The organism is Tritonibacter multivorans (assembly GCF_001458415.1).
Classification (GTDB): Bacteria; Pseudomonadota; Alphaproteobacteria; order Rhodobacterales; family Rhodobacteraceae; genus Epibacterium; species Epibacterium multivorans.
Genome location: NZ_CYSD01000028.1, coordinates 1 through 43,388 on the forward strand (window position 1 = coordinate 1; position 43,388 = coordinate 43,388).

General features: G+C 58.3%; 42 protein-coding genes and 1 pseudogene. 31 read left to right on the forward strand and 12 right to left on the reverse strand.

Annotation, left to right across the window (positions count from 1 at the left end):
• Positions 1-155 (forward strand): annotated as a pseudogene (locus TRM7557_RS08760) (integrase core domain-containing protein); the annotation flags it as partial.
• A 693-nt stretch (positions 156-848) separates the two neighbouring features.
• Here TRM7557_RS08760 and TRM7557_RS08765 read toward each other — a convergent pair.
• From TRM7557_RS08765 to TRM7557_RS08780, 5 genes are all read right to left on the reverse strand, one after another.
• On the reverse strand, positions 849-1,139 hold the full coding sequence (locus TRM7557_RS08765) for a PAAR domain-containing protein (protein WP_058289849.1): 291 nt from the start codon (positions 1,137-1,139) through the stop codon (positions 849-851).
• A gap of 249 nt (positions 1,140-1,388) precedes the next feature.
• Complete coding sequence (locus TRM7557_RS08770) at positions 1,389-1,961, reverse strand: hypothetical protein (protein WP_058289850.1); 573 nt, start codon at positions 1,959-1,961, stop codon at positions 1,389-1,391.
• Positions 1,958-2,788 carry a hypothetical protein gene (locus TRM7557_RS08775; protein ID WP_165592440.1) on the reverse strand — a complete coding sequence of 277 codons (831 nt, stop codon included), beginning with the start codon at positions 2,786-2,788 and terminating at the stop codon, positions 1,958-1,960. The genes TRM7557_RS08770 and TRM7557_RS08775 overlap by 4 nt, the downstream gene beginning before the upstream one ends.
• Positions 2,781-3,281: a hypothetical protein gene (locus TRM7557_RS19855; RefSeq protein ID WP_074942226.1), complete on the reverse strand. Its 501-nt coding sequence runs from the start codon at positions 3,279-3,281 to the stop codon at positions 2,781-2,783. The genes TRM7557_RS08775 and TRM7557_RS19855 overlap by 8 nt, the downstream gene beginning before the upstream one ends.
• Positions 3,281-5,446: a type VI secretion system Vgr family protein gene (locus TRM7557_RS08780; protein ID WP_165592441.1), complete on the reverse strand. Its 2,166-nt coding sequence runs from the start codon at positions 5,444-5,446 to the stop codon at positions 3,281-3,283. The genes TRM7557_RS19855 and TRM7557_RS08780 overlap by 1 nt, the downstream gene beginning before the upstream one ends.
• Positions 5,447-5,735: 289 nt before the next feature.
• Between TRM7557_RS08780 and TRM7557_RS08785 the strand changes: the two genes are divergently transcribed.
• The gene (locus TRM7557_RS08785) at positions 5,736-6,608 is read left to right on the forward strand and encodes a tyrosine-type recombinase/integrase (RefSeq protein ID WP_058289852.1); all 873 of its coding nucleotides are present in this window, start codon (positions 5,736-5,738) and stop codon (positions 6,606-6,608) included.
• Positions 6,609-6,618: 10 nt separating this feature from the next.
• A complete protein-coding gene (locus TRM7557_RS08790) occupies positions 6,619-7,821 on the forward strand; it encodes an IS91 family transposase (RefSeq protein WP_058289853.1) in 1,203 nt (400 codons plus the stop codon).
• 549 nt (positions 7,822-8,370) lie between these two features.
• On the opposite strand, the gene TRM7557_RS19595 is transcribed toward TRM7557_RS08790, so the two are convergent.
• Complete coding sequence (locus TRM7557_RS19595) at positions 8,371-8,562, reverse strand: DUF1289 domain-containing protein (RefSeq protein ID WP_074942147.1); 192 nt, start codon at positions 8,560-8,562, stop codon at positions 8,371-8,373.
• Positions 8,563-8,986: 424 nt separating this feature from the next.
• Positions 8,987-9,262: a hypothetical protein gene (locus TRM7557_RS19860; protein ID WP_131727538.1), complete on the reverse strand. Its 276-nt coding sequence runs from the start codon at positions 9,260-9,262 to the stop codon at positions 8,987-8,989.
• 14 nt (positions 9,263-9,276) lie between these two features.
• Between TRM7557_RS19860 and TRM7557_RS08795 the strand changes: the two genes are divergently transcribed.
• From TRM7557_RS08795 to TRM7557_RS08815, 5 genes are all read left to right on the forward strand, one after another.
• On the forward strand, positions 9,277-9,720 hold the full coding sequence (locus tag TRM7557_RS08795) for a c-type cytochrome (protein WP_058289854.1): 444 nt from the start codon (positions 9,277-9,279) through the stop codon (positions 9,718-9,720).
• Between the two features lie 11 nt (positions 9,721-9,731).
• Entirely contained in the window at positions 9,732-10,073 is a 342-nt protein-coding gene (locus TRM7557_RS08800; protein WP_058289855.1) for a copper resistance CopC family protein, read from the forward strand.
• Complete coding sequence (locus tag TRM7557_RS08805; protein WP_235811438.1) at positions 10,070-10,942, forward strand: CopD family protein; 873 nt, start codon at positions 10,070-10,072, stop codon at positions 10,940-10,942. Before TRM7557_RS08800 ends, TRM7557_RS08805 begins: the two co-directional genes overlap by 4 nt.
• A 4-nt stretch (positions 10,943-10,946) precedes the next feature.
• Positions 10,947-11,387, forward strand: a complete 441-nt coding sequence (locus tag TRM7557_RS08810; protein WP_207382648.1) for a c-type cytochrome — start codon at positions 10,947-10,949, stop codon at positions 11,385-11,387.
• 177 nt (positions 11,388-11,564) lie between these two features.
• Positions 11,565-11,945 (forward strand): YHS domain-containing (seleno)protein, encoded by a 381-nt coding sequence (locus TRM7557_RS08815; protein ID WP_235811439.1) that lies wholly within the window; start codon positions 11,565-11,567, stop codon positions 11,943-11,945.
• 25 nt (positions 11,946-11,970) lie between these two features.
• Here the strand turns inward: TRM7557_RS08815 and TRM7557_RS08820 are convergent, their stop codons facing one another.
• Complete coding sequence (locus tag TRM7557_RS08820; RefSeq protein WP_058289857.1) at positions 11,971-12,546, reverse strand: Crp/Fnr family transcriptional regulator; 576 nt, start codon at positions 12,544-12,546, stop codon at positions 11,971-11,973.
• 74 nt (positions 12,547-12,620) lie between these two features.
• Here TRM7557_RS08820 and TRM7557_RS19865 point away from each other — a divergent pair, with 74 nt between their 5' ends.
• On the forward strand, positions 12,621-13,148 hold the full coding sequence (locus TRM7557_RS19865) for a hypothetical protein (RefSeq protein ID WP_074942146.1): 528 nt from the start codon (positions 12,621-12,623) through the stop codon (positions 13,146-13,148).
• 219 nt (positions 13,149-13,367) lie between these two features.
• Here TRM7557_RS19865 and TRM7557_RS08830 read toward each other — a convergent pair whose 3' ends face one another.
• Positions 13,368-14,000 (reverse strand): tyrosine-type recombinase/integrase, encoded by a 633-nt coding sequence (locus TRM7557_RS08830; protein ID WP_058289859.1) that lies wholly within the window; start codon positions 13,998-14,000, stop codon positions 13,368-13,370.
• A gap of 478 nt (positions 14,001-14,478) precedes the next feature.
• Here TRM7557_RS08830 and TRM7557_RS08835 point away from each other — a divergent pair, with 478 nt between their 5' ends.
• The 13 genes from TRM7557_RS08835 to TRM7557_RS08895 all read left to right on the forward strand — a co-directional run bounded on the left by TRM7557_RS08835 (position 14,479) and on the right by TRM7557_RS08895 (position 30,929).
• Entirely contained in the window at positions 14,479-15,279 is an 801-nt protein-coding gene (locus tag TRM7557_RS08835) for an IclR family transcriptional regulator (RefSeq protein ID WP_074942145.1), read from the forward strand.
• Positions 15,280-15,312: 33 nt separating this feature from the next.
• Entirely contained in the window at positions 15,313-16,464 is a 1,152-nt protein-coding gene (locus TRM7557_RS08840) for a CaiB/BaiF CoA transferase family protein (protein WP_058289861.1), read from the forward strand.
• Positions 16,465-16,476: 12 nt separating this feature from the next.
• Entirely contained in the window at positions 16,477-17,232 is a 756-nt protein-coding gene (locus TRM7557_RS08845) for an enoyl-CoA hydratase/isomerase family protein (protein ID WP_058289862.1), read from the forward strand.
• A 235-nt stretch (positions 17,233-17,467) separates the two neighbouring features.
• Positions 17,468-18,346, forward strand: coding sequence for a tripartite tricarboxylate transporter substrate binding protein (locus TRM7557_RS08850; RefSeq protein ID WP_235811440.1), 879 nt, complete (start codon positions 17,468-17,470; stop codon positions 18,344-18,346).
• Positions 18,347-18,428: 82 nt separating this feature from the next.
• Positions 18,429-19,004 carry a tripartite tricarboxylate transporter TctB family protein gene (locus TRM7557_RS08855; protein ID WP_058289864.1) on the forward strand — a complete coding sequence of 192 codons (576 nt, stop codon included), beginning with the start codon at positions 18,429-18,431 and terminating at the stop codon, positions 19,002-19,004.
• Positions 19,005-19,010: 6 nt separating this feature from the next.
• On the forward strand, positions 19,011-20,534 hold the full coding sequence (locus TRM7557_RS08860; protein WP_058289865.1) for a tripartite tricarboxylate transporter permease: 1,524 nt from the start codon (positions 19,011-19,013) through the stop codon (positions 20,532-20,534).
• Positions 20,535-20,805: 271 nt separating this feature from the next.
• A complete protein-coding gene (locus tag TRM7557_RS08865) occupies positions 20,806-23,664 on the forward strand; it encodes a molybdopterin oxidoreductase family protein (protein WP_058289866.1) in 2,859 nt (952 codons plus the stop codon).
• Entirely contained in the window at positions 23,661-24,401 is a 741-nt protein-coding gene (locus TRM7557_RS08870; protein ID WP_058289867.1) for a 4Fe-4S dicluster domain-containing protein, read from the forward strand. Before TRM7557_RS08865 ends, TRM7557_RS08870 begins: the two co-directional genes overlap by 4 nt.
• Positions 24,402-24,412: 11 nt before the next feature.
• Positions 24,413-25,357 carry a dimethyl sulfoxide reductase anchor subunit family protein gene (locus TRM7557_RS08875; RefSeq protein WP_058289868.1) on the forward strand — a complete coding sequence of 315 codons (945 nt, stop codon included), beginning with the start codon at positions 24,413-24,415 and terminating at the stop codon, positions 25,355-25,357.
• 30 nt (positions 25,358-25,387) lie between these two features.
• Positions 25,388-27,253 carry an SLC13 family permease gene (locus TRM7557_RS08880; protein WP_058289869.1) on the forward strand — a complete coding sequence of 622 codons (1,866 nt, stop codon included), beginning with the start codon at positions 25,388-25,390 and terminating at the stop codon, positions 27,251-27,253.
• Positions 27,254-27,354: 101 nt separating this feature from the next.
• Positions 27,355-28,758, forward strand: coding sequence for an acylating sulfoacetaldehyde dehydrogenase (sauS, locus tag TRM7557_RS08885; protein ID WP_058289870.1), 1,404 nt, complete (start codon positions 27,355-27,357; stop codon positions 28,756-28,758).
• Positions 28,755-30,254 (forward strand): AMP-binding protein, encoded by a 1,500-nt coding sequence (locus tag TRM7557_RS08890; protein WP_058289871.1) that lies wholly within the window; start codon positions 28,755-28,757, stop codon positions 30,252-30,254. The genes sauS and TRM7557_RS08890 overlap by 4 nt, the downstream gene beginning before the upstream one ends.
• An 18-nt stretch (positions 30,255-30,272) precedes the next feature.
• Entirely contained in the window at positions 30,273-30,929 is a 657-nt protein-coding gene (locus TRM7557_RS08895) for a GntR family transcriptional regulator (RefSeq protein ID WP_058289872.1), read from the forward strand.
• A gap of 327 nt (positions 30,930-31,256) precedes the next feature.
• Here the strand turns inward: TRM7557_RS08895 and TRM7557_RS08900 are convergent, their stop codons facing one another.
• The 3 genes from TRM7557_RS08900 to TRM7557_RS08910 form a co-directional block, all read right to left on the reverse strand.
• Complete coding sequence (locus tag TRM7557_RS08900; protein ID WP_058289873.1) at positions 31,257-32,177, reverse strand: manganese-dependent inorganic pyrophosphatase; 921 nt, start codon at positions 32,175-32,177, stop codon at positions 31,257-31,259.
• Positions 32,178-32,349: 172 nt separating this feature from the next.
• On the reverse strand, positions 32,350-33,363 hold the full coding sequence (locus tag TRM7557_RS08905; RefSeq protein WP_074942144.1) for a TraB/GumN family protein: 1,014 nt from the start codon (positions 33,361-33,363) through the stop codon (positions 32,350-32,352).
• A 47-nt stretch (positions 33,364-33,410) separates the two neighbouring features.
• Entirely contained in the window at positions 33,411-34,502 is a 1,092-nt protein-coding gene (locus TRM7557_RS08910) for a TraB/GumN family protein (RefSeq protein ID WP_235811441.1), read from the reverse strand.
• Between the two features lie 251 nt (positions 34,503-34,753).
• Here TRM7557_RS08910 and TRM7557_RS08915 point away from each other — a divergent pair, with 251 nt between their 5' ends.
• From TRM7557_RS08915 to TRM7557_RS08955, 9 genes are all read left to right on the forward strand, one after another.
• Positions 34,754-35,446: a DUF2161 domain-containing phosphodiesterase gene (locus TRM7557_RS08915; RefSeq protein ID WP_058289874.1), complete on the forward strand. Its 693-nt coding sequence runs from the start codon at positions 34,754-34,756 to the stop codon at positions 35,444-35,446.
• Positions 35,447-35,651: 205 nt separating this feature from the next.
• Positions 35,652-35,939 carry a co-chaperone GroES gene (gene groES, locus TRM7557_RS08920; protein WP_058289875.1) on the forward strand — a complete coding sequence of 96 codons (288 nt, stop codon included), beginning with the start codon at positions 35,652-35,654 and terminating at the stop codon, positions 35,937-35,939.
• A 71-nt stretch (positions 35,940-36,010) separates the two neighbouring features.
• Positions 36,011-37,654, forward strand: coding sequence for a chaperonin GroEL (gene groL / locus TRM7557_RS08925; protein ID WP_058289876.1), 1,644 nt, complete (start codon positions 36,011-36,013; stop codon positions 37,652-37,654).
• A 162-nt stretch (positions 37,655-37,816) separates the two neighbouring features.
• Positions 37,817-38,815 carry an HNH endonuclease gene (locus tag TRM7557_RS08930; protein ID WP_235811442.1) on the forward strand — a complete coding sequence of 333 codons (999 nt, stop codon included), beginning with the start codon at positions 37,817-37,819 and terminating at the stop codon, positions 38,813-38,815.
• A gap of 40 nt (positions 38,816-38,855) precedes the next feature.
• Positions 38,856-39,170 (forward strand): hypothetical protein, encoded by a 315-nt coding sequence (locus TRM7557_RS08935; RefSeq protein ID WP_058289877.1) that lies wholly within the window; start codon positions 38,856-38,858, stop codon positions 39,168-39,170.
• 621 nt (positions 39,171-39,791) lie between these two features.
• Positions 39,792-40,094, forward strand: a complete 303-nt coding sequence (locus TRM7557_RS08940) for a hypothetical protein (protein WP_058289878.1) — start codon at positions 39,792-39,794, stop codon at positions 40,092-40,094.
• Positions 40,095-40,229: 135 nt separating this feature from the next.
• Positions 40,230-41,060, forward strand: coding sequence for a DMT family transporter (locus TRM7557_RS08945; protein ID WP_058289879.1), 831 nt, complete (start codon positions 40,230-40,232; stop codon positions 41,058-41,060).
• A 66-nt stretch (positions 41,061-41,126) separates the two neighbouring features.
• Positions 41,127-41,873, forward strand: a complete 747-nt coding sequence (locus tag TRM7557_RS08950) for an alpha/beta fold hydrolase (RefSeq protein WP_058289880.1) — start codon at positions 41,127-41,129, stop codon at positions 41,871-41,873.
• The gene (locus TRM7557_RS08955; protein WP_058289881.1) at positions 41,870-43,030 is read left to right on the forward strand and encodes an alpha-D-ribose 1-methylphosphonate 5-triphosphate diphosphatase; all 1,161 of its coding nucleotides are present in this window, start codon (positions 41,870-41,872) and stop codon (positions 43,028-43,030) included. Before TRM7557_RS08950 ends, TRM7557_RS08955 begins: the two co-directional genes overlap by 4 nt.
• Positions 43,031-43,388: the final 358 nt, after the last annotated feature.

Consider the following 43,388-nt stretch of genomic DNA (forward strand, 5'->3'; position numbering starts at 1 on the left):
AAAGTTTCAACGGCAGCTTCCGGGACGAGCTTTTGAACGAAACCCTGTTCTCTTCGCTGGCCGAGGCCCGCGAGAAGATCACCGAATGGAAGGACGACTACAACCGAAACAGACCTCACTCATCCCTCGGCAATCTCACGCCACAGGAATTTGCAATGAAATCGAGACTGGAAATCAAGGCCGCATGAGGTCAGAAAACAACTGACGGATTCTCCCAAACGCTGGAGGAAAGTCGGGTCTCAGGTCATCGGCCAACCTGGCTTGAACAGCGGCAATGCCCTTTCGTTCGGTCGAGTAGTTTCCCGGCATGGTTCAGGCGTCCAATTTTGGCTGGCGTTTCACGATTATCACCGTTTCGAGGGTGTAGGTGATAGTGCGGCGCAAGAGGTAGAAAGGATAGTGAGAACTGCCCACCTTTGCAGGCGCGATACGTCGGACGTTTTAGACAGCATTTCACAATACAAAATCTGATGTGATATCATCACAGGAGTTTACTTTTTCCATATATAACTAAAACTTACGCTGAAAGACAATTGATTAAAATAGCCTTGGCTGGGATGGCCGCTCTTCGAAAGTTAAGCCTCGCTATTTGCTATCGCAGCGAAAGCCCGCTTCCCGCCCGACCTGTAGGTGCTGCGCGCGCACGCAGCGCGGAATTTCTGCAAGTGCCCGTTTTGGCATGCTGCAGTGCGTCTGCAAACTCGGCCATTCGAACATCGCGCAGCGAGGTTTGTCGGGGCAATTTACAGGTCGCGGACAGAGTGAGCTTTCGCTGCCCATGCCCCAATGGCGGCTTTGGGGAATTTGCCTACTAAATCAATGCCAAACCGTAAACTGCAAGAAAAGTATCATCCACCGATAAACACGTCTCCAGACCCGCTTGCGATGGAACCGCCGCAGTCGATGGCGTCGCCGACGCGGCCAGCGGGTTGGCCGTTGATGAACACGCTCCCGGATCCAGCCGAAAGTGCGCGTCCGTGGGGTGGGTGTTTGGGCTTTGCGTGCGGCGCGAAAGGGTCCCCTTTGCGCAGCGCGGGTTTGCCATTGGCGTAGACATCTCCGCTGCCAGCCGTGGCCGGTGTGGGCGGGAAGCCATCGTGTCCAGATCCTGTATCGCCTTTGCGGCCTGCTGCGGGCATAATGCCTTCTCCTCAATAAACTTTTATCACTCTGGCGTATCTACTCTGATCCACGCCAATAATGCGATTATTCACCTGCAAAGGCTCCCATTGGAAGTCAACATCGGGCCTAATCGGCCTAATCCTTGAGATGTGCCAAGAAACGCGACGCGGATCTGGATTGCGGCGACTTATCGTGAAAAGTCTCAAACAGTGGGGAAGGGCCGATGAATTTTTTTGAAGCAGTTTATTTCTCCCTCGATGCCCTAGCTATGGATGGGCATTGGCTTCGCGTTGGCTGTGGAAAATGAGAAGGTCAAGCGGAAATGGCAAGTTCTGCATCTCGGGCTCGGTGAGGTCAAGTTGCAAACGTCTCCCAGCGCGAACGACTTTGACTGCGGTCAAAAAGATATCATCGCACGTTTCTGCTAGGATGGCTTTCAAGCTGGTTTGATCCTGTACCATATCGGGATTGAGCAAACGCGCAGGTCTTAGAAAACTCTCTACTGGTGTGATATTCACCCCCGAAGTCGCCCAAAGCGCGCGCACCTCGCTTAGTTTTGCACCCTGACACCAGGATAGCGCCACCGCCCCCATTACCGTACCACCCGCGCCTTGGCACAGCGTCAGCCACGCCTTGGCAGGGCAGTCACTCAGCAGAGATAAAAGCCCTAGGTCGATGGCGTCTAAAGCATCAAGGTTCTTCTGTTTTGCCTGTGTTTGCAGCATATGGCTCCACTGAAAGGCATTGTCGTGCAACCTTTGCCAGACCTTGGGCAATGAGGTTTCATGGCCAATGAGCTGCGCACCGGTAAAGGGCGAGAGGAGTGTTGTATCATTCATGGAGTAGTCTCTTTCACACCGAAGTAACGCGATAAAATGTGAGGTGACACTGGATACCCTAGAATGGGAAGGTCTCTTAGGAATGGATGAATGGCATTGGGCAAAGCGCTGTTGGGCCGGATATCTGGTGTTTTAAAGGCCTGATATTCCAACCCAAGCTTCGCCTGTGCCAATGCGGAGGTCTCGGCCCAGAGATCATAGCTGCGTTCAACCGTCCATTTTCCGTGCATAGTGCCGAGGCCCGCACCGACCTGACCGTCGTCAAGATTATAGACGCTCTGATCACGAAAATACATCACGTCGTCGGCAATTACATCCGGACTCATGTCGATCCAGTATTTTTGCACGCCGGCCAGCATGATATCAACATTGAACCCATAGATACTGCCCCATGCAGCTTCGATATCATGAAATGAAAAGGGTACTTCAGCGACTATGCGTGAAACGTTCTTATTCAGATGCTTCAATAGTTCAAGGCCCGTACGAGCGCTATCAACATCCATGGTGTCTTTGATATAATCGGTATGGTTAATATAGGTTTCGGTCAAATCGACCGGCTTCTGAAGCTCCTGGCGCGGGATTTTCCCTGCTGCACCGCTGCCGCGCATCAGAGCCTTGGTCCGCAGACTTGCGGTCAGGCCAGCCCCGGTGATTGAGACCACGCCAATGCGTAGGTTTTCCAGCCCCAGGAATAAGAAGGTGTGTTTTCCGATCACCAGGGAAAGACCGGAGGAATAGGCGACATCCCAAGTTCGCGATTTGGTGTCATACAAACCAAGCCAACTGGATACCTGCGCGGGATCCTTCCCGTGTGGAAATCTACTCACCTGACAAACCCACTCCCAAAGTGCAATAGAAGTTTCCGTTGACGCGCACCGCGAAAGTCATGCAACTGTCTGCGCCAAGCGCTCGCATGCAGGACCGTGGGGCTTTCACGGAAATTTCTTCCCGGCTGCATCGGTCTGTCTTGCAGTCAAAAACATGAAGCTGTCCACTGACCAAATCCGCTGAAACAATCGGTGCCCTATCGGCTAGAAAATCCAATTTTTTAAAGGCATCGTGCAGCTTTGAATGGGTTTGTGCCGTTCCATAATATGTGTACCCCATGCCCAAGGCGTAAACGCTGCGCTCCTCTCGAGAGGCCTCTTCATAGTTCAAAATGCCTTCATAACCGTCGAAGTTACATTGCAGCTCTTTAGCGGTATACCGATCTTCGCCTGAGCGTTTTGAAACAATGCTTGATGCCTTGTGCGATACCATCGCCCAGCCTGAGATGCCTATCAGGCTTGCCAATATTAAACTCAATAAAATCCGGCGCATCAGTTAATATCCACCCGTTTGCCTTGAATGGTAAAGGCACCGTCAGAACGTTGTGACATTTCGGTTGTGTCCAAAGACATTTTTCCTTCTGAGTTGATTTCGAGCTCGCCTGTAAAATCCATGTGCAGATTGCGACCGGCAATGCGCACATCGCCATTGCCATTCATCACAATTGAGGCCTTGCCGCAGTTGATAGTAATCTCTTGACCTGCTTGAAGCGTCGCATCTGAGCCGCCATTTAGTGCCACTGACTGCCCTCCGCTAATATGTACCAACCGGCCTGCGGAAATATTCTGTGCGGCACCCGCATGGGAGCTATTGGTTACTCCAACAGTAAGATTACGCATACCTAGACTCGTTTCGAAAATACCGTTCTCTGCAAGAATCGTATAAATTCCGCTGCCGACCGCGTTTATTGAGGGAAGGTCGAGCCGAGTGGCTGCCTCGGAAATTCCTTCCGGAGCTGTGTTCATGAAGTTGGTAACCACAGAGTCGTATTCCAGACTACCAACTTGGATCGACATATTGCCGCCGACAACTTCATCGTGACTGTGACGCACCTGAATGGCTTTGTTGTAGCCAACCGATTGTACCCAATTGTTGTCTATTCGTTCGGTATGGTTGTTTTTTATCTTCTCGTTTCGATCTCTCTCTGCATGAACGAAAATTTCCTCCCGCCCCTTCTCATCCTCAAACCGCAGCTCATTAAACCCACGACCTTGGTGGGTTTCCGATTTGAACGTTGACCGCGTCTTATGCTCCGGCAGCTCATACGGCGGGGTGTTGTGGCCGTTGTAGACACAGCCCGTCACGATCGGTTTGTCAGGGTCGCCGCGCAGGTGCTCTACGATGACTTCCATGCCAATGCGCGGGATGACCATGCCGCCCCAGCCTTTGCTGGCCCAGTTCTGGCTGACCCGCACCCGCATGGAATGCGCGCCGTCGAGGTCCCAGTGGTAGCGCACCAGAATGCGGCCATGTTCGTCGCAGTCGATCTCGCCGTCGCCCACAACCACCGCCGTCTCGGGGCCCTGCACCCGCGGGGCGGGTGTGCGCCGTTCCGGTCGGTAAGGCGCGCTGTCGGGCATCAGGACATAAGCGCCCTCATAGGGGGTCTCATCACCGCCTGCGTCGCCTGAGCCATAGCCCTGCGCGCGAAATTGATGTTCGGCCCGCAGGCAGACAAAGCCTTGCCCCGTGGCGCCCGACACCGGATCACCCGCAAGGGTCACCCGCCAGCCCGCGCCCAGCGAGACCACATCGCCGACCGCCTCGTGACGCGGGGCCTGGCCGCGTTCTTCTTCCAGCCGTCGGGTCACCACATGGCGGCCCTCGTCCTGGGTCAGATAGTCGCCGGGCCAGTCGTAGCTTTCCACATCGCCCTGCGGATGCGCGGCCTCGCCCATCTGGTCAACCTCTTGGGTCGCATGGGGAATTTTGAAATTATACTCGGTCAGCCGCACCGCGCCGGTGGTGATCCGGGCGGCGGTTGACCATTTGCGGAAATGTTCGTCCTCGTGGCGGTGAAACCCCTCGACCCCATAAAGGGGGCGCGTGCCGCCGGGCACTTCGGGCAGCTGAAACGTCGCATCGCTCAGCACCAGCGTGTGCGAGCCAGGGGCGTGTTTCCACGACCAGCTGATGCCATGGCGCTCCAGCTGGCGGCGGATGAAATCGGCGTCGCTTTCGCCATATTGGACGGTGTATTCCAGCACCGGATAGGCGCCAGAGGTCACGATCTCCAGATGCGGATTGCCCATGGCGCCATAGGTGCTGAGCACCTCTTCGACGATTTCGATCACCGATTTATTGTGAAATATCCGCATATTACGCCGCAGCGAGGCGACATGCAGCCAGGGCCGCAGCACCAGATCATAGCGAAACCCGTTCTCAAACGCGCCCCGGCTTTGGGCCTCGCAGACAATCCCATCAAAGGCACGAAGGCCCTGGGCGTGGTCGATTTCCACGGTGGCATGGGTGCCCAGAAGCGCGCTGAGATCCAGCTGATCGTTGAAAGAAAGCGCCTCAACGCGCCATTCAAACGGCCCCGAGATCTCCTCGCTGCCATCCATGCGCAACAGCACCAACTGGTCCCCGCCAAGCGCCGTCACCAGCCGACCTTGACGGTCCTGCTGCGAAAAATGCCTATTCAAAATAAAATCCAACAAACAGTTAATGCAAAAGAGGTAGCAAGGCGCAGCCTCGCACGCAAGACGTGTGTTTAGGGGGCGTCAAAGCGGACCCCAGAACACGACGCAGCATTCGGTAAAAGGGGCTCAAAGCAGACCATCGCTGCAAGTTGTTTCAATGACAGCAACGCGGACAAGGACGAAACCGCTCTCGCGGTATTGGCGCTTGGGGCAATGACAGTGCATTAGTTCAGCAGTAGATTTGGTGGATTGGCGCACCTGCCTGACGATTGGGGCCTTCTCAATCTGATGACAGGAGGTTCCGATGACGGACCGGTATGTGCCTGCGCTGCGCCAGCGCTTTCTCGAAGACATGCGGATCAAGGGGCTGCAGCCGAAGACGCAGACGATGTATCTGCGAGCGATGCGGGAGTTCACGCGGTTTCTGGGGCACTCGCCGGATTCTGCGACGCCGGAGGAGTTGCGGGCGTTTCAACTCGACATGAAGGAGCGGTGTGTTGGGGCGTCCACGTTCAACAACCGTCTAACGGTGCTGAGCTTCTTCTTTGCGACGACATGCCCACGTCCGGAGATGAAGCGGCATATGCGGTATCAACGGGCGGCAAAGAAGATTCCCGTGGTGCTGAGCGCCGAGGAGGTCGCGCGCATTCTTGAAGCGGCACCCGGGCCGGGTCTGCGGTACCGAGCTGCCTTCAGCGCAGCCTACGGCGGCGGACTGCGCGCCAGCGAGGTCACGCATCTCAAGGTCGGCGACATCGACAGTGACCGGATGCTGATCCGGGTCGACCAGGGCAAAGGCCGCAAGGATCGGCATGTGATGTTGTCGCCAAGCCTGTTGGAGCTTTTGCGTGACTACTGGCGCGAAGCCCGGCCTGCAGGCTGGCTCTTTCCCGGCCGCAACCGGGTTGATCCGATCTCGACGCGGCAGTTCAACAGGGCCTTTGGCGTCGCCTGCGACTTCGCTGAGATCAAGAAGAAGGTATCTCCGCACACATTGCGGCACAGCTTTGCCACCCATCTGCTCGAAGGTGGAACCGACATCCGGATCATCCAGGTCCTGCTCGGACACGCCAAGCTGGAGACGACGACGATCTACACCAAGGTGGCGACCAAGACGATCCAGGATGTCACCAGCCCGCTTGATCTGCTGGTGATACGGGAGGCTGGTTCCGGCTGACCCCGGTCCAATGTCCCGCCCCAGATTGGAGGTCGCGGATATCTTCCGCGCCCATGGTCCTGCCTATCGCCGCGCGCATTCCCGGCATCTGAACCTGCCGCAGCTGAAGGTTATGTCCGCGATCGAGACCTGCCGCACCGCCGCTCTCGGTGGCCATGTCTCTGCCTGCACCAAGTGCGGCCATCAGCACATCGCCTACAACTCGTGCCGGAACCGGCATTGCCCGAAGTGCCAAGGCAGCGCGGCACAGGGCTGGATGCAAGCGCGCATGGAGGACTTGCTGCCGGTCGAATACTTCCATGTGGTGTTCACGCTCCCGGCCGAGATCGCGCAGATCGCGTATCAGAACAAGGCGGCGGTCTACGGTCTCTTGTTCACGGCATCGGCCCAGACGCTTTTGGCCATTGCGGCCGACCCAAAGCATCTGGGCGCGCGCATCGGCATGACCAGCGTGCTCCATACCTGGGGCTCGGCGATGACGCATCACCCCCATGTGCACGTGATCGTGCCGGGTGGCGGGATGTCACCAGATGGCACGCGATGGATCGGCTGTCGTCCGGGGTTCTTCCTGCCGGTGAAGGTCCTGTCTCGGTTGTTCCGGCGTCTGTTCCTCGAAGGGTTGGCCAGGTTGCACCAAGCGGGGAAGCTGCGCTTCTTCGGCGACCTGTCGGAGTTGGCCGACCGGGATACTTTCCGGGCCCTTCTCGCGCCGCTGCGCAAATCCGACTGGGTCGTTTATGCCAAGCCACCCTTCGGCGGCCCCAAAGCCGTACTGGCCTATCTCAGCCGGTACACCCACCGCGTCGCGATCTCCAATCATCGCCTAGTCAGCGCGGATGCCAACACTGTGGCCTTCCGGTGGAAGGACTATCGCATCAAGAAGGGCGATCGCATGAAGGTCATGCGCCTGCCAACGGCGGAGTTCATCCGCCGCTTCCTGATCCACGTCCTGCCGTCGGGCTTCCACCGCATCCGCCATGCGGGCTTCCTCGCCAACGGCATCCGTCGTGACAGGATCGCAATGATCAGGCGCTTGCTGGACTGTGAGCCAGAGCCGGATCAAATGGCCGACGAAGCTCCGCTCACCGGCGCTGACGAAGACAACCAGCTTCAGCCTTGCCCTAAATGCGGCGGCGCCATGGTGGTCATCGAGACCTTCACCCGCGGTCAAACCCCGCGATCCCGCGCGCCACCCTGGGAGGATGCCGCATGATCCAGCCTTCACACCTGGTTCCACCATCAGCAGGCGCCGGGCCAGTCGTTGCGGCCACTCCACCGAAACCCACGTTGCAACAGGCCAATGGCAACAGCAAAACGACGATCCCGCGGCATAGGCCCAGAAAGATCAGCTGGACGGCACGGATCGACGTCGTCAGCCTCAAGCGTCATGGCATCCGCAAACAAAGCCTCGAGCCACAATCCCCATAGCACCGAAAGCCGCCCGCGCTTTCCTCCTTGTCACATTTATCGCCGCTGCAGCTCACGCTGACTGCAGCCACAAACCTTAGACAAACCCGACCTTTGGTTTCCACACTTCGCTGACGCAGCATCTTTTTGCGGACGTGGCACGCAGACCGCTGCCCTGCAGCGCATGTCACCGAACCGGACGTCCACCGGTGCCAAAATGACCCGAACCGACACCGCACTTTCGCCGCAGCTAGATCAAACAAGGATCATGCGGACAAAGTTGCCTTTGCATTCAAAATGGCGAAGGGGCGCTGTTACTTTGAGGGAGACATTTAAACTCACCCTATCGGCTTTATTACTTCTCAGGCGGTGTCCGGGCGATTTTCGCCATTCGACGTGTCAGCTCCTTGTCAATAATGTTCGCTTCATAGGGCTTCATTTTCTTCCATCTTGCGCATTCCTCACGTGTGCGACCGCAGCCAAGACACCAGCCACTGGGCCCAGTAAATTCGCAAACATCGATGCAGGGACTTTTACGCTTTTTCATGTTCGTGAACCTATTGTTCGAGAGCGGAAGGTCGATGAAGCAGACGGGTCCAATTCAGTGCCCCAAAAGGGATGTGGAACGGATGTTGATTTAAAGTCAAACCAACACAACGCCAAGCCTTACCAGAGCAGGCGCAGACAAAATGGACTTTGATTTTTATCGCTCTCAAACACCTCATATACTGGCAGAAGTGTCGGTCTGGATGATGGCCAAACCGTGAAGGGCGGAGGCAGTTGTAACACATTCCACCCTCAGCTAAGTTCTTCATATGGTAATATTTCGCGGCATACTCGCAATCGCTCTGGTTGCCATGCTCTTGATCGGGAACCTGATCGAGGGCGCTGCGCATGCTGGAACCTCTGACTGCGTTGGTGCCCATTGCCATGAACATACACCAAACTATGATGCTCACGACGCAGGCCATTCACATGAAGGCACTGGTAGCGATCAGGTAAAGCACGACTGCTGCAACCAGATATTTTGCCAAGCGGTGGCGTTGTGGAACGATCCAGCTATGGTGCACCCAGTTGGCTTTCAATCTGCGTCTTGTGGTCAGACCGGGCAGCTCGTCGCTGTAAACTGGCCCAGCACCCTGGAACGACCGCCTAACAGCTGAAACACGCCCATCGGGTTTGCCCAGTTCTTTGGGCAAAGCGTGATCTGTCCCGCCCTCTTGGGCGATCGACAACTCTTTCAGCATGTTAGGAAATCTACGTGAACACTAAATACCTATTCCTTGGCGTGAGCGCCGTTGCCGCAATTGCTGCTTTTGGCTTCCTTCGCCTAGAACCAAAGCAGGACATCGCTCAAGACGCTCCAGCCACCCAAACGGCCACAGACACGGCCATGGTGGCGATTGCCATGCCGGAGATCAGCGGCAATGCGGCGATCGGCCAGAACATCTTTGAAAATATCTGTGCGGCCTGTCATGGCGCGCAGGGTGTCGGCAACGCAGAGGCCGGGCCACCGCTCATTCACAAAATCTATGAACCCAGTCATCATGGCGACGAAAGCTTTCAGCGCGCGGTCGCACATGGCGTTCGCGCCCACCATTGGCGGTTTGGAGATATGCCACCGGTCGGAGGCCTCACACGTGGCGACATCGCCATGGTGATTGACTACATTCGCGCCATCCAACGCGCCAACGGGATTAACTAAGGAATACGACCATGAAATACTTTGCCCTTTTTGCTTTGCTCGCATCTCTTGCGTCTGGTGCGTTTGCTCATTCCCGTGTCGACACGACGACGCCCGAAAATGGCGCGGTGATTGCAGAAGTCCCGGCAGGCATCAGTTTCAATTTCGCCGATGACATTCGCCTGACGCGGGTGGAAATGACCCATGCGGACCACCCGTCGGTGCAACTCGATCTCGGAGACCAAAAAAGCTTTGATCGCTCCTTTACGCTTCCTCTGACAGGCATGGGGGTTGGCATCTATCGCATCGAATGGCGCGGGCTTGGGATCGACGGCCATGCGATGCAGGGCGAATTCACGTTCACGGTGGAATGAGCATGCCGGATATTTGGGGTCAGGCTGCAATCCTGACGAAACTACTTTTGTATGTAGGGGCGTTGGGGGCGAGCGGGCTGGTGATCGTTCAGATTGCTTTCGCCACTGCAACGTCTTCTTTAACCCAACGTTTGCGACGCCAGGCAATTGCTCTTGCAGGTTTGGCGCTAGTGGCATCGCTTTTGGGCTTCATGTTGCGCGGTGCGGCCCTGACCGGCGGCGCAGACGGAATGACCGATCCGGAAATGCTGGGTCTCCTATGGCAGACCCCTGTTGGTGAGGCGCTTTTGTACCGCCTCGCGGGGGGAGCATTGATCATCGTCGGTTCTTTGATATCCCGCTTCGGTCACTGGGGCACTCTGGTGGGTTGCGTGCTGTTGCTTTGGTCCTTTGCCCAGATCGGTCACCTCGCAGACATTGGGCCGTTCTATGTGCGCCTTCTATTGTTGCTGCACCTGCTTGGCGTCGCATTCTGGATCGGCGTTTTACCACCTTTGCATCGGCTGTCGCGTACGCCAGATCACCTTAGCCAGGCGGCGCAGCTTGGACATCAATTTGGTCAGGCTGCAATGATCATCGTTCCGGCTCTCTTGCTCGCGGGCCTCGTCATCGGATGGCTGCTGACCGGCACCCTGGCGGCTTTGATCAGTACAGGTTATGGACAAGTCCTGATGATCAAACTCGCACTCGTTGCCGTGGTCCTAATACTGGCGGCGGCAAATAAACTCCACTTTGTTCCGAAAATGCAGGCAGGAGACGCCAATGCGGCGCGGCATCTGGCGCGATCAATTCAGATAGAAACAGCGGTCATTCTGGTGGTGCTTGCAGCAACTGCAACGCTTACCAGTGTGCTTTCTTTGCCAAGCTGAGGTCATGATGATCACAAGATTTTCACCCGCTTTAATTTTATGTGTCTCCGCCAGTGGATCCTTCGCGGATCACGAGTTGGACAGTCGTGATCTGTCAAACGGGGAAACCCTTTATGCGGAACACTGCGCCGCCTGCCACGGAGCCAATCTGGAGGGGCAGCCGGACTGGCAAACACCTGATGAAAACGGCGTTCTCCCTGCGCCCCCGCATGACCAGACAGGGCACACCTGGCACCACGACAATCAACTCTTGTTTGAATACACAAAGTTGGGTGGTGAAGCCGCTCTGGCGAAACGCGGTGTCACTGAGTTTGCCAGCGGGATGCCGGGATTTGGTGACATCGTGACGGATGAAGAGATTTGGGACACTCTCGCCTATATCCGCTCGACCTGGCCGGAACGTGTTCAGGACATCCAAGCCGCGCGAAACCCACCGCATGAATAAGGCATTTGGGATCGGGTCAACTTCACATCACGTTCTGGTTAGACGCACCGCGATTTTCGCCTCTGCGATTTATAAGCTTGGGCCAATTTAGGAGACAAAACCATGCTTACACGCCGGAGAACGCTCGGTCTGCTGACCGTTGCACCAGCCTCGACCGCCCTTTTGCCGTCCGTTGCGTTGGCGCGTGAACCAGAAGTTTTTCAAAACCCGGTCGCGGTAAATGCCATCGATCCTGTCGCGTATTTTAAGCAGCAGAAGCCAGTGCCTGGCCAAGCCGCACATGCAAGACGTTGGAATGGCGCAGAATGGCGCTTCGCCAACGAAAACAACGCCAACACGTTCGCGGCAAATCCAGAGGCCTTTGCCCCGGTGTTCGGTGGCTACTGTGCTTTCGCAGCATCGCGTGGTTACCTCGCCCCAACGATCCCAGAGGCCTGGACCCTCTATGAAGACAAGCTTTACCTGAATGCGAGCTTGCGCGCGCAGGAACTCTGGCTGCGGGACGTTCCGGGAAACATCGCTGCCGGTTTGGGGAATTGGCCGGGCATCCTTGGCTGATCTACTTGGCGGCCATACGTGGCTCTTAGAATGATCTGCGCAGAGCATATTTACCACGCCCGGTTTTGCTCAGTGCCCCCTGATCAGTCAGGCTTTTCAACGCCCGATAACAGGTCTCTTTAGTAAGGCCGATTTCGCTCGCAAACTGTGTAACTGATCCGCGCAAGCGACCACTCGCGACCGCTAAGTAAACCCGTTCATTTGCGGTTTGTACGGCATGAAGCGTCAGGAGCTGGCGATAGTCTTGTACCTGCGCCGCTAAACGCCTTGTTAGCTCTTCTGAAAATACGGCGTCCTCGCGCTGACGCGTCTGGATAGCGCGCTTTGACACGCGAACAACTTCTGAAGGAGCGACCGCTATCGCATCGCAGTGGTATTGATCAGAATAAAGAGACGCCTCCGCAAACATGCCGCCCGCTTTGGCATTGTGAAGGGTCACTGCCGCGCCCGCTTCGGTCATACGGGTCAGGCAAATCGCTCCAGAAACCACAAAAAACACACCCCGTGTCTCTTCCCCCTGACGAAAGGCATGCTCGCCCTTTGCTAGGGTCAAAGGCGTGCTTGCATTTTCATTCAGGAGATCAAAAGGTTCCGGCAACATATGACTTCAATCATATTTGGTTTGGCGCGAATGATCTATCACAGATCTAGCTTCAACAATAAAACGGCCCTGCCATGTTCAAAATTTCGCTTTGCGTTTTCCTCGTACTCGCCACCTCTCCTGCTTTTTCTCAACACGCGCACCACCACTCAGATGGGCCAACAGAGGTCGGGCAGTCAGCCTTCGCCGCGATTTCCGAGATCGTTGAAGTCCTGCAAAATGATCCTGAAACGGATTGGACCAAAGTGAATATCAGTGCTCTACAAAACCATCTCGTAGATATGGATCTTGTGACCACCAGAACCAAGGTCACCGTGGAAACGAAGGATATGATTGTGGCGATCACTGTCCTGGGCCAAGGCGAATCTGTTGGGGCAATTCAGCGAATGACAACGGCCCATGCACCAATGCTTGCGGCTGAGACGGGCTGGAAGATCGACGTCGATCAGACCACGGCAGGAGCGATTTTGCGTATAGCCGTGAGTTCTGAGAAAGAACTGGCGCGGGCGATTGGACTTGGCTTCTATGGCGTTATGACCATTGGCGCGCATCATCAAGCACACCATTTGCAGATCGCCCGAGGCGATAGTCCGCATCATTGAATTAGCCCCTTGCTAAACTGGTTTTGAGAACGCCCGCTTCAGTATGAGTGTGAAAAGCTATTGAACACTTTTTCAGCCGAAGGTCAGGTTCCGTGCGTATGGCCGACATACGCCCAGCGTGCAGCATTCGGTAATCTGGGCTCGTTACCGACCAACGCCGCGCAGGGGACAAAGACCCGCATTGAATTGGCGAACGGCAGGACCGTTCGCCAAAATAGCTCAGATGTCGATACGTTCGGCGATGCTCAGGGCGTCTTCGAGTTCAACGCCAAGGTAGCGAACGGTACTATCGATCTTCGTGTGACCAAGTAACAGTTGGACCGCGCGAAGATTTCCGGTCTTTCGATAGATCTCCGCTGCCTTTGTCCGGCGAAGTGAATGGGTGCCGTATCCGCTTGGCTCCAGCCCGATCGCCGTGACCCAATCACGCACCAACCGTCCATACTGGCGAGTTGAAATGTGGGGCCGGTCATGAAAGCGGCTGGGAAACATAAACGGACACGCAAACATCTCGGGTGATTTGACCCAGGCAAAGACGGTTTCACGTGTGTTTTCCGTCAGTTCAAACTGGACAGGCCGCTTGGTCTTGCTCTGGATGATCGATACGCGTTCTCGCACGCGATCATCTTTGACGAGGTCGGAAACGGCCAGTTTGACCAGATCACAGCCACGCAGCTTGCTGTCGATTGCGACGTTAAATAACGCCAGATCGCGTAGATAACCCGCCAATTCAAGCCGCGCCCGGATCGCCCAGACCTGTTTTGGCAAGAGTGGCCGCTTCTGACCGATGATCCGCCCCTTGTTCCAGGCTCTGCGTTTCGGGGTGGTTGCGGGAAGTTGGACTCTTGGCATGATATGCCCTCCAATCCTCCCTCCAAGCCCATGCACCAGCACCGCGCTGGCCGTGGAATTGTATCCTCATTGGCAAGGGCAGTTCTTGGACGGCGCCCGACCGCGCCGGTGCTGCAAGCGCATTGGGCCGCAGAGAGCCCTTCCCGTGAATTTGAAATTCTCGCGGCGTGCGCATGTGGAACGAGTTTCGCTGCGACTGCGTGAAAATTTGTGCCGCGCCGCGATGTGAACGCGATGTGAATAGGAGCCGTTAATGCGCTGCGCAGCAAGCCGAGGCGATCAATTCACAGATCGCGGGACAAGTTTGCCTTCGCTGCGCTTCCACCAATGTCCACTCCCTCAGAGCGGTTGAAGTGTGTCAAGCATCTGTCAGATCGTTCTGATATAAAGAACGCAGTTCTTAAATGCAGAAAGCTGTTGACAGGACGCCACATCTTTCTGATAATAGGAAAATCATTCTGAATATTGGAAAACGACCATGGACAAGACTGTTGCCAAAGCCTTTGCTCTTCTTGAAGAGCTTGCTCAGAGTGATCGACCTCTTGGGGTTTCAGAATTGTCCGAGAGACTTGGCCTTGGGAAAAGCAACGTTCACAGGCTGCTGCAGACACTGATTTCGCTGAAGTACGCTCGCCAAACCCCGGAGTCCTCTTATGTGGCATCTCTTCGGATGTGGGAGATGGGCCACCAAATCTTCTCCAATTTTTCGTTCCGCGATATTGCGAAGCCGTACATGCGTCAGCTGTCGAATCTGACAAACGAAACCGTTCATCTTTCTGAAATGGACGAGTTTGAAGTCGTCTATGTCGAGAAAATCGAGAGCAAGGAACCGGTTCGCACCTATACTCAACTGGGCGGACGGGCGCCTGCCTACTGCGTTGCGACCGGGAAAATTCAGATGGCATATCTGCCCGAGAAGGATATCCGCCGCTGTTTTGAAACGGTCAATCAATTCACGTCACATACAATAACCGACGTCGAGGCATTCTGCCGCGAAGCCGTGGAAAACCGAGAGCGCGGTTATGCCGTAAACCGGGGCGAATGGCGATCGGACGTTGTCGGGTTAGCGGCACCCATCGCAGACAGTTCCGGAGAGGTTGTTGCCGCCATTGGATTGTCAGCTCCAGCCAGCCGGATCAGTGTCGAGGAAATGGAGCGTCATGCAGAAATCGTCACTGGTTTTGCCCGCGATATTTCCCAGGAACTTGGGTGTCCACGGTCATTTCTTGCCACTCTGCAACTGAACAAAGAAACCGAAGGCGCACGGCAGAGCCGGTAGTTCCGGTTCTCTAAATCTCTGAAAGGAAATCCTATGAGTTCGCTCAGCGGAGTAAGAATTATTGAGTTTTGCGAAATTGCTGCGGGTCCGTATTGCGGCATGCTTCTTGCAGATATGGGTGCCGACGTGATCAAGGTTGAGCGCGCTTCAGGAGACGCCATGCGCACCTGGCCGCCAGTGAATGACGGCTACAGCGAGAACTTTGCGTCTATCAACCGCGGCAAACGTTCGGTCGTGCTGGATCTGAAATCTCCCGAAGGTGTCGCGAATGCACGCCGCCTGATCCTGAGTGCCGATGCTGTTATCGAGAACTTCCGACCCGGTGTGATGAAGCGCAACGGTCTGGATTACCAGAGCTTGAGCGCAGAAAAACCCGGTCTGATTTATTGCTCCATATCGGCATTTGGTCAAAGCGGACCAAGAACCAGCGAAGGTGGTTTTGACCTAACAATGCAGGCCATGTCAGGGGTCATGAGTATTACCGGTGAACCAGGTAGTGCCCCCGTCAAATGTGGTGTTCCATTGTGTGATTTTGTGTCTGGTCTATACGGTGCCATGGGCGTCGTGTCCGCCTTAGTTCAGAAAAACAACACCGGGCAAGGCCAGCATATCGATGTATCGATGCTGGGGGCGACGCTTGGCGTTGCCGCATTACAGACAAGCGAGTTTTTCGGAACAGGAAAGGCGCCCAAGAAACTGGGGTCTGCCCACCCCCGAAATGCGCCCTATCAGGCTTTTAAGGCGAAAGACGATTACTTTGGCATGGCGGCTGGCAACAACAGCTTGTGGCACCACGTTTGCGATGTCGTCGGTAGGCCCGATCTGAAAGAGGTGGAGCGTTTCTCATCGCCTACCCTGCGCGCAGCCAATCAGGTGGAACTCAAAGACCTACTGGAACAGATCTTTGCGACGCAACCCGTGTCTCACTGGCTTGCTGCTTTCGCTGAAAAAGGTGTGCCTTGTAGCCCGATCAACAGTTTCGCCGATGCGCTGCAGGACAAGCAAGTCGAACATATGGGCTGGGTGCAGCCGATCACTCTGCCCAACGGGATTGAGACCAAAACCTTTGGTCCGGTTCTGCGGATCAACGATGAATGCCAGACCATCCCAAGCGGCCCGCCCGCCTTGGGTGAACACACAGAGGCCGTCCTGGCCAGCCTGACCGACGAACCGGTAAAGATGTAGCGGGGTTTTGCAATGACATCTGATGATACAGATCTGATCTGCACCCGTGACCGCGATGTGTTGACCCTGACATTGAACCGCGCCGCCAAGGCCAATTCTCTCGCGCCAGCTCTGGTCGAAGATTTGATCGCCGCACTGGATCAAGCCGATGATGTTCGTATGGCGATCATTCAGGGCGAGGGAAAACATTTCTGCGCCGGGTTTGACCTGTCAGACATCGCCGAACTATCCGACGGGGATCTGCTGTGGCGCTTTGTTCGGATCGAACTGCTTTTGCAAAAGATCCACCTCAGCCCATTCCCTGTCATCGCCTTGGCGCATGGGCAGATCGTTGGCGCAGGCGCAGACCTCTTTGCCGCGTGCTGGCGTCGCGTTGTCGCGCCGGGTTCCAAGCTCAAGATGCCGGGTTGGAATTTCGAACTGGCCCTGGGAACTGGACGGCTCGCCGCTCTGATCGGGCAAGATGCGGCGCGGGACTTGCTGATCGATACCAGGTCCATTTCCGCCGAACAGGCTGTGGAGATTGGCTTGGCCTCCGACCTTGTCGGCAAAGAAGACTGGAGCGCGCTTGCCTCAGATTTGGCCAAACGCGCGGGCGCACTGCCGACAGAGGCGACGTCAAGAATGATGGGGTTAACCCGTTCAGACAGGACCGAACAGGATCTTGCGGCGTTGGTGCGTTCTGCCGCCCGACCAGGCTTGAAAGCCCGCATCGAGTCTTATCGCAGCCGGGTCATGCGCTCTCAAAAGAGAGCCCCGGCAAACTGACAGTTCAAATACTGGTGCACGAGTTCACCACTCATTGAGCCACCGGAACAAGCGTAGGCCACCGAAGGAACCAATAAACCGAACCAACGAGAATTCATAAGTGGAGGAGAACAAGATGAAGAACTTCAGAAACCTGGCAATGGCAGGCCTAATGGCCTCAATCGCGGGTACGGCGACATATGCTCAATCAGCGTTGCCGGATTTGCCGCGGGGCTTTGGCAATCGCCCATTGACTATGATTGTGCCTTACGGCGCGGGCGGTGGATCAGACCAGCTCTCACGAGCCATGGCAAAGGCCATTGAGGAGGAAACCGGGCTTAGTTTTCAGGTTGTCAACAAGCCAGGTGGAGGTGGAACGGCGGCCATCCCCGATTTTATGATTTCGCCTCCTGACGGGTTCACCGTCATGGAACACATAGACACGGCGGTTGCGGCTTATGCGAAAGGAGACATCCGGGAAAACCCTGCCGAGGACTGGATCCCGATCTGTATTGCACAGATCACCTTTTCGCAGATCTACATCCGGCCGGATGAGACCCGCTACACAGATTGGGAAAGCCTCGTCGCCTATATAGACGCACATCCCGACGAGCTGTCGATTGGCATTCTTGGCAAGGTCGGTTCGATGGAATTGGTGACGATGCAGCAGATCTCTGACGCGCTTGGTCTAAAAGTGCGTCAGGTGAACTATGACAAGCCCGCAGAAACCTACGGCTCGCTGATTGGCGGTCACGTTGACATTCTCTTTGAGCAACCTGGCGACGTAAGAAGTTTCCTTGATGGCGGTCAAATGAAACCAATCCTGACCTTCCTGAATGAACGCCCCAGCGTGTTTGCCGACGTGCCAACACACCGCGAAGTGGGGGCAGACTTCGAAGCCCTGACCCGTTTCCGTGGCTTCTTTGTGAAGAAAGGGGTGGCCCCCGATCGCGTCGAATATTTGGAAGCTGCGTGTAAAGCCGGGTTTGGCAACCCAGGCTTTACGGAGTTCAACGAAGCCAAATACATGAACCTCGTTCAAAGTTACCGGGACCGCGAAGGCTCGGTCCAGCTGATCAGCGAAACGGTCGACGTCTACCGTGACGTCTACGAACAGCTGGGTATCGGCCAGTAACCTGTATCTGGTGCGAGGGCGGTCTCTGGATTGCCCCCGTTTCCTCTATCGGGACTAAGCATGTGATTGCGGAGGAGGAATCATGTCAAAGTCAGCTTTTGTTGGGGCGCCGTCAGCGGATGCCACGCAATTCATACGTCCGGTTCTTGAATGGGTGTTCTGGATAACGCTGGTCGCGCTTTACGCCCAGCAGACAACCTTTTTTGATGAGACCTTGCAGAACTATAGGCTGGGTGCCACAGGTTGGCCGCGCGGGCTTTGCTATGTTGCCATCGCCGGAGCCACAGGCCAGCTCGTTTCTCGGCTCTTGGCCATTCACCGCCGCACAGCAGAGAACTCTGACTCTGACGGCTTCCGAGTGCAGCGCAACTGGTCGCAAACGGCCCAGCATCTTGCCATCTTCGGTTTCCCGTTTTGCTTTCTTTATGCTGTGCCGTCCGTCGGTTTTTACGTGGCCGCGCCTGTGTTTATTCTGGGCTTGCTGCTGCTTTTGGGCGTGCGAAAACCGCGCACGATCGCGCTTGTCGTGGCCATCGTCTTTGGCCTCTTCCTTTTGATATTCACCCGGTTTTTCTACGTGGCGCTCCCGGTTGGCAGCATACCTGCGTTTTACAATGTGAATGTCACCGTGATCGAATTCACCAGATACGGAAAGTAGGACACAATGGACCTGTTCATCCAAGGTACGCTGAGCCTGTTCGGCGACCCCACATCAATCATGATTTTCTTCCTCGGGCTTTTCGGAGGCATGCTCTTTGGTGCAATTCCAGGCGTGAATATGCTGACGTTGGGCGCGGTTCTGCTGCCTTTCACAATCACAATGGATCCCCAAAACGCCGTGATGCTGTTTTCAGTCATCTACTGTGCGGGAGTGTTTGGTGGCGCGATTACGGCGATCCTCTTTAACATCCCCGGGGCCCCGGAAAACGCGCCGACCTGTCTTGACGGGTATCCGATGACCTTAAAAGGCGAAGCCGGTAAAGCCATCGGTGCGGCGGTCAGCTGTTCCGCTCTTGGGGGCACGGTTTCGGCGGTCATTATGATGACGGCTACAGGCATTGTCGCCAGCTTTGCCGTGCGTGCCTTTGGTCCCCCTGAAATCTTTGCGCTGATCCTATTTGGCCTGGCGGTTTCGGCATCAATTGGGGCCTCAACTCTATGGAAGGGCTGGCTTTCTGTGCTCGCGGGCCTGATGATTGCGACGATCGGCTCTGACCCGGTTGGAGGAGTTCCCCGGTTTAGTGAAGGCGCCATCCTTGGGCTAGACTACCAGTCCTATTACCTGTCCGCAGGTATTCACTTTATCCCGATGATCCTTGGCTTTTTCGCAGTCTCCGAGGTGCTGGCACAAGCGATCAATATCGCCAAGGGCACCCGCAGCCGACCTCAGGCGTCTATTGAATTCCCCACAATCGCTGAATTCGTCGCCGTACGATGGACAATTGTTCGTTCTGTTTTTGTGGGTTTCTTTGCCGGTATCCTTCCCGGAATTGGTGCAACATTGGCCGCTTTTCTGGGATACAGCCAAGCAGAGCGCTGGTCCAAGAACCGAGACAATTTTGGCAAAGGCGAACTGGAAGGTGTCGTCGCCTGCGAGACAGCCAATAACGCTGCAACCGGCGCCGCCATGATCCCGCTTCTGGCGCTTGGGCTTCCGGGCGGTGCACTGACCGCGATGATCATGGGGATTTTCCAGATCCACGGAATGGAGCCCGGCCCGCTGATCTTCGTCAACTCAGGCGATCTTGTCTGGATCACCTTTGCGGCAATGTTCTGGGCAAATCTGATGATCATCTTCCTGGGCTGGGTGCAGACAAAGACTGTTGTTCATATCCTTCGGGTTCCCTTTCGCTGGCTGGCGCCGGGCATCCTGATCCTGGCGATTGTTGGTGCCTTTGCGCTGCGCAATCTGTTCATCGATGTCTGGATCATGTTCCTTGCGGGCGTTGCCGGCTACATGCTGCGCCGAACTGGCTATTCTGCGGCCGGTGTGGTGCTTGGCCTGATCCTTGGAAAACTGGGTGAATCGGCCTTTGCAAAGTCCATGCAGCTGATGGATTACAACATGCTGGGGTTCATGCAGCGCCCGATCTCTGCGGTTCTGATCATTGTGGCGGCGGTGATTATCACCTCCAGCATTGTGAGCGAGCTTCGAGGCAAAAAACTTCAAAAAGCGCTGATCGACTAAGGGGAAACCCTGTTTCGGTGTGACGCCCCGGCCAGCTTTTGGCGTCACACCAAGCTTCGGATGAGGTCTCTCCCGCCCATCCGAACGTTGCTTCCGGGCTCAAAATGCCCGGAAGCAAACACCAAGCTCCAGAGAGAGGGTTTAAGCGTGAAGTTAACGGACCCCATTATTAAAGCCTCTCGCCAATCTGCATCTTGGAGTGTCCATTCCAAACCGAGAGAACAACAGCCGCTTCAGGCTGCGGTACAGCAAAGCGCGGAGACAGACGCAAATGGCGCAAAAACAACCCTTTCTGGACACGTCCCCAAAGGTTTCAGACGAAATTCGACAGACCACCTGTTACATGTGTGCCTGTCGGTGCGGGATTAACGTGCATCTTCGCGATGGCACGGTCAGCTATATCGAAGGCAACCGGGACCATCCGGTGAACAAAGGTGTGATCTGTGGCAAGGGTGCTTCGGGCATCATGCAGCATTATTCACCGGCGCGGTTGCGAGCCCCTATGAAACGGGTTGGGCCGCGGGGTTCTGGCCAATTTGAAGAGATATCCTGGGGCGAGGCGCTAGAGCTGGCAACCGGGTGGCTTGGCAAGGTGCGCAAGACCGATCCCAAGAAGCTGGCCTTCTTTACCGGTCGCGACCAAAGCCAGTCTCTGACAGGCCTCTGGGCGATGAAGTACGGGACACCGAATTTTGCCGCGCATGGCGGGTTCTGTTCGGTCAATATGGCGGCTGGCGGGTTGTACACCTTTGGCGGTGCCTTCTGGGAATTTGGTGACCCGGATTGGGACTATACGAAATACTTTATGCTTTTCGGTGTAGCCGAAGATCATGCCTCGAACCCGATCAAAAAGGGGATCGGCAAGATCAAGAAACGCGGCGCCAAGTTTGTGTCGGTGAACCCGGTGCGCACCGGCTACAACGCTGTGGCGGACGAGTGGGTTGGCATTCGTCCGGGCACGGACGCCCTGTTTGTCGGCGCGCTGATCCACGAGCTGTTCCGCGCGCAACAGATCGACCTGGATTATCTGATCCGCTACACGAATTCGCCCTGGCTGGTCATTCAGGACCCCGGTGCGGCCGATCATGGGTTGTTCGCCCGGGACGCAGAAGGCAATCCGCTGGTCTGGTCGAACGAGGCGGCTGGTTTTGGCAGCGGCAAGATCAGCGACCTGTCCGCATCCCTGACCGGGACGCGCACGCTGCCGGATGGACGCGCGGCGCGCACTGTGTTCGAGCTGATGGCAGAACGTTATCTGGGTGACGAGTATGCCCCCGAGGCGGTGGAAGAGCGTACCGGGGTTCCGGCCACGCAAATCCGCAAGATCGCGGCAGAGCTGGCCCATGTCGCCTTCAAGGAGGAGGTGATCATCGAGCGTGAGTGGACCGACGCCTGGGGCCGCAAGCATGACAAGCTGATTGGCCGCCCGATCTCGATGCACGCCATGCGCGGGATCTCGGCCCATTCCAACGGGTTTCAGACCTGCCGGATGATCCATATCCTGCAGATCCTTCTGGGCTCGATCGATTGCCCCGGCGGCTTCCGCTATAAACCGCCCTATCCCAAACAGACCCCGCCGAACCTGCTGCCGCATGGGGCGGCGGGCGACATTAAACCCGAGATGCCCCTTGGTGGGCCGCATCTGGGCTTCCCCCACGGGCCGCATCACCTGCTGCTGGACGAGGAGGGCGGGCCGAACCGGCTGGACAAGGGCTTTAGCTGGGACGCACCCATGTCGGCGCACGGGCTGATGCATATGGTCATCAACAACGCCGCCGAGAAAGACCCGTACGGTATCGACGTGCTGTTCATGTATATGGCCAACATGGCGTGGAACAGCTCGATGAACACGCCGGGCACGATCGACGCGCTAACCAAAACGGACGAGAACGGCGACTATGTGATCCCCAAGATCATCTACTCGGATGCTTATTACTCCGAGACGGTTTCCTTTGCCGACCTGATCCTGCCCGACACCACCTATCTGGAGCGCTACGACTGTATCTCGCTTCTGGATCGACCGATTTCAGAGCCCGAGATTCTCGCGGATTCGATCCGGTATCCAGTGGTAGAGCCCGACCGCGATGTGCGCGGTTTCCAGACCGTGCTGATCGACCTCGGCGCACGGCTTGGCCTGCCGGGTTTTGTCGATGACGAAGGCGCGCCGCTCTACCCTGGTGGCTATCCCGACTACATCGTCAACCACGAGCGCAAACCCGGTATCGGGCCACTGGCCGGGTTCCGTGGCAAGGATGGCTCTGACTATGGCGTGGGCGAGAAAAACCCCGACCAGTTGAAGCGTTACATTGAGAACGGGTCGTTCTGGGAACATAGGATTGACCCCGAACACGCCTATTTCCGCCATGCCAACCGCGGCTATCTGGATTGGGGCATCGAGAAAGGCATTCGCCTGACGCCCGAAGCCACGATCTTCCAGCTGTACAGCGAACCGGTGCAGCGGTTCCGGCTGGCTGCCAAAGGTCATGGCGACCGGCAACCACCAGAACGCGCACGCGAACGGATCGAGAAACACTTCGACCCGCTGCCCTTCTGGTACCCGCCACTGGAAGAGTCGATGGTCGACGCACAGACTTTCCCCCTGCACGCCATCACGCAGCGGCCCATGCATATGTATCACTCGTGGGGCTCGCAGAACGCGTGGCTGCGCCAGATCACGGCGGCAAACCGGCTGTATATTCATACCTCGGTTGGCGAGAGCATCGGGGCCAAAGATGACGACTGGGTTTGGCTCAGCTCGCATCAGGGGCGGGTGAAGTGTCAGGTCCGGCTGATGGACGGGGTGAACCCGCACACAGTCTGGACATGGAACGCGATTGGCAAGCGCCGCGGGGCCTGGGGCCTGAGCGACGATGCGCCGGAAAGCAATCAGGGCTTCCTGCTGAATCACCTGATCTCGGAATTGTTGCCGGAAGGCGGCGGCGGATACCGCTATTCCAACTCCGACCCGATCACTGGGCAGGCCGCGTGGTTCGATCTCAAGGTCTCGATCGAAAAGGCTGACGGGGACGCTCGAACAGAACCCTTCTTCGAGCCTGTCGGATCCGGCTCACAGCCGCCTTCACCTAAGAAAGTCGCCTTCGGGGCCGAGTTCGGGAGCAAAGACAAATGACCTGCCTGCCGAAAGAAACAAAGAAAAAGCTTGGCCTTGTCATCGACTTGGACATCTGTGTCGGCTGTCAGGCCTGCGCGACCAGTTGCAAAGAATGGAACACGGGTGGCTACAGCGCGCCGCTCTCGGATCACGATCCCTATGGCGCTGATCCGTCGGGCGCGTGGCTGAACCGTGTCCATTCCTTCGAGGCCAAGACCGCCGAAGGTCAAGCCAAGACGGTCCACTTCCCGCGCTCCTGCCTGCATTGCGAAGAACCAGACTGCGTCACCGTCTGCCCCACCGGGGCTTCCTATAAGCGCGAAGAAGACGGCATTGTTCTGGTCAACCCAGACACCTGCATCGGCTGCAAACTGTGCTCCTGGGCCTGTCCATATGGCGCACGGGAATATGACTATGACGACGGGGTGATGAAAAAATGCACCCTGTGCGTGGATCGAATCTATAACCGGAACGTCCCCGAAGAAGACCGCGTTCCGGCCTGCGTGCGTGCCTGCCCAACAGGAGCGCGCGCCTTTGGCGACCTGGGCGACCCGAACAGCGAAGTTTCACAATCCGTGGCCGCACGGGACGGTTTTAACCTGCTCGACGCGTTCGGATACAAGCCCGTCAACAAGTACCTACCTCCGCGCATCAACAGCGTTCAGGTCTCCCCGGTTGTCGAAAAAACCGCCGCCCCAGATGGGTCACGGCTCGAGAAATTGTTCGCTTGGGCTGACAAAGCCCTGTCGCGGTAAGAGGTCCCACAATGCATCCAGCCTATTCCGTTATCGTCTTCACCACATCCTCGGGTGCGGGTTACGGCCTTTTGTTCTGGCTGTCTCTGGCCCACATTGCGGGAGTTCTGCCCGGCGAGGGCTGGCTTCCCTTCTTTAGTGTGGCTGTGGCACTGGCTCTGATCACCGTGGGCCTGTTGTCCTCAACCCTTCATTTGGGCCACCCGGAACGCGCCATCGGAGCCTTTTCGCAATGGCGCTCGTCGTGGCTGTCGCGCGAAGGCGTGGCAGCGGTGTTCACCTATATCCCGGCCGGCCTTCTGGCGCTGATCTGGCTGATGGGGATCGAGACCGGAGTAACCCAGTTGCTTGCCTTGCTTTCAGCGGTCGGCGCGGTTGTCACAGTGTATTGCACGGGCATGATCTATGGATCCTTGCGTACCATCCGGCAGTGGCACAAGGGGCTGACGCCTTTGGTGTACCTGACCCTTGGATCCGCAACCGGAGCGCTTCTGCTGGCGGTTCTGATGGCGTTTTTGGGCTCGGCGCCCGCTTGGGTGGCCATTCTGGTGTTGATCAATATGCTCGTTGCCGGCTCCCTGAAACTGTCCTACTGGCGCCAGATCGACGCCGATCCCGGTCAATACACGACCGAGATGGCGACCGGTCTGGGTGGCAATGGCGGCTCTGTCCGCCCGCTGGATCCCCCGCATACAATGCCAAACTTTGTAATGAGAGAGATGGGCTATCAGGTCGCTCGCAAACACGCGGCTTCTTTGCGCCGCCTTTCGGCTATCGCTCTCTTCGCGGCACCAATCGTTGCAGTCCTGATCGCGACGTTGGCATCAGGCGGGGCGGCAGTTCTGTATCTCATCGCAACTCTTGCCGCCGCATGGGGTGTGGCCACCGAACGCTGGCTCTTCTTCGCAGAAGCCGAGCACGTCAGCCAACTTTACTACGGCGCTACCCGGGCCTGATCCCAAGACACAGATAAGAAAGTAACCAGAATGGAAGCGCTTGGCCTAACGATCGAAATGATGATCGTGCTATCGGTTCTGGCCCTGACCGTGGGTCTGTTCGTGACCGAAATTGTCCGGGTCGATGTCGCGGCCATCGGTATCATGGTGTTATTGGGCTGTATCGCGTCTCTGCCAGGGCTGGAAAGCGTTGTGGATGTGTCCACGCTGTTTTACGGCTTCGGCAGCAACGCGGTGATTTCGATCATCGCTGTGATGGTCATCGGCGCGGGCCTCGACAAAACCGGCGTCATGTCGGCGGTCGCGGTGTGGATCACGCGGGTTGGCGGCTCGACGGAGTCACGCATCGTCGTGCTGATTTCGTCGGTCGTGGGGTTCATTTCGTCCTTCATGCAGAATGTCGGAGCGGCGGCTCTATTCCTCCCTGTTGTATCGAGGATTTCTGTCCGAACCGGCCTGCCTATGTCGCGCCTATTGATGCCGATGGGCTTCTGCGCAATTTTGGGTGGCACTATGACGATGGTGGGCTCGTCACCGCTGATCCTGCTCAACGATCTGATCCTAGGCGTCAACGCCACCTTGGCCGCAGACCAGCAGATGAACTCTTTCGGTCTGTTCGATGTGACTCCGATTGGCCTGGCTCTGGTTGTCACCGGGATCCTGTATTTTGTTGTCTTTGGACGTGTGGTACTTCCTGCTGTCTCAGCGGATGTCGGGGCCAAGTCTCAGAGCCTGCTCGATTACTTCAGCAAGGTCTACAACCTCGACGGCGAGATTCACGAAATCGACGTCCCTGACGGAACAGCTTTGGCAGGAAAGTCGATTGACGAGCTTGAGACCACCTACCGGATCCTGATTGTCGCGACCCACTACAACAAGAAGACCTTCATGGCGCCGCCGCGCGATGTTTTGATCGAAACGCCTGCACGCCTCGCGGTGATCGGAGCACGCCACGATGTCGAGGCATTCCACGCGGATTTCGGGCTGGCAAAATTGCCCGAACTCGACCAGTTCTCGGAATCGCTCGGCGCATCGAAAGGCGGTATCGCCGAAGTCGTCATTCCGCCTAATTCATCGGTGATCGGAAAGACCGGCCGCGAAATCGTGATGCGCAGGGTCTACGGCTTGTCGCCGCTGGTACTCTACAGGGCTGGTGACGTGTTCACCCGCGGCAAGGAAAATCTGCTCGGCAACATGCCCTATCAGGCCGGTGACACGCTGGTCTGCCACACATCGTGGGAATCGCTCGCGCGCCTTGAGAAAGACCGGGATTTTGTTGTCGTGACAACCGACTACCCCAAGGAAGAGCTGCGCCCCCAGAAAGTCGCCCATGCCATGGTGTTCTTCCTTATCGCGCTGGCGCTGATCCTCGGGACCGATCTGCGATTGTCGCTTTGTCTGCTGGTCGGGGCACTGGGCATGGTTGTCAGCCGTGTTCTGAGTATTCAGGAGGCCTATGAGGCGGTGGGCTGGAACACGGTATTCCTGCTGGCCAGCCTGATCCCCCTGGGTCAGGCGGTTCAGAATACCGGTACAGCGCAGTGGATTGCCGATCTCGTATTGGGAATTCTCGATGGTATGCCGATCTGGACGATACAGTCCGCAGTCGCTGTTCTGGCCACGGTGTTCACACTGGTGATGTCGAATGTCGGCGCAACAGTTCTTCTGGTTCCGCTTGCGGTGAATATCGCACTGGGCGTTGGTGCCGACCCGGCGCTATTTGCTCTGACCGTCGCGATTTCCACATCGAACTCGTTTCTGATCCCCACACATCAGGTCAATGCGCTGACCATGGGACCTGGCGGCTACTCCGTTCCAGATTTCATGCGGGCGGGCGGTGTGATGACAGTGCTGTTTCTCGTCGTGTCAATCACGATGTTGAACTTATTTTTCTAGCGGTCTCGTCTGTCTGGCGACAACACCTAACGGACGAAGACCTGAGTAACGCCAATGGATAGGGCGAACGGCGCCCTATACCCTTCAAAGGGATTTTCAAGATGAAAGCACAGGATGACATAGCTCAAGTAAGCGCAATCGTGGCCCGTGCGCGTGCCGCCCAGAAAGCTTTTGAGGTCGATGCCGACCAAGCGCGCTATGACCGCGCGGCCGAAGCTGCTGCCTGGGCGATCATGGAGCCGTCGCGCAACAAGGCCTTGGCCGAGCTTGCGGTCAAGACGACCGGACTTGGCAATGTGGCTGACAAGATCATCAAAAACCATCGCAAGACCCTTGGCCTGATGCGCGACATCAAGGGCGTGAAAACGCATGGGATCATCTGCGATGATCCGACCACCGGCATTACCGAGATCGCCCGCCCCATTGGGGTGATCGGCGCCGTGGTGCCCTCGACCAATCCGGCGGCGACGCCTGCCAACAACATTATCAACGCCTTGAAATGCGGCAACGCGGTGGTCGTTGCTCCGTCACCAAAGGGTGTGGCAAGCTGCGAGCTGCTTTTGTCCAATATTCATGATGAGTTCGACAAGCTGGGGCTTGATCACGATCTGGTCCAGATGATCCCCGCGCCGGGCTCCAAGGCCAAGACGCAGGCGATGATGGAGCTGAGCGACCGGGTGATCTGCACCGGCAGCCAGAACAACGTCCACCGCGCGCAAACCTGCGGCACGCCTGCTGTGGCGGTTGGTGCGGGCAATGTCACCGTGATCGTTGACGAAACCGCCGACCTGAACGCCGCAGCCCGGAAAATCACTGCGTCCAAGACATTCGACAACGCGACCTCCTGTTCGTCCGAAAACTCGATAATCGTCGTCGATGCGATCTATGATGGGTTCGTCGCCGCATTGGCCAAAGAAGGTGGCGCACTGGTGAAGGACGAAGCGCAGATCGTTGCGAAGCTCTGGCCCGACGGGCATCTGAACCGCGAGGTCATCGCGCAGGATGCTGACAAGATGATCGAGGCGTTGGGCCTGTCCGGTCAGGTGCCTGATGACACCAAGTTCCTCGCCGTCGAAACACAAGGGATCGGCGCGGACCATCCGCTGTCGGGTGAAAAGCTCAGCCGTGTTGCAGCGCTTTTTCGTGCGAAGGACTATGAAGACGCGCAGGCCATAGCGACCCGCATACTGGATTATCAAGGGGCCGGGCATTCCATCGGCATTCATACCGCAGACGATGGGCGCGCCGTGGCGATGGGCGCATCGCTGCCGACTTGCCGTGTCATCGTAAACCAGGCGCACACCTTTGCTACCGGCGGGTCCTTTAACAACGGCATGCCATTCTCGCTTTCCATGGGATGCGGCAGCTGGGGGGGGAATGCGATCGACGAAAACCTGCATTGGAAGCACTTCATTCAAAGCACCAAGGTTGTTCGTGAAATTCCGCCTGTCGAGCCTGCGCTCGAAGACATCTTTGCGGATTACTGGGCGGAGGCGGGGCAATGAAGGTGGACGATCATACACCTCCCGGCGGCACTGTTCGCGACTGGCTGGATGACCGGGCTGGCGCTGTCGGGGATCGTGAAGCGTACGTGTTCTTCGACGGAGAGCCCGCGCTGACCTGGTCGGGACTGCACGGCAAAGCAAGGCAGTTGGCGGAACAGCTTACAGCGCAAGGAGTGGAAAAGGGGGCCAGTATTGCAATCCTCCAACCCAACGGGCGCGACGTGATCGAGTGCCTTTACGGTGCCCTGTACGGTGGGTTTCGCGCGACGGTGATCAACCTTGTCGCAGGCGACGAGGCTATTGGCTACGCTCTGGACCATTGCGAGGCGCATATCGCCCTTGTGGGCGACGCACAGGCAGAGCTGTTTGAAAGAGTGCGCCCAGCCGGCATGTCGAGGTTCTCTGCCTCAAGCCTCGTCGAAGCCACAGCGCTGCATTCGCTTGGTCCCGATGACGACGCGCTTCTTATGTACACTTCCGGAACGACGGGCCGACCCAAGGGTGTCGTCCACAGCCACGCAAGCCTGCTGGCTGGCGGCTGGACCCCGACTCTGGCGCACAAGTTAGCACCAGAAGATCGCGGTCTATGCGTGCTTCCGATCTATCACATCAACGGGCTGTGTGTGACCGTGTTAAGCACGCTAATCTCGGGAGGGTCGCTGGCCGTTGTTGAGAAATTCTCGGCAAGAAAATTCTGGGGCCAGTGCGAAAGCGCGAATGTAACATGGTTTTCGGTCGTCCCAACGATCATTTCTCACTTGCTGCATTCGGACATCACTCCAACAGCTGAAACCAAAGCTCGGCTGCGCTTCGGTCGTTCCGCCTCATCACCGCTCGCGCCGGATCTTCAAACCGCGTTCGAAACACGTTTCGAAGTCCCAATTGTGGAAACAATGGGGTTGACGGAAACTGCAGCACAGATGTTGTCCAACCCGCTACCACCGGGCGTTCGCAAGATCGGGTCGCCGGGAAAGGCATATGGGAACGAAGCATGTATTCTGTCGGCTGATCTCACACCCTTGCCACCCAATACCAAGGGTGAAATAGCGGTACGCGGCCCAAATGTGATGCGCGAATACCTAAAAAACAAAGACGCCACGCGAGAGACAATCACATCGGATGGCTGGCTGCGGACCGGTGATCTTGGGTACATCGACGAAGACGGATACTTCTTTGTGACAGGCCGCCTGAAAGAGCTCATCATCAAAGGTGGTGAAAACATAGCCCCTCGTGAAATCGATGAAGCTCTCTATTCGCACCCCGATGTCATTGAAGCAGCTGCATTTTCGGTTCCGTGCAAATCCTATGGGGAACGCATCGAGGCTGCAGTTAAGCTGCGTGACGGGTCTAGCATGTCGTCCGAGCGGCTCGTCGAGATCTGTGTTGAGAGGCTCGGCTCATTTAAGTCACCGGATAAGGTGCATATTCTGGATGACCTTCCAAAAGGTCCTTCGGGAAAGATCCAGAGGATCAAACTCCAAGACCTGATTAAGTGAAAAATCCCACTGACGGCCATGGAAAAACGTCGTGCAGATATCATCGCAGAGCAGCTTGAAGAGCGGATTTTTGATGGAACCTATGCGGACGGAGATCGCCTTGACGAAGTCCGCCTTGCCGAACAATTCGGAGTTTCCAGAACTCCGTTGAGGGAGGCATTGCAAGGGCTTGCGCGCTCTGGGTTGGTGGCGTTGATCCCACGGCGCGGAGCTTTTGTTCGTCAACCCGGTCCGGTTGAACTTCTGGAAATGTTTGAAGTCATGGCAGAAGTCGAAGCTGTGTGCGGACGCCTTGCTGCAAAGCGCATTTCCGACGAAGCTCTGGCAGATCTGCATGATGCAAATGACAAGTGCCAAGCAGCCGTTGAGGCACAAGCCCCTGATTCCTACTACAGCGAGAACGAACGATTCCACAAAATCATCTATCGGGAGTCAGGCAATGGCTTCCTGGAGGCCGAGACCGGAATACTGCACCGGCGCCTCCAGCCATTCCGACGTCAACAGCTGAGATTGAGAGGTCGCATGGCGCAATCCATGAACGAACACAAAACCATCCTGGAGGCCCTCGAACGAGGAGATTCCGAAGCTGTGGCTAACGCTCTACGTGGTCATGTGGCGATTCAAGGAGAAAAGTTCCACAGCCTGATGAGAACCCTCAAGAACATTGCTGAATGAAGGTTTGATTGTTGCAGATACAGAAAAGTCGGCTTGGTCCGCGACCTGTAAGTTGACCATCTGATCCGCGCTGCGCCGCGATCGAATGGCCGGGTTTGCAGCCGCGCTGCAGTACTACCAACTGAGCACTTGCGGCGATTTTCGCGCTGCGAGCGCACGCAGCGAAAAAAGTGAATGCACAGTGTGGGCTCGAAGCTGACCTTCGCGGCAAAGTCTGACAAGAGCGGCTTTGCCGGGCTGGGGCAGGCCTGCGTGAAGATCCAGCGCTATATAAAAAGGCGCCCCAAGGGGCGCCTTTGTGGTTCACGTCGGTGTGGAACCTGTCGGTCAGACCTTGAGGTTCGGAATGATCTGCTTTTTGCGGGACATCACGCCCGGCAGAACCACGGCGTCGCCGCTCACGGTGGCGCCAAAGGATTTTTCGGCCACGGTTTTCACCAGATCGTTGGGGACCAGCAGGGTGGCTTCTTCGCGCAGGATGTCGACAACGAACAGCAGAACCTCGTCCACGCCATCTTCAGCTGCGACGGTTTTGAAGCTTTCCATCAGGCTCTCTTTGCGGCCCAGCGGGATTTCCGGTGCGGTGGTTTCCAGAACGGAGACGCGGAATTTGGTGCCGTCAACTTCGTATTCTTTGGAGTCCATGCGGATCAGTTCGGCATCCGAGAAGGCCGAGACGTCGGATTTCGCCGCAAACATTTCAGCCGCGTAAGCGCCGAGATCCAGGTTCAGCTCTGCCGCCAGCTTTTCGGCCAGCGCCTTGTCCACGTCGGTGGTGGTGGGGGAGCGGAATTCCAGGGTGTCGGACAGGATGCAGGACAGCATCAGACCTTTGATCTGGTCGGTCATCTTGGCGGCGTCATCGCCCATCAGATCGTACATGATGGTGGCGGTGCAGGCCAGCGGGCGGACGGTGATGTCGATCGGGCCTTTGGTTTCCAGACCGCCGACCAGCTTGTGGTGGTCGATGATCGCGGTGACGTCCAGCGCGTTGATGTTGTCGGGCAGTTCGGCCGGGTTGTTGGTGTCAACGATGACTGCGGGGGTGCCGTCTTCAAACGCGGTTTTGATCGCGGGCTTTTCTGCGTTCCACTTTTCCAGAACAAAGGCTGCCTCAGTATTGGGTTCCCCCAAGAGGACCGCTTCGGCCGCCTGGCCTTTGATTTCGTTCAGGTACCAGGCCCAGATGATCGGAGAGCCGGTGGAATCGGTGTCGGGGGATTTATGGCCGAAAACTTGAATGGTCATTTGACGGTCCTGTGTCTCAGAATGTATCTGCCGCGCCTTATAGCAGGGCGGGCGTCTTTGTCACCCCGCCGCAGTGCCGCATGGGTGCAAGCCTGTGTTGCGAAAAGCGCGGGGGCGGCGGGGTCCTGCCGGTTCGGCCCAAACCCTGAGCTTTTGCACAGGGATCAGGCGGTCAGAAGCTGGCGCGCGACAGGGACCAGCCCGCCCGGTCCAGCAGATTGAGCATGCCCACCTCTCCGGGCAGATGCGCGGCCCCCACCGCCATCAGGATCTTGCGGTCCTTGTGGCGAGCCAGCTGTTTCATCCACGCCCGGTTGCGCCCGTCCAGAATTTCGCGGTCCATCGCGCGCAGCAGGCGGCGGACCTCTTTGCGCGAGACATCCAGATCGCCATAAAGCGCCCAGGTCATCAGGATCCGCCCTTCGGTCAGCCGTTCCTGAAAATACGCCGCACTTTGTGTATGGGCGAGGCTGTTGTGGTCGGTCTGGCTGCGCAGGTCCAGCAGCAGCATCCGGGCCTGATCGCGCAGCGGCATCGCTGACAGCGCCGCGAGACCCGCGTTGGTGTCCTCGAGCCCGGCGACCGGCACTTTGGCGCGGTGCGCCTGACGTTCGATCCGGTCATCCAGCCCCCGGCGGCGGCCGATGCCGCGCGGCAGGCAGCCATCGGGGCCGATCATATCGCCGATCACCCAGGGCTGCAGCTGCAGGGCGGCTTCGGGGGCAAAGCCCGTGCGCAAAAGCTGGGGCAGCAGGAATTGCCAGTCGGATTTGGACATCAGCTGATCCAGACGCTGGCCTTCGGGCAGCAGGAAATACTGGGCCTGGCTGGGGTCGTCGTCAAATTCGGGATGGGTGGCGATCTGGGCGGCTGTGACCTCGAGCAGGACCAGATCCATGTCGCGGATCACCGGCCGCAGCTGGCGCATCACCCGCCCCATGCGCGGGTCGCCCGAATGCTGGGTGCCAACCACATGCAGGGTGCGGTCGCCCTTGCGGGCTATCCAGTGGTTGCCTTCGGAATAGGGCACGCGGGCGGCGTCACTGGTCAGCCGCTGGCGCAGCTCTGGCGACAGATCGGCGCGCAGGTCTCGCCCCTGGCAGCGTGCCTCAGCCGCTGTAGGCAGGGCCATCTGCAGGGCCCCCAACAACAAGGCGAAACTCAGAAACTTGGCGGTGCGGCGCATGGGGGATCTCCGGAACAGGGACGGGAAAGCGAGGGCAGGGAACAGTGTCAGGGCAGATCAGCGGGGGGCAGGGGCTGGCGCGCCAGCTGGTAGCCTGCCTTGGTCAGCAGATCGAGCACGCCGCCCTTGCCGGGCAGGTGCATGGCGCCGACGCCAATGACAATCTGGTCGCCTTCGGTGGCTTCGATCACCGGGATCCAGGCGGCATTGCGGCCAAGCAGCATCTTATCCATCAGCTCGTCCAGATCGGCCTGCCGCCGTTCTGGCGACACCGGCGCCTCAGCCGCGAGGAAGCGGGCCTCTTCGATCAGGGTGAATTCAAGCACGCGTTCGTCAAAATAGGCGGCAGAGAGGCTGGCCAGCTGGTTCGGATCGGTCTGCGTCATCGCCAGATAGCTGCGCAGCCCTTCGACCTGTTCGTCGAGCGGCGTGTCCGACATCAGGCCAATCACCGACAGCGCATCTTCGAGGGCTGCAATTGGCACATCAGCGTCTTTGGCCATGGTCATCAGCCGTTTGTCCAGCCCATTGGCAATATCGGGATCCTGTTTGGCACAGAGCGGCAGCGCCAGAGACAGCGACAGGAACCAGGGCTGCATCTTGGCGGCCATTGCAGGCGGCAGGCCCGCGTCCCGGGCAAGGGCGGCCACGTGGTCCCATTCCTGTGGGCTGAGCCGGTCAATCAGGCTGGGGCCTTCGGTGATGAACGCGTGGGTCAGGTCTTCGGTCAGGGCTTTTTGAACTTTGGCCTGATCTGCATCGGTGGCTTCGACCAGCAGCGCGTCGGCGCTGTCAAACAGCGGCGCAAAGGTCTCGCGCCAGGCGGCAAAGCGCGGGTCGTTCAGGTGCAGCGTGCCAATCACATGCAGCACCCGGTCGTCGCGTGTGGCTGTCCAATAGAGCCCTTCGGCATAGGGGGCGACGGCGACCTGCGCGGCGACATCGGCCAACAGCGCCGGCGGCAGCGTGCTGCGGGTGTCTGTGCCGGTGCAGGCGGCGGCCAGCGGGCTGGCCAGAGCCCCGGCAAAGGCCGCGCCGGTCCAAAACGCCCATTGTGTCCGGCGGCGTGTCCGGCGGCGTGTCTGGCGGCGCGGCTGAGGTTGATGGCAGGACGGTCGGCTGGACGGTCGGTAGGACAACAATTGGGGCAACAGGCGTGACAACACGGGAAATCTCTTTCTTCGGGGTGTCCCGCACGCACCCTAACTGGGGACTGCGGGACGAAAATTTCAAATCGTTTCAGCCACCTTGCCATTCGGCGGCAGGCCCGGCAAGTTCGCGGGGAGCGGAAATGACAGGACGGTGAACACAATAGGGTGGGACCACATGGCGCAGGGCAGCGCCCCGGACATCTTCCCTCGGACCGCGACAGCAGATCAGCAGGGTAGCAATGAAAAAAGAAGAAGATCTTTATGCCCCGGTCAAAGCGCTTCTGGAAGCGCAGGGCTATGAGGTCAAAGGCGAAGTCGGCGCGGTCGACGTGATGGGCGTCCGGGACGCTGGCGAGGATCCTGTGCTGGTCGAACTGAAGCTGACGTTTTCGCTGTCCCTCTATCAGCAGGCGATCACCCGGCAGGCCGTGAGCGATGTGGTCTATATTGCCGTGCCCAAACCCAAGGGCCGTCAGGCGCGGCGGGTGATGAAGGACAACCACGCCCTGTGTCGCCGTCTGGGGCTGGGGTTGATCACCGTGCGCGAAGATGGTTTTGCCGAGGTCCACTGTGACCCGACCCCCTATGCGCCGCGCAAATCGAAACCGCGCAAGGCGCGGCTCTTGCGAGAATTCCAGCGTCTGAGTGGGGATCCCAACAAAGGCGGCGCGCGCCGGGGCGGGCTGATCACAGGCTACCGCGATGATGCGTTGAAATGTGCGGCCTATCTGGCCCGTGAAGGGGCCAGCAAAGGGGCGGATGTCGCCCGCGCCACCGGGGTGGTCAAGGCCACAACGCTGATGCGCGACAATCATTACGGCTGGTTTGATAAGGTCGACACAGGCGTCTATGCGCTGGGCACGGCAGGCGAGAAAGGTCTGGCCGAGTGGTGGCCCGACGGGGGCGCGCCCCAAGAAACGAAGGCGGATTAACGCCTGTGGCGGGTGTCCCCGTCGCCGTCCCCAAAAATGTCACAGATTTTTCGCGTCAGATGCGTTGACTCCTGCGTTTTGCAGACCTAGCTTCCTGCTCGTTAGCACTCATGACCTGCGAGTGATAATGATCCGTGCTCGTTGCTTCCAAGAAGGATGGCACGGGTGTTAGAGAAATGTACTTTGAGCTTAAGGAGCTGCAAAGATGGCACTGAAACCGCTTCACGACCGCGTTCTGGTTCGTCGCACTGAAAGCGAAGAAAAAACCGCCGGTGGTCTGATCATCCCCGATTCCGCAAAAGAAAAGCCCTCTGAGGGTGTTGTCGTCGCATGTGGCGAAGGCGCGCGTAAGGACTCTGGCGAGCTGATCGCGATGGCAGTGAAAGAGGGTGACACCATCCTGTTCGGCAAATGGTCCGGCACCGAAGTCTCCGTCGACGGTGAAGAACTGCTGATGATGAAGGAAAGCGACATTATGGGCATCATCGTGTGAGCCTTAGGCCCGCACTGATTTGATCCCTGATCCGTTTTCCCCCCGAAAATAATACTCTTTAGGAGAGAACCATGGCCGCTAAGGACGTGAAATTCGATACCGATGCCCGCAATGCAATGCTGCGTGGCGTCAACATTCTGGCAGATGCTGTCAAAGTGACCCTGGGCCCCAAAGGCCGTAACGTTGTTCTGGACAAATCCTTTGGCGCACCGCGCATCACCAAAGACGGTGTGTCTGTTGCCAAAGAGATCGAACTGGAAGACAAGTTCGAGAACATGGGCGCACAGATGGTGAAGGAAGTTGCTTCCCGCACCAACGACGAAGCAGGCGACGGCACCACCACCGCGACCGTTCTGGCACAAGCGATCGTTCGCGAAGGCCTGAAGCAGGTTGCAGCGGGCCTGAACCCGATGGACCTGAAGCGCGGCATCGACATGGCAACTGCCAAAGTCGTTGAAAGCATCAAGGACATGGCGCGCGAAGTCAAAGACTCCGACGAAGTTGCGCAGGTTGGCACCATCTCCGCCAACGGCGAAGCAGAAATCGGCCGCCAGATCGCTGACGCAATGCAGAAAGTCGGCAACGAAGGCGTGATCACCGTCGAAGAAAACAAAGGCATGGAAACCGAGACCGACGTGGTCGAAGGCATGCAGTTCGACCGTGGCTACCTGTCCCCGTACTTCGTCACCAACCCGGACAAAATGATCGCAGATCTCGACGACTGCATGATCCTGCTGCACGAGAAGAAACTGTCTTCCCTGCAGCCGATGGTTCCGCTGCTCGAGCAGGTGATCCAGTCTCAGAAGCCGCTGCTGATCATTGCAGAGGACGTTGAAGGTGAAGCGCTGGCAACTCTGGTTGTCAACAAACTGCGCGGCGGCCTGAAAATTGCTGCTGTCAAAGCACCGGGCTTCGGCGACCGCCGCAAAGCCATGCTGCAGGACATCGCAATCCTGACCGGTGGCCAGGTTATCTCTGAAGATCTGGGCATGAAGCTCGAGTCCGTGACCATGGACATGCTGGGCTCCGCCAAGAAAATCGAGATCACCAAAGACGAAACCACCATCGTTGACGGTGCAGGCGAGAAAGCCGAGATCGAAGCCCGCGTTGGCCAGATCCGCGCGCAGATCGAAGAAACCACCTCTGACTACGACCGTGAGAAGCTGCAAGAGCGCGTTGCCAAACTGGCAGGCGGTGTTGCTGTGATCCGCGTTGGCGGCATGACCGAAGTGGAAGTCAAAGAGCGCAAAGACCGCGTTGACGATGCCCTGAACGCAACCCGCGCAGCTGTGCAGGAAGGCGTCATCGTTGGTGGTGGTGTTGCTCTGGTTCAGGCTGGCAAAGCGCTGGACGGTCTGGAAGGTCAGAACTCCGACCAATACGCCGGTATCACCATCGTCCGTAAGGCAATCGAAGCGCCGCTGCGCCAGATCGCTGAAAACGCAGGTGTTGACGGTGCGGTTGTTGCGGGCAAAGTCCGCGAGTCCGATGAGACCTCCTTTGGTTTCAACGCACAGACCGAAGAATATGGCGACATGTTCTCCTTCGGCGTGATCGACCCGGCAAAAGTGACCCGTACCGCGCTGGAAGATGCGGCATCGGTTGCGGGCCTGCTGATCACCACTGAAGCCATGGTTGCAGACAAGCCTTCCAAAGACGGCGGCGCGCCTGCAGGCGGCATGCCCGACATGGGCGGCATGGGCGGCATGATGTAATCACAAGTCCTTTGGACTTGTGATGCCCGACAGGCGACCTCCCCAAAGGGAGGTCTGCCGAGAGGGTCATCAACCATCCAGTCGGATGACACAGAAAGGGTCGCCTGCGGGCGGCCCTTTTTTATTTGGCCCGCGATGCGGGCCGGCCTCCGGCGGGGATATTTGGAAAAAGATGAAAGGGCGGGGCGCGTTATTTCGCGGCCTCTTCAATTGACGATCCTGCGCAAGCCTGGCAGCCTGGTTGTAATTTTTAACAGCGAAATCAATTTTATGGCTAAGGCAGTTTTTATTCAGTCGTCCCATTCCGTCTATGATGATCAACCGGGGGTCGCCTATCACTTTCCAAAAAGAAGTTACTTAAGACGAGTTGCGCAAACAGTTGGCGACTGGGTGGTTTTCTATGAGGGCCGTTCCGGCGGCGGTCGGGGGTACTTCGGTGTGCAAAGGGTAAAGTCCATAGAGGATGATCCTTCTGATCCCACACATGCCTATGCAATTCTGGACCAGGCAAGTCAGCTGTCCTTTGAGCGTTCGGTTCCGCGACTAAAAGACAATGATGCGCCGTACGAAACGGGCCTGCCGAAGTTCGGAGGTTTCAATACGCAAGCGGTGCGGATGATTTCAGATGAAGATTTTGATGCCATTCTAGCAGCGGGCTTTGCGGTCGAACCTCACCCTGATCGCTTGCCGCGAACGGGAGCAATCACCCGTGATGCCGAGGGATTTGCCGAGGCCCGGGCAACCTTCGACCACACACCTCGCGAAAGCATTTTGGTTTCGAGGAAATTGCGAGATCGCAGTTTTGCCAAGCAAGTAAAATTCGCCTATGGAGGGGTGTGTGCCCTGTCTGGTCTGGAGCTTCGCAATGGGGGTGGTCGGCCTGAAGTTGAAGCGGCCCATATTCTCCCAGTTGAGCACAATGGCCCGGATGTCGTGCACAACGGTATGGCGTTGTCTGGAACTCTGCATTGGATGTTCGATCGCGGTCTGGTGGGGGTGGATGACGATCGCCGTATCTTGGTGGCCAGCGAAACCGTTGCGTCTGACACGCTTTCGCGGCTGTTGGTCCCGGACCGAAAGTTGATTGTGCCCAAGGCTGTGGCGTTGCAGCCCCATCGGGATTATCTACGCTGGCACCGTGAGAATTGTTTTAAAGGGTGAGGTTTTTGCCTTTGTCATATGCGGTCCCTAAGGTGGCCCCATGACCCGCAAGCACCCCAATCGCCGCATGTTGATCCCGCTGAATGCGCAGGAGCGTGAGGCGCTGCGTGTTTTGGCGCGGGGTGGGAGCCTTGGCGATGCGCTGCGGCGGCTGGTGCAGGTTGGGCTGACCGAGGGTGTGGTGGATCTTGGCGCGGTGCGCGAGAGAGCTGCGCCGTCGCGTTTGCCGCTGCAACTGCCACGACAGGCACGGCGGATGGTGGAGCGGCTGGCGCAGCGCGAGGGGAGCACGCCAGAGCTTGTTGTCTGGGCTCTGCTGCGGCAGGCGCTGGCGCGGGCGCGCCTGGAGCGGTGAAAGACGTCTCAATTGCCGCCCGATGTCCGGCGATGGCCTTGAAATAAATGCGGTATCTGTGCGGTCGTGGGGCAAAACAGCCCCCGATTGTAAGGGGGACGCACCGGCAAGATCACAAGAAAAGCGCGCAGGCGGCTGTTGGGGATTGTCCTTTGCGTGCAACAGCGGGGACGGGGACGTGCCCCTCCGGTATTCTAGGCTTGGCACGAATCACCCTTTGCGCGTATTGATACACCCACGGTTCAACTTTCCTTGCGCTCTCTTTGGCCACTGGCTGGGGCATTTCGCGCAGGGATCCATCGGTCTTTAGCCAAGAGGAGGCGTTTTGATGACCAATCGTTATTTCGTACGCCAAGCATCTTGGCTGGGCGCCCCATGCACCCGACGTATCGGTGCAGTGGCGACGTCATAAGCCGATCTCCGCGGTCCAGCGCAGCCCTTATGCGCCCAGTTCCGCACTCCTGAACCACATTCCAACCTGATCCCTGACTGACGATCTTTGCGGCGCGCGTTATGGCCGCCGTTTGAGGTCACTCTCTGCGCCCTGTGCGGGGCTTTGGGTCTGGTTGGTTCCCTTCACACCTTTGATGAGAGGCCACCCGGAATGGGTGGAGACCTATTATGACCAGAAATGATCCTTTTGAACTGGCGCAGATGCCTTTTGCACAACCGGGGCCAAACCCGGGGCTTCTGGCCCTGACCCTGGTTGAAGAAGCGGCGCGCAGTCTGGGCCCCTTTGCCCGGTTGCGGCTGGCCCTGCGGCTGCTGGGGCGGCTTGTGCGGGCCCCGGGCGGGGGTGAGAGGCCACGGGTCAAAATGACCGCTGTGGACAACCTTGATGCCTTCCTGCGTCGGGACATTGGCCTGCCGGAAGAAGCCCCGAGGCGGGGGCCGCCGCTTTACCCTCCGCCTCCGTATTTCTGAGCGGGCCTGCGCGCCTGGCGCAGAGTCACGGCTCTGTGATCACAGTTGGTCCCGTTGCCCTCTTGTCCTGCTTGACAGGGGGCGGCGGGGCTGGTTGTCGTGGCCGGGTTTGAGACAATTCCGGAGCGCAGGACGATGCGGCTGATAATCCTGACAACGCTGGTCATGCTGGCCTTTGCTGCCAATTCCGTTTTGGGCCGCTGGGCCATTGGCGGTGGCCATATGGAGGCGGTGGATTTTGGTCTGCTGCGGTTGGCCTCGGGGGCGGCGATGCTGTGGGCGCTGTGTGCGCTGCGGCGGCAGGGGCCGCAGGAACGCCTTGGGCCGAGCCTTCTGGGCGGCACGTCTTTGCTTGTCTATATCCTTGGGTTTTCAATTTCTTATGTGGCGCTGGATGCGGGGCTTGGGGCGCTGATCCTGTTTGGTGTGGTGCAGGTCACCATGTTCGCCTGGGGGCTGCTGCGCGGGCAGGCGGCCCGCCCGTTGCAAGTGGGCGGCGCGGCGCTGGCGCTGGTGGGGCTGGCCTATGTGGTCTGGCCTGGCGAAGGCGCTGAGGTGCCCCTGTGGGCGGCGGCGTTGATGGGCTTGGGCGGGTTCGGCTGGGGCGTCTATTCGCTGGCTGGGCGCGGGGCGCGAGATGCGCTGGGGGCAACCACGGTGAATTTCACGCTGGCCAGTGTCCTGTTGCTGCCGTGGTTGTGGATCAGTGGGGATGCACCGGTCAGCGGGCTTGGGGCTTTGCTGGCGGTGATTTCGGGCGCGGGCACATCGGCGTTGGGATATGCGCTGTGGTATCGGATCCTGCCGCAGATCGCACCGCCCGTGGCCGCCACCGTGCAACTGAGCGTGCCGGTGATTGCGATCCTTGCGGGCAGCGTGATCCTGGGCGAAGCCATTGGCCTGCGGCTGGTGGTGGGCGCGGTTCTGGTACTGGGCGGGATTGCGCTGGTGGTGCGGGGAAAATAGGCGCAGGAACCTCAGGGGCTGCGATCGGGGCTTTTCAGGCCGCGGCGCGGCGCTTATCTGACGTTTATGCGCCGATATCTCTTTCTTCTTTTGTTGTGGCTGCCGCTGCCTGCGGCGGCAGACTGTGTGATCCTGCTGCATGGGCTGGCGCGTACCGAGGCGTCCTTTCTGTTGATGGAGGAGGCGCTGGAGGCGCGTGGCTATGCGGTGGTGCGGCCCGGATACCCGTCGACCTCGGCCCGGATCGAGGACCTGGCAGAGGCGGCGCTGCCCGCAGCTTTTGCGGCTTGTGGGGCGGCGCGCACCCATGTGGTGACCCATTCGATGGGCGGCATTCTGGCGCGCTATTATCTGTCGAAACAGCGCCCTAAGACACTTGGCAATGTGGTCATGCTGGCGCCGCCCAATATGGGCAGCGAGCTGGTGGACGAGCTGGGCGACTGGTCGGTGTTTGACCTGATCCACGGACCCGCAGGCGCAGAGCTGGGCACAGGCCCCGACAGCCTCCCCAATCGCCTGCCGCCGGTGGAATATCCGGTCGGGGTGATCGCGGGCAGCCAGTCGCTGAACCCGGTGTTTTCCAGCCTGATCCCCGGGGCTGATGACGGCAAGGTGTCGGTGGCGCGGACTTCGGTTCCGGGTATGCGGGCCAAGATCGTGCTGCCGGTCACGCATACCTATATGATGAACAACCCGCGTGTGATTGCGCAGGTGGCGCATTTTCTGGAAACCGGCACATTTGATGCTTCCCTTGGCTGGCTGGATGGGGTTCTAGGAGAGAATTGGAATGCAGCGGATGGACAAGGCGAGTGAACGGGCAGGGAAACGGGTTGGAGCTGACATTGGTGGGCGCAAATGTGTTGCGCCCGGATGGGTTGGAACTTGCGGGCGAACTGGCGATCGGCGGCGGTCTGGTTCAGGAAGGGCGGGCTGGGCGGCAGATTGATCTGTCGGGCTATCGCGTGATGCCCGGGATCATTGACCTGCACGGTGATGGGTTCGAACGTCACCTTGCGCCGCGCCGGGGCGCGATGAAGCAGATGGGCGAAGGGATTGTCGCGGCTGAGGCCGAACTTGCCGCCAATGGCATCACCACCGCCGTGCTGGCGCAGTTCTATTCCTGGGAAGGCGGCCTGCGCGGGGCGGAGTTTGCGGGCCAAGTGTTCGAGGCAATCAAATCCGTCAAAGACCAGCTGGTCACCGATCTGCTGCCGCAGCTGCGGTTCGAAATTCACCTGCTTGAGGATTATGCCACCCTGCCTGCGCGTGTTGCCGAGTGGGAGGTGCCCTATGTGGTGTTCAACGACCATCTGCCGCATGACCGTTTGGCCGAAGGGCGCAAGCCGCCACGGCTGACCGGTCAGGCGCTCAAAGCGGGGCGCAATCCCGAGGTGCATTTCCAGATGCTTCTGGATCTGCATGCGCGCAAACCCGAGGTGCCCGCCGCGCTGGAGGCCGTGGTGCCGCAGCTGTTGGCGCAGGGGGTGCGTCTGGGCAGCCATGATGACCACACGGCCGAGGACCGCGCCCTTTGGCGCGCACGCGGCGTGCGGATTTCAGAATTCCCCGAAACGATGGAAGCGGCAGAGGCCGCGCGTGGGGCGGGGGATCATGTGATCCTTGGTTCCCCCAATGTGGTGCGCGGGGGCAGCCATAAGGGCAATGCCTCGGCGGTTGAGCTGATCGCAATGGGGCTCTGTGATGCGTTGGCGTCGGATTACCACTACCCCAGCCCGCGTCGTGCGGCGTTGATGCTGGCGAAGACGGGGCTTTTGCCGATCGAGGCGGCCTGGGCGCTGGTGTCGGAAGGCCCTGCGCGGGTGCTGGGGCTGGCAGATCGCGGTCGCCTGTTGCCGGGACAGCGCGCGGATCTGGTGGTGTTGGACGCACAGGACCGGGTTGCGGCGACGCTGTCGGGGGGGCGTGTGAGTTACATGACCGGCGATATAGCCGCCCGGTTTGTAGGGTAAGCGCACTGCACCTCAGGCCCCATGGGCCATCGCCCCAGCGCCTGAAACCGCCTTTGGGCGATTTCAGAGATCCCGGTTTCATATCTTTCGCTTAACTTCGAGGGTCTGGGGGATCATCCCCCGGCGGGGGTGCGGGGGCAGCGCCCCCGCCCGCGCGCCGCAGGCGCGCCTCCAATAGTTCGCGCCGCAGGCGCGCCCCAAAAGAAACGCGCGCCCAATGGGCGCGCGCTGTGAAGTGTTGCCGTGGCGGTTCGGTTACTTCTGCGCCGCTTGCGCTTTNGTGATCCGGTTCACGTNGCCCCTCTTTCGGCCGGGTTTTGCCTCGGCCTTGCCCTACATGTGGGTGGCGCAGTCGGGC

Bases quoted from the DNA above. Each gene is read 5' to 3' on its own strand.
- TRM7557_RS08870 (WP_058289867.1), top strand. From the start codon at position 23,661: ATGACCTGCCTGCCGAAAGAAACAAAGAAAAAGCTTGGCCTTGTCATC.
- groL (WP_058289876.1), top strand. From the start codon at position 36,011: ATGGCCGCTAAGGACGTGAAATTCGATACCGATGCCCGCAATGCAATG.
- TRM7557_RS19860 (WP_131727538.1), bottom strand. From the start codon at position 9,262: ATGCTGAAAGAGTTGTCGATCGCCCAAGAGGGCGGGACAGATCACGCT.
- TRM7557_RS08800 (WP_058289855.1), top strand. From the start codon at position 9,732: ATGAAATACTTTGCCCTTTTTGCTTTGCTCGCATCTCTTGCGTCTGGT.
- TRM7557_RS08880 (WP_058289869.1), top strand. From the start codon at position 25,388: ATGGAAGCGCTTGGCCTAACGATCGAAATGATGATCGTGCTATCGGTT.
- TRM7557_RS19855 (WP_074942226.1), bottom strand. From the start codon at position 3,281: ATGCGCCGGATTTTATTGAGTTTAATATTGGCAAGCCTGATAGGCATC.
- TRM7557_RS08905 (WP_074942144.1), bottom strand. From the start codon at position 33,363: ATGCGCCGCACCGCCAAGTTTCTGAGTTTCGCCTTGTTGTTGGGGGCC.
- TRM7557_RS08805 (WP_235811438.1), top strand. From the start codon at position 10,070: ATGAGCATGCCGGATATTTGGGGTCAGGCTGCAATCCTGACGAAACTA.
- TRM7557_RS08840 (WP_058289861.1), top strand. From the start codon at position 15,313: ATGAGTTCGCTCAGCGGAGTAAGAATTATTGAGTTTTGCGAAATTGCT.
- TRM7557_RS08765 (WP_058289849.1), bottom strand. From the start codon at position 1,139: ATGCCCGCAGCAGGCCGCAAAGGCGATACAGGATCTGGACACGATGGC.
- TRM7557_RS19865 (WP_074942146.1), top strand. From the start codon at position 12,621: ATGTTCAAAATTTCGCTTTGCGTTTTCCTCGTACTCGCCACCTCTCCT.
- TRM7557_RS08935 (WP_058289877.1), top strand. From the start codon at position 38,856: ATGACCCGCAAGCACCCCAATCGCCGCATGTTGATCCCGCTGAATGCG.
- TRM7557_RS08820 (WP_058289857.1), bottom strand. From the start codon at position 12,546: ATGTTGCCGGAACCTTTTGATCTCCTGAATGAAAATGCAAGCACGCCT.
- TRM7557_RS08895 (WP_058289872.1), top strand. From the start codon at position 30,273: ATGGAAAAACGTCGTGCAGATATCATCGCAGAGCAGCTTGAAGAGCGG.
- TRM7557_RS08890 (WP_058289871.1), top strand. From the start codon at position 28,755: ATGAAGGTGGACGATCATACACCTCCCGGCGGCACTGTTCGCGACTGG.
- TRM7557_RS08900 (WP_058289873.1), bottom strand. From the start codon at position 32,177: ATGACCATTCAAGTTTTCGGCCATAAATCCCCCGACACCGATTCCACC.
- TRM7557_RS08790 (WP_058289853.1), top strand. From the start codon at position 6,619: ATGTCCCGCCCCAGATTGGAGGTCGCGGATATCTTCCGCGCCCATGGT.
- TRM7557_RS08875 (WP_058289868.1), top strand. From the start codon at position 24,413: ATGCATCCAGCCTATTCCGTTATCGTCTTCACCACATCCTCGGGTGCG.
- TRM7557_RS08770 (WP_058289850.1), bottom strand. From the start codon at position 1,961: ATGAATGATACAACACTCCTCTCGCCCTTTACCGGTGCGCAGCTCATT.
- TRM7557_RS08810 (WP_207382648.1), top strand. From the start codon at position 10,947: ATGATGATCACAAGATTTTCACCCGCTTTAATTTTATGTGTCTCCGCC.
- TRM7557_RS08950 (WP_058289880.1), top strand. From the start codon at position 41,127: ATGCGCCGATATCTCTTTCTTCTTTTGTTGTGGCTGCCGCTGCCTGCG.
- groES (WP_058289875.1), top strand. From the start codon at position 35,652: ATGGCACTGAAACCGCTTCACGACCGCGTTCTGGTTCGTCGCACTGAA.
- TRM7557_RS08915 (WP_058289874.1), top strand. From the start codon at position 34,754: ATGAAAAAAGAAGAAGATCTTTATGCCCCGGTCAAAGCGCTTCTGGAA.
- sauS (WP_058289870.1), top strand. From the start codon at position 27,355: ATGAAAGCACAGGATGACATAGCTCAAGTAAGCGCAATCGTGGCCCGT.
- TRM7557_RS08860 (WP_058289865.1), top strand. From the start codon at position 19,011: ATGGACCTGTTCATCCAAGGTACGCTGAGCCTGTTCGGCGACCCCACA.
- TRM7557_RS08830 (WP_058289859.1), bottom strand. From the start codon at position 14,000: ATGCCAAGAGTCCAACTTCCCGCAACCACCCCGAAACGCAGAGCCTGG.
- TRM7557_RS08865 (WP_058289866.1), top strand. From the start codon at position 20,806: ATGGCGCAAAAACAACCCTTTCTGGACACGTCCCCAAAGGTTTCAGAC.
- TRM7557_RS08855 (WP_058289864.1), top strand. From the start codon at position 18,429: ATGTCAAAGTCAGCTTTTGTTGGGGCGCCGTCAGCGGATGCCACGCAA.
- TRM7557_RS08845 (WP_058289862.1), top strand. From the start codon at position 16,477: ATGACATCTGATGATACAGATCTGATCTGCACCCGTGACCGCGATGTG.
- TRM7557_RS08835 (WP_074942145.1), top strand. From the start codon at position 14,479: ATGGACAAGACTGTTGCCAAAGCCTTTGCTCTTCTTGAAGAGCTTGCT.
- TRM7557_RS08945 (WP_058289879.1), top strand. From the start codon at position 40,230: ATGCGGCTGATAATCCTGACAACGCTGGTCATGCTGGCCTTTGCTGCC.
- TRM7557_RS08940 (WP_058289878.1), top strand. From the start codon at position 39,792: ATGACCAGAAATGATCCTTTTGAACTGGCGCAGATGCCTTTTGCACAA.
- TRM7557_RS08785 (WP_058289852.1), top strand. From the start codon at position 5,736: ATGACGGACCGGTATGTGCCTGCGCTGCGCCAGCGCTTTCTCGAAGAC.
- TRM7557_RS08850 (WP_235811440.1), top strand. From the start codon at position 17,468: ATGATTGTGCCTTACGGCGCGGGCGGTGGATCAGACCAGCTCTCACGA.
- TRM7557_RS19595 (WP_074942147.1), bottom strand. From the start codon at position 8,562: ATGAAAAAGCGTAAAAGTCCCTGCATCGATGTTTGCGAATTTACTGGG.